We start from the raw sequence: 56,680 nt of genomic DNA, 5'->3' as shown, positions 1-56,680 counted from the left end.
TTCCGCGAGGTTTCCCACCTCGCCCTGTGTGAGCCTTACGCGCGCTTCTCAGCCGCTCAGCGGCCTGATTCCCGTACGCGGCTTCGCCGACGCCTCCCCAGATCCGCGGCTCGGAGCAGCATGTCCGACCCGGATGTCCGACGCGTTGGCAACGGCCGTCTTTTCGACCCTGACCCACGGCACAACGCCGCCTCAAGAATGCATTCGAGAGCACGCGTGTGCGTGTAATGACGCGAGAACAGGAGAGAGTCCATAACCACCGAATTCCATCAGCAGGTCATCAATGAATTCCGAGCCAACCGCGGCCGCGTCGGCGGATTCTTCGAGGGCGCCCGGCTGATCCTGCTCACCACTACCGGAGCCAGAACCGGGCTCCGCCGCACCACCCCGCTGGGCTACCTGCCCGACGGGGGTACGGGGCGCAAGATCATCATCGCCTCGGCAGGGGGCGCGCCGCGCCACCCCGCCTGGTACCACAACATCCTCGCCGACCCGCGGGTCACGGTCGAGGACGGCGTCTTCACCTACACCGCCGAGGCCCGGGTGCTGCGGGGCGACGAGCGCGACCGCATGTTCGCCCGCGCGGTCGAAGCCGACGCGGGATGGGGCGAGTACCAGGTCAGGGCCGAACGGCTGCTGCCCGTCATCGCGCTTGAGCCGCTTGAGGGGAGCCCGCCGAACCTGCCGCCCGGCGACGGCCTCAAGGCGATCCACGACGCGTTCCGTAGGGAGCTGTCCCTGGTGCGGGCCGAATTCGCCGCCAGTGGGCCAGGGTTGCTCGGCGCGCAGCTGCGCGTCAACTGCCTCACGGTCTGTCAGGGGCTGGACCACCACCACGCCATGGAGGACGGCGGCATGCTCCCCGGTCTGCGGGCGCAGCGCCCCGAGTTGGCGCCGGTCCTGGACCGGCTGGGCGCCGAGCACAAGGTCCTGGAGCGTCTGCTCCAGGACCTCCAGTCCCGCATATCGGATATCTCCGGCCGCGATGTCGATGCGGATCAGGCGCTGGCCGACGTCGACAGCCTGATCGCCGCGGTGGAGGCGCACCTCGACTACGAGGAAGAACAACTGATCCCGCTCCTGAACGGCGCCATCTCCTGATGGCCGCGGCAAACCTCGCGTGCCCAGTCCACGACCACGAAAGGAAGACAGCAGTGCCCACCACCTTCCGCATCGACGCCACCGTTGATGAGCGAGCCGCCGTCCGTGAACTCATCTCCACATGGCCGCCGGCCATCGCCGACATCCCGGCCGACGCCGACACCACCCATCTTCTCCCCTGCACCGGGGGCGTCCCCGGGGACTGGGTCGATGCCGACCGCCGGGGGATATCGGCGGGCGTGCTCATGTACGTACACGGCGGCGGGTTCCGCTTCACCAACCCGGACGCCGAACGCGTCCTGACCCACCGTCTCTCGCGCGCTACCGGCCGCCCCGGACTGCGCGTCGACTTCCGCCTCGTCCCGGACCACCCCTTCCCGGCGGCCATCGACGATGTGACGGCCGCCTACCGGAGCTTGCTCAACCAGGGTGTCCCCGCGTCGCGGATCATCCTGGTGGGGGAGTCGTCGGGTGCGACGCTCCTGCTGTCGTCGCTGCTGGTGCTGAAGGAGGAGGGAACCGCTCTGCCGGGCGGGGCGGTGGCGGTCTGCCCGCTGACAGACCTCACCTTCTCCAGTCCGTCGATGACAGCGAACGAGGGCAAGGACGTCATCAGCGGAGCGATCGGCGGCACCCTGGCCGCGGATTACCTGAACGGGGCCGCCCCCGACGAAGCCCCGCAGTCACCCGTCTTCGGTGACCTGCATGGCCTACCGCCCGTCCTGCTGGTCGCGGGAGGCGACGAACTCATGCTGGACGACGCCCGTCGATTCGCCGACGCTGCTGCGGCGGCCGGTGTCGAGGCGACCCTCGACATCTATGAAAGGATGCCGCACGCGTTCCACGCGGTGATCCTCAACGAGGCCATGCCGACGACCGGTACGACCTTCCTCTCCCGCCTCACGACCTGGGCCGACCACCTAGACAGCGGTGCGTGAGGGTACCTCCTGAGCTCTCACCGTCGTTGACGCCAACCTCTCCGTTGATCTCGGCGATACCGACCGAATTCTGTCGGGTATTCCGTCGCTATCGCCGAGATCAACGGAGAGGGTGAGGCGGAAACCGGCATCGCGCGTAACAGCTCAGTGGCCCCCACCGTCGGGCGGCAGGCGATCACCGCGCTCCCGCAAATAGGCGGAAAGCTCGGCCGCTCCCGCCAGCATGGCGTGACCGCGCGAGGTGAGTCGGCCGCGCCAATCCTTCAGCGCGGACTCCAGGGGCTCCAGCCCTCCGGCGGACCGCACCTGCTCAAGCAGTGGAGCGATCTGATTCAGCAGGTACCCGCCGCGTCTGAGCTGATGGGCGAGGTGCGCATCGCGCACGTCGCCAGGAAAATAGACGCGATAACCGGTCGCGGGGTCGCGCCGCGGACGGATCAACCCGGCCCGCTCCCATTTCCGCAGGGTGGCGGGCCGGATCCCGAGTTGCCGGGCCAGCGGCCCGACGAACATCGGCCCCGTTCGGGTCGACGAGGGGCGGTCGGACGGCTGCTCCAGGTCCCCAAGGGCATGCTCGACGGCCTTGAGGGTCTCCCGATCCTTGAGCAGCTGCGCGTGGCTCTCATCGATCATCGTGAGAGCGTTTTCGACATCCCCCTCGTCCACGGCCCGCATGATCGCCGTCGCCGTGGGGTGGCCGTGCGCGGGCACGAGAGCCACAAAGACGCGCAGCGCCCGGGCGTGCAGAGGGCCATAGACCCGATAACCCGCGGGCGTGCGTTCCGCTGGCGGGAGAATGCCCGCCTCCTCATAGTTCCGCACCGCCTGCGTCGACAAGCCGTGCTCACGCGCGAGGTCGACTGGCCGAAGCCGCTCCCGGTGCATGTTTCCCCCCGTTGAGACTTTTTCTGCGTCTTCCGCGATAAATCGACTCCAACATTACACTGGAGATTCAAGGATACGGTTTAAGGAGTAGCGAATTCATCGAAGAGAACAGGGCTCGAAATGACGACTCGTCCTTCCATTCACGACGCCGGTTGGGCCTACTCCGACGACACGAGCTTCCAAGCGGCGCTCGCGTCGTTTCTTGACGCGCTCCCGACTCGGCCGCGCCTCCTGGGCCTCGGCGAGCCCATGCACGGGGAAGAGGCGTTTCCCCAGCTGCGTAACCGGGTTTTCCAGTACCTGGTCGAGCACGAGGGGTACCGGTCGATCGCTATCGAGAGCGACTGCGTGGCCGGTCTGATGGTCGACGACTACATCGCGGAGGGAGCGGGATCGCTCGACGACGTGATGAAGCGCGGCTTCAGCCACGGCTTCGGAAAATCGGCGGCCAACCGCGAACTCGTCGAGTGGATGCGCGATTACAACCAGGGCCAGCCCGGCGACGACCGCCTGCGCTTCTTCGGATTCGACGCTCCGACGGAGATCACCGGCGCGCCCAGCCCCCGCCTGGTCCTCACGGCGCTGTACGACTACCTTGCGCCCCACGTGGACATCGACCGGCGGCCGTGCACGTTCGACGCCATCGACGCCTTGATCGGTGACGACGAGCGCTGGACCCATCCGGATGCCATGATGGACCCGTCCCAGTCGGTGGGTTCCTCCTCAGACGTCGCGAAACTCCGCCTCATCACCGATGACCTTCTGGCACTCCTCACGTCGGAGTCCCCGCATCTGGTCTCCGCCACCTCACCCGCCGACTGGCGGCTGGCCCATTTCCACGGCCGCACCGCAGCAGGCCTGCTCCGCTACCACGCCACAATGGCCGACACGTCCCCCGCTCGCTGGCAGCGGCTGATGAGTATGCGCGATGCGATGATGTCCGACAACCTCAACGCCATCGCCGCGAACCAGGCCCGGCAAGGCCCGACCCTGGTCTTCGCCCACAACCTTCACCTCCAGCGACACAGGAGCGACTGCCAGATGGGCGACCAGACCCTGGAGTGGTGGAGCGCCGGGGCCATCATCGACCCACGGATCGGTGATCACTATGCCGTCATCGCCTCGGCCTTGGGCAGCGCACAGCACCACGGCGTGGACACTCCGGGCGAAGACACCGTTGAAGGGATTCTGTGCACCCTCCCGGAGGACCACTATGTCCTCGACTCCCGTCGCTTGGCCGCGGCACTGGACGCCACGGAATCCGAACCCATTCGGCGCCCCGATCAGAGGACCGGCGACGGCTACTTCTTCGCCTTGGACCCCGACCACCTGGCGGAGACCGATGGAGTGATCTTCACAAAGAACATCGCTTCCAGCTCCGCCTAAGCCGACCTCGCGTCGTTATGCGTCTCCCGGAACGCGCGGCACGACTCACCGGCCGGGCAGACGCAAGAGCGGACCGAACCGGGGCATCGGCCGGTGGGGCCGGTCGAGCTTGATGGTCTACCGCCCCCGCCTCGGACACGTGCGGGCGTCCGGGGCCAGATACTGTCCGGAATCGGCCGTTGACCCCACGCTCCCTCGCGGGGCAGGCTCGTGCGCATGCGCTCCGGCGCCCATAATTCCGTCGTGAAGATGGAGGCGACCCCCCATGCCCACGTCCTTTGACGGCACTCCACCGGACCCGCCCACCCAGCTCTTCACCTGGGGACGGATCAGATGGCGGGTCTCCGCGCGCACGGTCCCCGGCACCGCGGTCACGGTCGGCGATGTCGTGGTGTTCCCTGGCAAGGGGCATGAACGCCACCTGCATAAGGGCTCCGACGAGGTCATCTACGTCCTGTCCGGAACGGGGGAGCAGACCGTGGGCGATAGTCCCGCTTTCCCCATCGCGGCCGGGGACACCGTGCACATCCCACGCGGCGTCCCGCGCTCCACCCACAACGCCGGGTGGGACGTGCTGCGGCTGGTCGTCGTGTACGGACCGGCCGGAGCCGAGGAGGAGCTGCGCGCCGCGCCCGACTTCCGCGAGGTTCCGGCGGACCGGAACCCAGCGATGGAGAACGCGTGAGCGGGCGGGACGGCCGCGCCGTCGCGGTGCTGGGCACCCTCGACACCAAGGCCGCCGAGTGCGGGTACGTACGCGACCGGCTCCTGCACGCCGGGCTGCGGCCGGTCGTGGTCGACTGCGGGGTTTATGAGCCCGATGCATCGTGCTCGGTCGCGCCCGATGTTCCGCGCACCGAAGTGGCCCGGGCCGCCGGTCACGACACCGCCGCGCTGGCGCGCGCGGGCAACCGCGGCGCGGCCGTGACCGCCATGGCCGAAGGCGCCCGGGCCACTGTGCTGCGCCTGCGTGCCGAGGGGCGACTGGACGCGGCCTTGGCGGTCGGCGGCACCGGCGGCACTTCCATCGCCGCGCACGCGCTGCGCGCCCTGCCGCTCGGTGTGCCCAAGGTCGCCGTCTCCACAGCGGCCTCCGGTGACACCCGCCCCTACGTCGCCGAAAGCGACCTGGTCCTCATGCCCAGCGTTGTGGACGTGGCGGGGCTCAACTCGGTGTCGGCCAGGATCCTGGCCAACGCCTGCGGCGCTGTCGCCGGGATGATGGCCGCCCCGCCGCCCGAATACCGTGCCGCCGGACCCGCCGTCGCGGCGAGCATGTTCGGCGTCACCACCCCGGCAGTCACCCGCGCGCGGCGGCTGCTGGAAGAGCGCGGCCGCGAGGTCCTGGTGTTCCATATGACCGGTATCGGCGGGCGCACCCTGGAGTCGCTGGTCGACCAGGGCGCGCTGAACGGCGTGCTGGACCTGACCACCACCGAGCTGGCCGACGAGCTCGCCGGCGGGGTGATGTCGGCCGGTCCGACGCGGCTGACGTGCGGCGGGCCCGGAACGCCGCGGGTGGTATCGGTCGGCGCCCTGGACATGGTGAACTTCGGTGCCGCCGACACGGTGCCCGAGAGGTTTGGCGGTCGGCTGCTCCACGTCCATAACCCGGCGGTCACCCTGATGCGGACCTGCGCGGAGGAATGCGCGCAGCTGGGCGCCCGGCTCGCCGAGCGCGTGGCCGCGCTGGAGGCGCCCGCTGCGGTCGTGCTGCCGCTGCGCGGTATCTCGGCGCTGTCGGTGGACGGCGGTCCCTTCCACGCCCCGGCCGCCGACGCCGAGCTGTTCGCGGCGGTGCGTGCCGGGCTGGAGGGCACCGGGGTGCGCCTGGTCGAGCTTGACACGGAGATCAACGACCCGAAGTTCGCCGACACCGCGGTCGGCCTGTTGGATGACCTGATGCGCGCGTCCGCGCACACGAAGGGGGACTGAGACATGGCGGGGATTCCCAGAGAGCGCATCCTGGAGCGCCTGCACGCCAAGCGGGCGCGCGGCGCCCCGATCATCGGAGGCGGCGCCGGCATCGGGCTGTCGGCGAAGTGCCAAGAGGCGGGCGGTGCGGACCTCCTGGTCGTCTACAACTCCGGCCGCTACCGGATGGCGGGCCGCGGCTCCCTAGCCGGGCTGCTCGCCTACGGCAACGCCAACGAGATCGTCGCGGACATGGCGCGCGAGGTGGTCACGGTGGTGCGCGACACCCCGGTCCTCGCCGGAGTCAACGGCACCGACCCCTTCTACGACCCCGACGAGTTCCTGCCGCGCCTGGCCGCGCTCGGCTACTCGGGGGTGCAGAACTTCCCCACCGTGGGACTTATCGACGGCGTGTTCCGCGCCAACCTGGAGGAGACCGGGATGGGCTACGCCCACGAGGTCGAACTCATCCGCCGCGCCCACGCCCTTGACCTGTTCACCTCGCCCTACGTGTTCTGCGCGCAGGACGCCGCCGCCATGGCCGAGGCGGGGGCGGACGTCATCGTCTGCCACCTGGGCCTGACCGTCGGCGGAGGCATCGGCGCGCGAACCGCGCTCACCCTGGAAGAGTGCGCGCAACGCATCGACGCGTGGTCAGCGGCCGCCCGCGACGTGCGCGGCGACGTCATGGTGCTGTGCCACGGCGGCCCCATCGCCGAGCCGGACGACGCCGCCTTCATCCTGCGCACCTGCGAGAACGTCCACGGCTTCTACGGCGCCTCGTCGATGGAACGCCTTCCGGTCGAAGAGGCCCTGACGGCGCGCACCCGGGCGTTCACGGAGCTCACGCTGTAGGCGCGTGTCCACAGGGGCGGCCGCATGGCGGGTCAGCCGACGGAGTCCAGGACCTCTTCGGCGGCGGTCAGGGCGCGCTTTCGCATTTCCTTCTCGGACACGACGGCGTCCCGCATGTCCGTGCCGGTGCGAGCGTCATAGGTGAGGTCGAGGTGGGCCTGCCCGTCGATAAGCCGGAGCCGGATCCGTTTGCCGTCCTCGTTGGTCTCGAAGAACGCGTAATCGCCGAGCTCGACGTCTGGGTCGGCCTTCTCCTTGTAGTCCTCCAGGGACCACTCGGTGATCGCCGGCTTCGGATAGATGTCCAAGTCGTAGCTGAACGAAAAGGCCTCACCGGGATCCATGTTCACGCCGACCCACATGCACGACATGCTCAAGTGGTCGAGCTTGTCCAGGTCCCCGGCGTCGGGCTTACCGAGGTCGGCACCGCTCTTCTTGAGGTCCTCTCCGAGGAGTTCGACCAGGGTCTTCCCCGACACGGACGTGCAGGCGTCCTCGGGGGCGAGGTCCATGGGGTCCTTGACGTCGATGTCCGGAGCCGCGGACTCCTTCTGCTCGGTGGTGGCGTTGTCGTCGCCGGAATCGGCAGCCTGGGCCTGCTGATCGGCCGGTTCGTCGGGCGAGCCGCAGCCGGCGAGCATCAGCGACGCTGCCAGGCTCCAGGCGATGAACCGTCCGGCGGAGGGGAGAGGACGAGGGGAGTGCAAACCAGGTTCCTCGATCTGTCTTTTCGGGGTGTCTCGGTGCGGCCGGTGCATAACGGCATGAATCGGCCGCAGGGAATCCTAGATGCCAGATCGGCCGCACTCGATTCGCCCCTCGGCGCCAGTCCCGGACAGGCGCCCCCGCTAGCCGTCGGCCTGTGTCCTGCGGTCGCCTCGCTGCGGCTCGCATTTCGCCCGGTCCTCTCGGCGGCACGGACCATCCGCCTCCACGGCAATGGCAGCTCAGCGTGTGGGTGCGTCAGGGCCGGAACCGTTGAGGTCGCTGGTGCGCAGCTCGTCGCTCTCCTCGTCGGTGGGACGGGCGAGAAAGTCCTTGACGGAGTCCACGGGGAGCTTCTCGTTGACCTTCGTGTACACGGCCTTGCCCGCGTTGTTGACCTGCGCTCCCACCAGCCCCGCGGTCTCCTGAACGGCGGGACTCTCCGCGATGCGGCGAGCGGTGCGCGCGATCTGCTCGTAACGGGCTTTGCCTGCCTTGGCCCCCAGGACGTAACCGATAGCCAGGCCTGCGGCGAAGGTGATCCGGTAGCGCATGGGTCCCTCTCGGCGTCACTCGTGCTGATCCGACGGTGCTGATGTATACGACGTTACCGCGTGCGCCGTTCGCGGCCAGGGACGTCGCCGAGCGCGGCGTACCCTGGGCCTGACCTGCGACAAAACAATGACGACCCGGCCAGCGCCCGCAGTTCGCATTCGCGCGTGCCCCACCCCACAGGGGTGCGGGGCCTAAAACGTGTCACGAGCACCCCGGAAAGTGCGCTAATGTATTTCACGTCGCCAGGGAGCGCAGGCCCCAGGGCGACACGGAGCACGATCCCGCGTAGCTCAATCGGCAGAGCAGCCGGCTGTTAACCGGCAGGTTACTGGTTCGAGTCCAGTCGCGGGAGCATCCACTGACAGGAGCCCACCGGCATGCCGGTGGGCTCCTGTCGTTGCGTGGGAGGTGTGCGCTCGGGCCGCTCCGCGGTCCCGCTGGGCGGCCCGGCGGCATCCCAGGCATACCGCTGCCCGCACGGGCGCGTTCGCGGCCGCCGCTCAGCCCTTCCCCAGCCCGCCGGGCGACCGGTGCCGAGGACGATGACCGGCGGCACCGGAACGCGGAGCGGAGTCGGTCACCAGTGCTCCGCACTGGTCATCTGGCTCCACGTCGGCAGGGCCAGGGCTCCAGGCCGCAGTTCCGCCGCCAGGTGGGCGGGAAAGGTCAGGGGCGCCGCCTTGGCCGGATTCGCGACCGCCTGCTCGACCACCGCGCTCGCGATGGCGTCTCCCACGTTCAGCCGGGGGAAAACCGCGTGCACGTCGGCGATGTACTCCTTGGCCAGGGCGTCGCGTGGCGGCCCGAACAGGTCGCAGCCCGCTCCCGCGTGGGTGAAGGCGATCTCCGGGCTTTTGCGTTCGGCGATGCCGACGGAGGTGTGCAGGGCGATGGCGTCCCACACCACCGTGACGCGTTCCGCATCGACACCCTCCTCTCGGAGGAAGCCCGCTGCGCGGTCCGCCCCGTCCACCTCGAAGCGCTGTCGGTTGTCACCCGTCCCTGCCAGGCCGAGGTCGTGCAGGACGCAGCCCAGGAACAGCAGCTCGTCGTCGAAGTCGCGTCCGGCGCGCAGGCCGTGCCCCTCGGCGAGGGCACGGCCGAACAGGTAGGTGCGTGCGCTGTGGTTGGCCAAGAACAGCTCCTGGGCGTCGGTGACGAACCGCCAGGCCGCTCGGGTCAGGGTGGTGTCGGGGCAGTCGAATCTGGTGAAGAGATCGCTCATACCTAACGATCATGCTGCGGTCGTCCGCCCCGGCCCAGTGGCCAGAATGCCACAGGGTGCTAAATTCTAGCCATGACGAGCGTGGAGAGAGTCGTGGCGGTTTTGGCGGTGGACGGTGTGGTCGGCTTCGACCTGTCGGTTCCCTGCCAGGTCTTCGGGATGGCCGCGGACGCGGGTGAGCGGCCCCGCTACGAGATCCGGGTCTGTGCCCTGCGGCCGGGCCCAATGGCGACGGCCGAACAATTCGGCGCGTTCTCCTTTCACCCGTCCTGGGGGTCCGACGCCCTGGGACAGGCGCACACCATCGTGGTCCCCGGGTACGAGGGGTTCCTGGACGAGCCACCCGAAGACGCGGTCGCGGCGCTGCGCAGCGCCGCCAAGAGCGGAGTGCGTATCGCCTCGGTGTGCACCGGAGCCTTTCTCCTCGCCGCCTCCGGCCTGCTCGACGGCGGCCGGGCCACCACCCACTGGCGGTACGCGGCCGAGCTCGCACGCCGCCATCCAGCCGTCGAGGTGGACCCGGCGGTCCTGTTCGTCGACAACGGCCAGGTGCTGACGTCGGCAGGCGTGGCTTCCGGCCTGGACATGTGCCTGCACCTCGTGAGCCGGGACTATGGCGCCTCAGCGGCGGCGGCCACCGCCCGGCGCCTGGTGATGCCCCTGCAGCGAGGGGGCGGGCAGGCGCAGTACCTGGATCACGAGCCGCCCCCGAGCGAGGGGGCCTCGGCGGGCCTCCAGCCGACGCTGGAGTGGATGGAAGCCAATCTCGACCGCCCGCTCGGCCTGAAGGACATCGCCCGGCAGGCCGGCCTGAGTGTGCGCAGCCTCAACCGGCACTTCCGCGAACAGGTCGGGACGACTCCGCTGCAGTGGCTGCTGCGGGCGCGTGTCCACCGGGCCCAACGCCTGCTGGAGACCACCGACCTGGCCGTGGACCGGGTCGCGGAACGGTCCGGCTTCGGTTCGGCGGCCACCCTGCGCCACCACTTCTCCCGGGTGGTCGAGACGTCGCCGCAGTCCTACCGCCGGGCCTTCTCCCTGACCACCGCGTCGGATGACTGATGGCAGGCGGTCGGTGCCGGGGGAAAAGCGGGCGGGGCTATCCCCGAGGGGGAGAATCCGCTCGATCTGCGGGAGGTGCTCCCAGCTGTAGCGGTCCCGTGGAGACGGACCCCCGCCTCAGGTCACGGGTGCGGTGGTGTTCGGGCCGATCGGGATCACGAGCGGCGTGCCGGACACCGGTCGGGGATGACCGTGGAGGCCAGACCGCAGTCCTCGGCCACCAGGGCGGGGGTCAGGACCTCGGCCGGGGCTCCGGACCTCGACCGCCGTACCGTCGCGCGTGGCGACGCGCTGGTGGCGTCGGGGGCCGCGAGGTCGAGGTCGTGCGGCACCATCACGACGTCGATGGTGAAGTCTGGTACACGTCCGTGAGCCTTCAGGGCGCCGAGGGGATCTGGGACGACCTGACCGAGGCTGTCGGGGCCGACGCTTGACCGACCCACCGCTGACGTCGCGCTCCGCGGCGCCGGGGGCGGGGGCGGGACGCGGGGAGACCGGCGGACCGCTGGCCGCGCCGCCCACCCCGGTTTCGAGTGGGAGGTCTCCAGCGGCCGCGTCAGTTCTTCCGGGCGACGCCGCCGCAGATGAGCAGACGCGTCGTGGAAGACATCGAGTAGGCCCCCGGTACGCGAGCCTGGGGCGGCAGGGGCCGCCAGTCCTCCAGCGGCACCAACCCCGGCTCGACCAGCTCCCAGCCGCAGAAGTAGGACAGGATCTCCTCCCGATCGCGCCAGCGTCCGGTCCCCAGTTTGTCGATGAAAGCCCGTTCCAGGCTCAGCGCTCGGTCGTGCTCCCCCGGGTGGACCTGGCGCTCGGGCTTGGCGAAATGGCTGATGGTGAGGAAACTGCCGGGCGCGAGCGCGTCGCACAAATCCCGGGTGACGCCTCCTGGATCCTGATCGTCGGACAAGTGGTGCAGGATTCCGCCGAGCATCAACCCGATGGGCTGGTTGAAATCGAGGAGTTTTCGCGTTTCGGGCGCGGTGAGGATGTCCTCGGGACGCAGGAGATCGGCCGTGATGACGTCGGTCGTGTCAAGGTCGGAGAGGATCGCTCGCGCGTGGGCGAGCACAATCGGGTCCTTGTCGACGTAGACGATGTGGGCGTCCTTGTCGGCCTCGTGGGCGATCTCGTGCACGTTGGCTTCGGTCGGCAGACCCGAGCCGATGTCCAGGAACTGCCGGATGCCTCGCTCGGTGGCGAGATAGCGGACCGCGCGCTGGACGAACGCGCGGTTCCCCATGGCGATCTCGTTGACGCCGGGCACGATCTCGGCGGCGTAGTTCGCCATCTCCCGGTCGACCTCGAAATGGTCCTTCCCCCCCAGGAAATAGGAGTAGACCCGGGCGATGTTCGGCTTCGTCATGTCGACCTGCTGGGGCGGATTGTACTTTGCGCCCAGATGCTTCAGGAAACGGGGGGTCTCGAAACGGGTCATGGCCGTCCTCGACGGGCGGTTAGGAGAGTCGGCGTTAACCCTCCGGATTGTATTGCTCGCCCTTACCTTCAGTCACCGTTTTCGGGTCCTTCGTCCGAGAAAAAGAGGGACTCAATGCTCTTACCCCCTCCTGACGTGGGTGCTAACAGCGTGTGCGGCTCGGAAAAAGTTGGCGCGGTCGGCGCCGTACCGAGCCGCAACCCGGACCCCAACGCCACCTGGCGTTCCCGGCGTGCGACGCGGTGACCAGCCGCGGCCACGGCTGCGAGGCCACGGACACCGCGGCCGCGCCGTGACCACCCCCTCGACGGTCATGGCGCGGCCGCGTTCCCGGAAAAACGGCCGCTCTGGCGCGTCAGATCCGCGGGATCCCGGTGTAGTTCTCGGCAAGATGGGTCGCGGCGGCTGGCGAGGTCGTGATGTGCCGGAGGTGTGAGAGTCGCAGCCGGTCGTCGAACGCGTCGTCACCTGGCTGGGCGTGCAGCAGCGTGGTCATCCAGTAGGAGAAGTGCATGGCGCGCCAGACCCGGCGCAGGGCCGTGCCCGAGTAGGCGTCCAGCAGTCCGCTGTCGCCGTGTGTCTGGTCGGCGATCAGCGCCTTCGCCAGCACCATCACGTCGTTGATCGCCAGGTTGAGGCCCTTGGCGCCGGTTGGCGGGACGATGTGCGCCGCGTCCCCGGCGAGGAAGAGCCGTCCGTGCCGCATCGGCTCGGTGACGAAGCTGCGCATCGGCGTCACGCCCTTGTCGGTGATCGCTCCGCGCTGCAGCTCCCAGCCGCCCTCCCGCAGGGCGAGCCGGGTGGACAGCTCCTCCCAGATCTGCTCGTCGGACCAGTCAGCCGCGTCCGTGCCGTTGGGAACCTGCAGGTAGAGGCGGCTGACCGACTCCGATCGCATGCTGTGCAGCGCGAAGCCGTGGGGATGGTGCGCGTAGATCAGCTCGTCGCACGAGGGCGCGACGTCGGCCAGGATGCCGAGCCAGCCAAACGGGTAGACCTTCTCGAACGTGCGGACCACGTCGGAGGGCAGGGAGGCCCGACCGATTCCGTGGAAGCCGTCGCAGGCCACCACATAGTCGCACTCCAGGACCTGCTCCGCGCCCTCGTGGGTGAAGCGGATCCGCGGCCGGTCGGTCTCGGCGCCCTCGATGGCGGTCGCCTCGGCCTCGAAGATCAGCTGCCCGCTGTCGTCCGTGCGCCGCGCGATAAGGTCGCGCACGATCTCGGTCTGCGGGTAGAGGCGGACGCTGCGGCCGGTCAGGGCGGCGAAGTCGATGCGATGCGACTCTCCGTCGAAACGCAGGTCAATGCCTTCGTGCCGGAACCCCTCGCGCTCCATGCGCTCGCCCACACCGGCGGCGTTCAGCGCTTCGGCCACGCCGTGTTCAACGATGCCGGCGCGCTGCCGCTGCTCGCAGTAGGCGCGGTCGCGGCGCTCCAGCACGACGGATTCGACGTCAGCGAGGTGTAGCAGATGGGAGAGGAAGAGGCCGGCGGGTCCGGCCCCGATGATGCCGACGCGGGTGCGCATGGGGGTCCTCGGTCTTTCTAGATTCATCCGGAGGTGGGGTGACTGGCGTCGATCATCTCGGATGACCGACGGGAAGGCAGGGGTGGGGAGGCAGGGCCGGGGCGCCGCGGAGCGCTGGGGTGGTGGCGCGGCGGGGGGAGGCCCCGAGGCTAGGCGGGTCTCGCCTGTCCGTCCTCAAGTTCCGCGAGCACCTGCTGGGCCACGCCGAACGCCTTGTTCGCTGCCGGCACGCCACAGTAGATCGCTGCCTGGAGAAACACCTCGCGGATCTCCTCCGCGGTGAGCCCATTGCGCACGGCGGCGCGCACGTGCATCGCCAGCTCGTCCCAGTGCCCCTTGGCGACCAGGGCCGTGAGCACCATACAGCTGCGCGTCCGGCGGTCCAGCCCCGGCCGCGTCCAGATCTCGCCCCACGCGTAGCGGGTGATGAGGTCCTGGAAGGGCTCGGTGAAGGGGGTCGTCTTCGCCTCGGCCCGATCGACGTGTTCGTCGCCGAGCACAGCGCGGCGCACCGCCATCCCGGCGGCGTGCCGGGCGTCGTCCTCGTGCGGGGCACTGTCCCGCGTGCTGTCCTGGTCCATGGGGTCCATATCCGGCTCGGTTCTCCTCTGAGGTGCGCGGGTTATGAGGTGTGCGGGTGGGGCGTCGCGGCCGCGAAGTGGTCGAGCAGTAGCCCGTTCACCTCGTCGGCCTGCTCCCAGCTGGCGAGATGCGCGGCGTCGGGCACGACGCGCAACCGGGCCCCGCCGACCCCGGCGGTGATGCGCTCGGCGTGCTCCGGCGGCGTGGCGGGGTCCTCGGCACCGGCGATGACGAGCGTCGGCGCGGTGATCGCGGCCAGGTCGGACCGCAGGTCCATCCGCTCGATGGCCGCGCAGCAGCCCGCGTAGCCCTCCGCTGGAGTGGACGCGACCATGGCACGCATCTGGTCCACGACGCCGGGCTCCCGCTCAGCGAAGCCGGGGGTGAACCACCGCCCGACCACGGCGTCGGCGACGGCTCCCGTCCCCTCCGTCCGCACCGTCGCCGCCCGTTGCGCCCAGGCGTCGGCCGGGCCGAGCAGCGCCGACGTGCACAGCACGGCCAGCCGTTCGACGCGCTCGGGTGCGTGCGCGGCCAGCCACAGGCCGGTCATGCCCCCGATCGAGAGCCCGGCGAAGCGCACCCGATCCGCGCCGAGGCGGTCCAGCAGCCGCAACACATCGCCACCGAGGTCCGCCATCTCGTACGGCCCGTCGGGAACCGGCGACCCGCCGTGCCCCCGGATGTCGTACCGGACCACCCGGAAGCGCGCGGCCAGGGCGGCGACCTGGGGTTCCCACATCTCCAGCGTGCTGCCGAGCGACCCCGAGAGCACCACAACGGGCGCCTCCGGCGGGCCGTCGACCGTGGAGTGCACGTCGATGCTCATCCGTGTTCCGTTTCCTCCGCCAATTGCTCGTTCTCGTCCGCCACGCGGGACCGGTGGGCGGCGATCGCCCGATCGATGAAGAGGTCGGCGGAGCCGAGGTATCCCGCCGGGTCCAGGAGCGCCGCGACCCGCGCCGCGGTCCGGCGCCCGTCGAGGCGTTGGGTCAGCACGTCCGCCAGGTCGCGGCCGGACTCCACGGCCTCCGCGCACGCGGCCTTCACCAGGTCGTGCGCGGGCAGGCGGCCGAGGTCGGGCGTGAGGTCGGTGGTGACGCGTTCGGCCAGCGGGAGGCCGCCGGTCAGGTCGAGGTTCTGGCGCATCCGCTCGGGATCCACCCGCAACCGCTCCACCGACGTGCGCAGCCAGGCCACCGCGGATCCCGTCACGCGCAGCAACTGGGCCATCGGCAGCCACTCCGACTGCCACGCGCCCGCCGCTCGCTGGTGCTCCTGCGCCTGGGCGGCGTACAGTGTCGCGGCCAGCCCCGCCGCCTGCCCGGCGCAGGCCCGGGCGGACACCGCAGCCACCGGATTGCGCTTGTGCGGCAAAGTGGACGATCCCCCGACTCCGGCTCCGCCCGCCTCGACGACCTCACCGACCTCCGTCTGGGCCAGCAACACGATGTCGCCCGCGATTTTCCGCACCGCTCCGCACATCCGCGCCAGCGCCCCGGCGAGTTCGGCGATCGGCCCCCGGTCAGTGTGCCAGGGCAGCACCGGCTCGGCCAGCCCCAGCTCATCGGCGAACGCCGCCGTGACGCACGGTCCCGCATCCCCGAGCGACGCCAGCGTCCCGGCGGCCCCGCCGAGTTGCGCCAGAGCGGGCGCGTTGACGCGCCGCGAGGCGGTGCCGATCGTCTGCAACCAGCCCGCCGCCACCAGCCCGAAGGTGGTGGGCAGCGCCTGCTGGAGCAGGGTCCTGCCGGGCATGAGGGTGGAGCGGTGCCGGTCGGCGAGGGCGGCCAGGCCGTCGGCCACGGCATCGGCGTCCGCCCGGATCACCGCGCTCGCGCGGCGGCTCACCAGCACAGCGGCGGTGTCCATGATGTCCTGGCTGGTCGCCCCGTAGTGCACATGGCGCGCGGCGTCGCCGCCCACGGCCCCGGTCAGTTCGCGTACCAGGGGCACCACCGGGTTCCCCGACGCCGCCGCGGCCTGACCGATCCCGCCCGCGTCGAAGCGCTCGGGGACGCAGCACGCCGCGATCGCCTCCGCATGCGTCGCGTCGATCACACCGGCCCGCGCGCAGGCCCGCGCGAGCGCGGCCTCGGCGTCGAGTAGTGCGCGCAGCCACGCCGCGTCACCGACCTCCGCGCCGACGCGGCCGTGCGCGTACATGCCGCCGAACAGCCCGCCGGCCGCGTCGCCGGGCGCGTCTGCTACCCCTGTCACCTCGACTCCTCGCCTGGTTCTGTGCTGATGTGCTCTCCGCGTATCGCTCAGCCGGCGATCACGGCAAGAGCCGCGATTCTGTCCTGTTATGCCCCCGCCCGGCCCGCGGTCATCGGCGGAACAGGGCGGGTACCCGCGGATAGTGGCCGCCCAGAGCACCCCTCAGCACTCTCTTCTGCGCCCTAGATGTCGAAGAAGACGGTCGCGTCTTCCCCTTGCAGCCGGACATCGAAGCGGTAGCCGCCGTTTTCCTCGTCCACACGCGCGATGAGGGTGGCGCGGGCCGCTGGGTCGTCGATGTCGGCCAGCACGGGGTCAGCCGCGTTCGCCTCGACTTCGTCGGGGAAGTAGACGCGCGTGACGGTGCGGTGCAGCATGCCGCGCGCGAACACCGACATGTCGATGTGCGGGGCCTGCGGGCCGTTCGGCCCGGGGACCGGGCCCGGCTTGAGGGTGAAGATCGCGTAGTCCCCATCGCCGTCCGTCGGGCAGCGGCCGAACCCCCGGAACCCGGGACGGGCCACCGGGCCGCGCGGGTCGTCGGGGTGGTCGAAACGGCCTTCCGGGTCGGCCTGCCAGGTCTCGACCAGCGCGTCGGTCATTGGTTCACCCGCCCCGTCGTACACGGTGCCGCGGATCCAGATCCCCTCGGCCGTGCCCTCCTCGGCAGCGAAGGGGCCGTCCGGCCAGGGCAGGCCGATGTGCAGGTAGGGGCCGACCGTCTGGGACGGTGTTGTGGGAAACGTCGGCGTGGCGGGATCCCCCGGTGTGCTGCGCTCCATCAGTCGTCGTCCTCCTCCGACTCGAAGACGGTGGCCTCGCGCCCGCGCAGGACGATGTCCCACTCGTAGGCCAGCGCCCACTCCGGCACGGTGTTGGCGTAGTCGAAGCGCGCCACCAGCCGCTCGCGCGCCTTCTCGTCCGGGATCGCGTTCCACATCGGGTCCTGGAAGAACAGCGGGTCGCCCGGGAAGTACATCTGCGTGACCAGCCGCTGCGTGAAGGCCCGTCCGAACAGGGAGAAGTGGATGTGGGCGGGCCGCCATGCGTTGTCGTGGTTCTTCCACGGGTAGGCGCCGGGCTGGATGGTGACGAACCGGTAGCGCCCCTCGGCATCGGTCAGGGTGCGGCCCACACCGGTGAAGTTGGGGTCCAGCGGGCACGGCCAGTTGTCCATCACGTGCCGGTACCGGCCGCCCGCGTTGGCCTGCCAGATCTCGATCAGCGAGTGCGGCACCGGGCGGCCGTCGCTGTCGCGCACCTGCCCGTGCACGATGATCCGCTGGCCCACGGGCTCGCCGTCGTGCTGGCGGGTCAGGTCGTGGTCGAGTTCTCCGACCCGGTCCTCGCCCAGGACCGGCCCGGTGATCTCGGTCAGCATGTGCGGCAGCAGCTTCAGCGGGCGGCTGGGGTGCCGCAACGCGGTGCTCCGGTACCCCGGGTAGTCGAGCGGGGGATGGACGTCGCGGTCCCGGACATAGCCGGGCACCTCCACGCCGCCCGCATGGCCCGCTCCGGCCTTCTCTTCGGTAGGACGGCCGCCGGATGCGTCGGATGAAGCGGCTGCTTGGGATGTCATCGGTTGTCCTCCTCTGCGTGCAGCACGACGGCGAGTCCCTGCCCGACGCCGATGCAGATCGCGGCCAGCCCCCAGCCCCCGCCGCGTCGGCGCAGCTCGTGGGCGAGCGCCCCCAGGATCCGCGCCCCGGAGGCGCCGAGCGGGTGGCCGATCGCGATGGCGCCGCCGTTCGGGTTGACGATCTCCGGGTCCAGTTCGGGCCAGAGCTTTAGGCAGGCCAGTGCCTGGGCGGCGAACGCCTCGTTCAACTCCACCGCGGACAGGTCGGCCCACCCGATCCCGGCGCGGCGCAGCGCGGTCTCCGCCGCCTCCACCGGGCCGATGCCGAAGCGGTGCGGGTCGACCCCCACCACGCCCCGCGACACGATGCGCGCCAGCGGTGTGATGCCCGTGGCCTCGGCGGCCGCCGCGTCGCCGATCAGCAGGGCGGCGGCGCCGTCGTTGAGGGGCGAGGCATTGCCGGCGGTGATGGTGCCGTCGGCCCGAAAGGCCGGCTTGAGCCCGGCGAGCTTCTCCCGCGACGTCTCCCGGATGCTCTCGTCGCGCGCCAGCTCCACCCCCGGTACACCGACGACTTCGGCGTCGAACACGCCCTTGGCCCAGGCGGCCGCGGCGGCGGAGTGGCTGCGCAGCGCGAACGCGTCCTGCTCGGCGCGGCCGATGCCGTGCAGCTCGGCGATCTGCTCGGTGGACTCGCCCAGGGACGCGGTCCACTCCTCGGGCATCCGCGGGTTGACCATCCGCCAGCCCAGCGTGGTGGAGTACAGCGTCTCGTGCCCGGCCGGGAAGCCCTTGGTCGGCTTGGGCAGCACCCAGGGCGCGCGGCTCATCGACTCCACGCCCCCGGCCACGATCAGTGACGCGTCGCCGACGGCCACCGCGCGGTTGGCGGTGATGACGGCCTCCAGGCCGGAGCCGCAGAGCCGATTGAGGGTCGCGCCGGGCACCGACGTGGGCAGCCCGGCGAGCAGCGCTGCCATGCGCGCCACGTTGCGGTTGTCTTCCCCGGCGCCATTGGCGTCGCCGAAGTAGACGTCCTCGACGGCGGCCGGGTCGAGCCCGGGCGCGCGCTTCAGCAGGCCGGCGATGGCGTGGGCGGCGAGGTCGTCGGGGCGGGTCGCGGCGAGCGCGCCGCCGTACTTGCCGAACGGTGTGCGCACCGCGTCGAGGACGAACGCGTCGGTCATCAGGTCTCCATCCTCCCGAGGGGTGAGGTGTGCCGCGCCTAGGATCGCGTGAGGCCCCGCAGCGCCGCCAGCTCCGCGGGTCGGGGCTCGGGTGTCGTGGTGAGGTCGGGGGAGACGGACAACTCCCAGCCGGTGGCGGCGTGCACGTCGCCGAGAGCGACGCCGGGGTGCACACTCACCAGGGTGAGCTCGCGGGTGTCGGGGTGGGGTTCGAGGACGCCCAGGTCGGTGATAACGCGGGTGGGGCCGGCGCCGGGCAGTCCGAGGCGATCGCGATCGCCCGGGCCCCGGCCGTGGCCGACCGAGGTCACGAAGTCGACGGACTCGACGAACGTGCGCCTGCTCTGCCGGACGATGACCACCACCTCGCGGCAGGAGGCGGCGATCTCGGGGGCGCCTCCGGCACCCGGCAGCCGCACGGCGGGATCGGTGTAGTCGCCGATGACGGTGGTGTTGATGTTCCCGTAGCGGTCGATCTGCGCGGCTCCGAGGAAGCCGACGTCGATACGTCCCGGCTGCAGCCAGTAGTTGAAGATCTCCGGCACCGACACGACGCTGTCGGCGGTCTCGGCGAGGATGCCGTCGCCGATGGACAGCGGGAGCGTGTCCGGCGCGGCCCCGAGGGTGCCCGACTCGTAGATCATCCACAGGCCGGGCGCGTGTGTGCGTCGGGCGAGGTTGGCGGCGGTGCTGGGCAGGCCGATGCCGACGAAGCAGGCCATGGCGGAGGTGAGGGTGCGCGCCGCCGTGACCGTCATGATCTCGTCGGCGGTGTAGTCCGCCTCCGCCGCGGCCGTGCCCGCTCCCGCACGGGGTCCCCCCGCTCCTGGCGACGCCGCCGCGTTTGGCGTCGCGGTGTCGCTCCCCGTGGTGTCCTGTCTCATGAACTCACCTGCTCTTCCCGGTCGGCGGGACGCGTGCTGGCCAGGTCGTCGTCGAGCCACCTGCTGAAGCGCTCGCGATCCCGGCTGATGGTGTCCCATGCCTGGTAGGCGGCGTTGTCGCGGGCGTAGTATCCGTGCGCGTACGACGGGGCGGCCCCGCCGGGAACCTCGGCGACGGCGGTCACGACGCGCGCGGGCAGCATCACCTGGCCGGGCACGGGTGTGAGCTCGTCGACGACCTCCTCCACGGTGACCAGCGAGCGCCGGGCGGCGAGCACGGCCTCTTTCTGTACTCCGGTGATACCCCACAGCTGGACGTTGCCCGCGCGGTCGGCCCGCTGCGCGTGAACGATGGTGACGTCAGGGGTGAGCGCCGGGACGGCCGTGAGTTTCTCGCCGGTGAACGGGCAGTCGATGGGGGCGATCTCGGTCGTCCGCCCGACCAGGTCGGTGCCGAGGTAGCCGCGGAGCACGGCGAAGGGCAGCCCGGAGGCCCCGGCGACGTAGCGGTTGGCCATGCCCGCGTGGCTGTGCTCCTCGATCTCCAGCGGGACCGGCCACCCATTCTGTACGGCGTCGCGGAAGCGGTGCAGCGAGCCCACGCCCGGATTTCCGCCCCAGGAGAACACCAGTTTGCGCGCGCATCCGGCGCCGATCATCTGGTCGTAGACGATGTCCGGGGTCATCCGCACCAGCGTGAGGTCGCGCAGGCCCTGCCGGATGATCTCGTGGCCCGCGGCGACCGGGATGAGGTGGGTGAAGCCTTCCAGGGCGACGGTGTCCCCGTCGTGGACGAGCTCACGGATCCCTACGTCCAGCGGCAGGATCATGTGCTCACCATCTCCTGTTCGTATAGCGAATGGATGTTCTTAGAACGAACACCTCGCGGCAGACGTTAGCGCCGCGTGCACAGCCGGTCAACCGTGTGTATGGGAAACGAGCCAGGAAGACGCAGGTCGGCGCCGCGACAGCGCACTTGGGCGCAGATGGGGGCGCGGAGCGGACGTAACCGGGGGTGAAAGGCGGAGGGGTGGCGGTCAGCCGCGGGACGCGATCTCCAGGTCCGCCTCGATGCGGGCCGCCATGGCGAGCAGAGGCGGCAGCAGATCGCGTCGCACGTCCTCGGCCGACCTGCGGCTGGCGTGCGCCGAGACGTTGGTGGCCGCGATCACCTGCCCCTGGCGGTCCCGGATCGGCACCGCCACCGCCCGCAGCCCCTCCTCCAGCTCCTGGTCCACTATGGCCCAGCCCTGACTGCGGATCTTCTCCAGCTCGGACCGCAGCCGGTCGGCCGAGGAGATGGTGCGGGAGGTGAGCGGGTCCAGGCGTACACGCTTGAGGTAGGACTCCAGCTCCGCCGGAGGGCGTCCGGCCAGCAGCACCCGGCCCATGGAGGTGGCGTAGGCGGGAAAGCGGGTGCCGACGTTGATCGACACCGTCATGATCCGCGATGTCGCCGCGCGGGCGATGTAGACGACATCGTCGCCGTCGAGGATCGACAGCGAGGACGACTCGTGCACTTCGGCCGCCAGCCGCTCCAGGTGCGGCTGGGCCACCTCGGGCAGGTCGGCCGAGGAGAGGTAGGCGTAGCCGAGCTCCAAAACGCGCGGGGTGAGCCGGAACAGCCGCCCGTCGCTGCGGATGTAGCCGAGGTCGGACAGGGTGAGCAGGAAGCGGCGGGCCGCCGCCCGCGTCAGTCCGGTGGCTCGGGCGACCTCACTCAGCGTCATCGCCGGGGTCTGCGCGGAGAACGCCCGGATGACGGCCAGGCCCCGATCCAGCGACTGCACGAAGTGTGCGCCACGGGCCTGCGGCTCTTCCGGGGTCGCTCCGGTGGTCATCGTCGACTGCTCCTGACTCACGTGACATCGCCGCGGCATTGGCCGCCCGGCAGGGGGTGTTCAGCGATGTTCTCATACCGAACAGGGTGTCCGTACAGCCTCGCGCCGCACGGCGTCGGACGATCGTTCCAGGTCGGAAACGGCCGCGGAGCGGAGGCGAGGCGGCCGTCACAGTGTTGGGCTCGTCTCACTCCCTCGCGGCCAATATCGCCATCCGGCGGCGGTGGCGAACGCCGCCGGATGTGCGACGATCAGGAAGGTCGCGCCGGTCAGGGCCGCCATCGTGGACGGGTCATCCTGCCATCCGATTCATTGGTTCCCTCTTCGCGGTGGATTCACGGTGGGTCAGGTGCCCGTTTCAACCCGAAGTGTTGGGTTGACGACACAATGGCGATCCTCTACGTTCGCGACGAGAACGCCAGTTCGCAAAGCGCACATGACTGACTTTTCGGGGTGCTGCGAACGCTTCGGTCCCGACCTACCGGGAGTCGGGCCGAGGGGCGAGATCCCGCCGATCGTCGTGTATCCCGGCCCATCCCCACGTTCCCTTATCTCAGGAGACCCCCGATGCGTCGAAAGATCCTCGCTCTGACCGGAGTCGCGGCGCTGCTCGCGACCGCGGCCTGCGGAGGCGGTGGTGCCGCGGAGAAGGACGGTGTCACCACGCTGAAGATCGGCTCCATGCCGGTCGTCGACACAGCGGCCCTCCACCTCGGGATCGACCAGGGCTACTTCGAGGATCTCGGGATCAAGCTCGACATCACCAACGTCCAGGGCGGCGCCGAGGCGATCCCGGGTGTCGTCAGCGGCGACTTCGACATCGCCTTCAGCAACGTGACCTCCCTGATCGTCGCCCGGGAGAAGGGCCTCCCGCTCAAGGTCATCAACAACGCCGTGGCCAGCACCGGCAAGCAGAAGGACGACTTCGGCGGGGTCGTGGTGCCCGAGGGCAGCCCCATCACCAGCGCCAAGGACCTCGCGGGCAAGAAGGTCGCGGTGAACACGCTGAAGAACATCGGCGACACCACCGTCCGCAACTCCGTGCGCAAGGACGGGGGCAACCCCGAGGACATCGAGTTCGTCGAGATGGCCTTCCCGGACATGCCCGCCGCGGTGGAGAAGAAGCAGGTCGACGCCGCCTGGGTGGTCGAACCCTTCCTCACTATGGCGCTCGACGGCGGCGCAACCGAGGTCGCGTCCAACTTCGTCGACACCCACGAGTCGCTCTCCGTGGCCGTCTACTTCACCTCCGAGAAGTTCCTCGCCGAGAACCCGGAGGTCGCCAAGTCGTTCTCCACGGCGATGTCGGAAGCGCAGTCCTACGCCCAGAGCCACCCCGAAGAGGTGCGCCGCATCCTCACCACCTACACCAAGATGGACCAGGACCTCATCGAGGAGATCCGGCTGCCCAACTACCCCTCCCAGAAGGACACCGAGTCCGCCAAGGTGCTCGGTGACCTCATGAAGGAGGACGGCCTGATCGAAAACGAGCCGAAGCTGGACGAGCTCTACCAGTGACCCGAACCGCGACAACCACACCCGACGCCACCCGTGGCGCGGGCGCGAACCGGGCCCTGCTGGGCGCCGCCGGCGTGGCCGGACTGATCGTGCTGTGGGAGGCGCTGCCCCTCATCGGGGCGGCGCGGCCCCAGTACCTTCCCCCGGCCTCCGAGGTCGCGGGCGTGCTGGCCGAGCGGCTCGGCAGCGCGGCCTTCTGGACCGCGGTGGGCGACACCCTCACCTCCTGGGCGCTGGGGCTGGCGATCGCGTTCGCGGCGGCCACCGTCCTCGGTTTCCTCATCGGCTCCGCGCCGCGCGTGCGCGCCTTCACCACCTCCACGGTGGAATTCCTCCGCCCCATCCCCTCCGTCGCGCTGATCCCGCTGGCGATCCTGCTCTACGGCACGGACATCCGCTCGACCCTGCTGCTCGTCGTCTACGCCGCGTTCTGGCAGATCTACATCCAGGTGCTCTACGGGGTCGCCGACGTCGACCCGGTCGCCGAGCAGACCGCGCGCTGCTACGGACTCGGCCGCCTGGCCCGGATCCGCTACGTCGTGTGGCCCTCGGCCCTGCCCTACCTGATGACCGGACTGCGGCTCGGCGCGGCCGTCGCGCTGGTCCTCACGGTGACCGCGCAGCTGGTCATCGGCAGCCCCGGCCTCGGCCAGGAGATCGCCGTGGCCCGGTCCAGCGGAGCCGTCGTCGACGTCTACGCGCTGATCGTCGCCACCGGGGCGCTCGGCGTCCTCGTCAACGTGGGAATCCGCGCGCTGGAGCGGCGCGCGCTGCGCTGGCACTCATCAGTACGGGGGGAGGTCCTGTGACGGCCACGCGATCACCGGCCATCGGCAGACGGTCCGGGCGGGCGCCACGAGGGCTGGTCCGCGTCCTCCAACTGCTCCTGCTGCCGGTCCTGCTCATCGCGCTGTGGTGGGTCAGCAGCGCCACGTCCGCCAACTACTACATGCCGACCCCCGACGTTATCGCGGTGACGTTCGGCGAGGTCTGGTTCTCCGAGCGCCTCTTCGTCGACGTGCTGCCCAGTATCGGCCGCCTGCTGCTCGGGTTCGCCCTGGCGGCGGTCCTCGGCGTCGGCCTCGGGGTGGTCCTGGGACTGTCACCCCGCGCCCGGGCGGTCACCGAACCCGTCCTGGAGTTCTTCCGGGCCGTCCCGCCGCCCGTCCTGGTGCCGCTGCTGATGCTGCTCGTGGGCGTGAACACCCCGATGAAGCTCGCGGTCATCGTGTCGGGATGCGTGTGGCCCATCCTGCTCAACACCATCGAGGGCGTGCGCGCGGTCGACACGGTGCTGGCGGACACCTGCCGCTGCTACGGCATCCGCGGGCCCCGCTGGCTGACCACCCTCGTGCTTCACTCGGCGAGCCCGCAGATCATGGCGGGTCTGCGCCAGGGGCTGTCCATCGCGATCATCCTCATGGTCATCAGCGAGATGTTCGCCAGCTCCAGCGGTCTGGGCTTCACCATCGTGCAGTTCCAGCGAAGCTTCGCCATCCCCGAGATGTGGAGCGGCATCGTCCTGCTGGGGCTGATCGGCTTCGCGCTGTCGGTGCTGTTCGGCGTGGCGGAGCGGTACGTCCTGGGCTGGTACCACGGCGTGCGCGCCGCGAGCCGGGGGGAGTGAGTCAATGAACACCCCCGCCCCTCCCCGCACCCCCTACCCCAACGGCCTGGCAAGGAGTGGTCGCAATGCTTGAGGTGACCCGGCTACAGAAGATCTACCGGGGTGAGGACCGCGAGGTCGAAGCCGTCCGCGACCTCACGTTCCGGCTCGGCGAGGGCGAGCTGGCCTGCCTCGTCGGCCCTTCGGGCTGCGGCAAGACCACGCTGCTCAAGTGCATCTCCGGGCTCATGGCCCCGACGTCCGGCCGTGTCGAGCTGGCCGGGAGCAACGTCACCGGACCGCCCCGGGACATGGCCGTGGTCTTCCAGGAGTACGGCCGCAGCCTGTTCCCCTGGATGAGCGTGCGGGACAACGTCGAGCTCCCGCTCAAGGAGAAGAAGCTGTCCAGGTCGCGGCGGCGCAAGCTGGTACGCGAATCGCTGGAGGCCGTGGGGCTGTCGGACTCCGCGTCGTCCTATCCCTGGCAGCTGTCCGGCGGCATGCAGCAGCGCGTGGCGATCGCTCGGGCCATCGCCTACGAGCCGCGTGTGCTGCTCATGGACGAGCCCTTCGCCGCCGTGGACGCGCAGACCAGGGCCGACCTGGAGGACCTGATCCGCGACCTGTGGCACAGGTTCTCCATCACCGTCCTGTTCGTCACGCACGACATCGACGAGGCGGTGTACCTCGGGCAGCGGGTGCTGGTGCTGTCGGCCTCGCCGACGGTCATCCAGGACGACGTGGCCGTCGACCTGCCCGACCAGCGCGACCAGCTCACCACGCGCGCCCACCCCCGCTTCGCCGAGCTGCGCGCACGGGTCTACAACCAGATCCAGAACACCAAGCGCGGCCCGGCCGACACGGGTCGGTCGGCGTCGAACCCGGCCACGGCCGACGCCTGATACGTCGGTCACGGCCGTCCGGCCGGTCGGCGCCCCTTCACCTGGCACGGGCGCCGGCCGGTCCCTTCGTTGATCTCGGCGAAGTGCACCTAATTCCGCCGAATATCCGGTGCACTTCGCCGAGTTCAACGGCCGAGTGGGAGGTGGCATCGCGCTCACCCCTTTTCGGCCCCGGCCGTCAGCCCCGAGACCAGCAGACGCTGGGCGAGCAGGAACCCGGCCACGATCGGGACGGTGATCGCGATCGACCCGGCCATCAGCACCGGGGCGGGAATGGCGAAGTCGGCGAGACGCGCGATGCCCAGGGACACCGTCCACCGCTGCCGGTCGTCGACGAGGAAGAGCAGCGCGAACAGGAACTCGTTCCAGGCGATCATGAACACGTACAGCCCGGTCGCGGCGACCCCCGGCAGGGCCATTGGCAGCACCACCCGGGTGATCACCTGCAGCCGGTTGCAGCCGTCGACCTCGGCCGCCTCCTCCACGCTGACCGGAACTGCCTGGAAATATCCGCGGAGCATGTACAGCGACACCGGGATCGTCTGGGCCATGTAGATCACCACGAGCCCGACCAGCGAACCCGTCAGGCCGATCCGGCTGAACAGCACGAACAGCGGTACCGCGAGCACGATTCCGGGGAACAGGTACACGGCCAGGAAGAACCCGTTGACGGTGTCGCGGCCGAAGAAGCGCAGCCGCACCGCCGCATAGGCGCCCAACACGCTGCAGGTTACGGTCAGCAGCACGGTCCACGCCGACACCATCAGCGAGGTACGCATGAAGCGGGCCAGCCCGAACCCGCCCGCGGACTCATCGGCCAGCGCCCGGCCATAGGAGCTCAGGTCCACCTCACCGGGCCCGGGGAGCGCCAACGGTGACGCGATGACCTCGGTGAACGGCCGCACCGACAGAACCGCGCCATAAAGCAGCGGCCCCGCTGCCGCGGCGACGGCACCGACGATCACCACGATCCGCAGAGCCGCCAGCACCCGGGACTCCACCGTGTGCCGGTCCAGCCTGAGGCGTCCGCCGCGTCGCTCTGCCATCTACACCCGCTCCTTCTGCGCCATCCGCAGGTAGAGCACGAGCAGCCCGGCCAGCGCGAGCGTCATCAGCACACCCAGTGCTGAGGCCGTGCCGATGTTCGCCCGCGTTACCAGCTCCTCGTACACCCGCACCGCAACCACCTCGGTGCCGCCCGCGCCACCGGTCAGCAGGTAGACATCGGTGAAGTTCTGGAACGACCAGATGAACCGGAGCAGGCCCAGCAACGCGAGGACCCCCGTGAGCTGCGGGAGCAGCACGTGGCGAAACACCTGGGTGGGCGAGGCGCCGTCGACGACGGCGGCCTCCTCCAGGTCGCGCGGCACCGCTTGCAGCCGCGCGGTGATGAACAGGAACGCCAGCGGGAACGACTTCCAGACCTCGAACACGATCACGACAGTGAGCGCGACGGGCACGGGCAGGCCGCCGATGTCGATGTCGTAGGTGGAGAGGAAGTTGATCGGCGCGCTCCAGCCCAGCAGGCGCTGACCGATCTCGTTGACCGCGCCGTACTGGGGGTTGAGCAGGGTCGTCCAGATCGTCGTGGCCGCCACGACCGGCAGGACATAGGGCACCAGCAGCAGCCCCCGCACCGCGCCGCGCCCACGGAAGGGGCGGCGCAGCGCCAGGGCGACGACAAGTCCGCTGAGCACCGAACCGACCGTGGTCACCGTGGCGTAGACGACGGTGGTGCGCGCGGCAGCCCAGAACCCAGCGCTGGAGAGCACCCGGTCGAAGTTGTCGAAGGAGACCTCCAGGTCGGCGAGGGAGAAGAAGCGGATGTCGATGAGCCGCATGTCCTGCAGTGACAGCACGAACCCCGCCAGGAACGGGAAGAGCACCACAGCGCCGACCACCAGCAGTGTCGGCGCCACCAGCAGGCGCCCGTGCAGCTCCTCACGCTCCCTGCGCGTGCGCGGGCGGCGCGAGCCGACGGCCGCGCGTGCGGTCCCCGTCCGGCGCCCGCTCACTCGACGTCGGCCTGGACGTCACGGGCGGCATCGGCCATCCGCCGGGCCACATCGGCGGGGTCCGCGCCGTCGAACAGCGGGCCGACCTCGCGGCTGAGGGTGTTCTGTGCGGCCAGCGCGCCCGCGAAAGCCGCCTGCTCGGTGCCGTAGCCCCACCTCCGGAAGCTCTGCGCGCCCTCGACGATGCCGCGTATCGTCTTCTCGTCGTAGAAGTCGGACAGCGGGCGTCGCGCGTCCTCGTCCTCGCCGGTGGGCAGGGAGGTCCACGCATCGGCGAAGGCCGTGGGGTTCTCCTTCGTTCCCATCCGGACGGGGATGCGGCCCTCGGGAGACACCGCCAGGGTGTCGACGTACCCGTCGCTCAGGAGAAACTCGATGAACTTCCGCGCCGCGGCTGTATCGGCCCCGCGCGGGACGCCCAGGTTGAGGGTGAGGCCGTACTGCCGCGCCTCGTCGGGGTCACCCGACGCGCCGGCACCGGGCGGATAGAGGCCGGTGACCACCCTGCTGTTGGCGGCCAGGAACGCCGGGTCGTCGGCGCACTCCCCGCACGTGGGCGGGAAGTCGGGGGCCAGCCCGGCGAGCTCGTCGAAGATGTGCGACCCCCAGAAGAGCATGGCGCTGCGACCGGAGAGGTAGGCGGCGCGCGTGGTCTCCACGTCCTGGTCGCCGCCGACCGACGCGTCGGCCATCCGGGCGTAGGCGTCCAGGGCACGGGCGCACTCCGGAGCCTCCAGGGCGACCTCGCCCGCGTCGTCCACCAGGTCGCAACCCCCGGCCAGCAGCAGCGCCTCCAGGGTCTGGGTGGTGAAGGGGTCGCCGGGCTTGGTGCCCAGGACAATCCCGGCGACGCCGTCGGAGGAGAGCTTCTCGGCGGCGTCGGCGATGTCCTCGATCGTGCGCGGAGGCCTCAGGCCGGCGGCCTCGAACATGTCGGTGCGGTAGACGAGGACCTGCCCCCAGCCGTCGCTGGGCACCGCGGTGAGGGCACCGCCGGTCGTGACCATGTCCAGCGCGTTATCACTGAAGGTGTCGCGCCCCAGCTCCGCGACGACGGCCCCGGCGGTGTCGGTGTCCAGCAACCCCTGCGCGGTCCACGCCGCGGCCTGGTCGGGCGCCAGCAGGATCACGTCGGGCACGTCACCGGAGGCCGCCCCGGTGACCAGGGCCTGGTTCTGGTCGGAGGCCGCCATGGCGACGACGTCGACATCGATGCCGGTCTCCTCGGTGAAGCGTTCAGCCGTGGCCTCCTGCTGGTCCAGCCGGTCCGGCGTGACGTGCGGGGTCCAGAAGGTGAGGGCGCCGGAGCCGTCCCCGCCACCGAGTGTGCAGGCGGCCCCGAGCAGCAGGAGGAGCACCGCGCCTCCGGCCGCCAGGGCGCGGTGTCGGGACGGGTGCTTTCTCCTCCCGTCCTCCTTGACGGAAAACATGGGCACCTCCAGTGCGGCGGCACGAAAAGGGAGCCGCATGGCCCCCTCAGGTCGGTGGAACGTGGACGGGGCGGCCGTCGAGGGCGTGCAGCGCGATGAGCACGCTCGCTCCGGTCAGCGCCAGGGGCGCGACGGCGGCGGGGCGGCCGTCGCTGGTCACCTTCTCCGGCAGTGCGCCGAGCCGGGTGCGGTGCGCGTCGAGCCAGTCGAGCAGGCTCCCGGCGAGCGCGTGTTCGCCCAGGCAGGCGGCGGTCATCGTGAACAGTGACAGCTGCGGGGTCCAGGCGGTCGCGGTGTCGCCCCACTCCTCGCCCGGACGTACACCGCCGTTGGACAGCCGCAGCGCGGCCAGGGTCCGGTGCCAGGACGCGCGCGGTCGGGGCGCGGCGGGGGCGAACGGGGGCAACAGGAACGCCACCGCGGCGTCCCGCCCGCCGCCCCGGCGCCGCGGGTAGCCGTCCCGGGAGAAGTGCCGTTCGATCCCCGGCCCCAGCCGGGAGGCGACCCGTGCGCACCGCCGGGCCGCGTCGGGGGCACCGAGTCCGCGCAGGACCTCCGCACCCGCGCGGGCCCCGAGCAGGAGGGGCGCGGCCGTACCCAGCGTGACGTCGGTGGTCGCTTTCTCCCAGTAGTCGGGGGAGGGGCGGGGGAGCCCGACGTCCGTGTCGACCGCGGCGTCGAGCGCCTCGGCCGCACCCACCAGCGCGGGCGACACGTCGGCGACCTCCTTCGGCGCCGCGCCCGCGGACACGTCGGCGGCAGGCACCGGCGCGGTGCGCCACAGCATCCAGGCCGCCCACAGCGTCCAGCCGATGCCGTCCAGTTGGGTGCCGCGGTCATCGGGTACCTCGCCGGAACCGTCGGGAAGGTAGCGCGCCTGCCAGGTGCCGTCGGCCTCCCGCATCGCGGCGACATAGCGCAGCACCCGCAGCGCGTCGCCGCGCCGCCCGCTCAGCGCCAGCGCCACAGCGCAGAAGGCGGCGTCGCGCGGCCACACATAGCGCCAGTAGGGGCTGGCGGCGGCGACCATCGCCCCGTTGGGGTACAGGAGCGCGCGGATATCGATCAGAGCGGTGCGCGCCATCTCCGCCCAGGGGGAGCCGACCGCCGGGACATCGGCTGCCGCCAGCCAGGCGCGCTCGCGTGCCACGGCCTCCGGCGTCGCCTCCGCGGCGCCGGGCAGCCGCTGCTCCGGTGCCAGCAGCCCCGTTTCCGGGACCCGTGCCACCGCCGAATTCGGCGGCACCGCGACCGGGGCACCATCCGCGCCGACCACCACGCCATCGGAGTAGAGGCGGGTCTCCGGCCGCCACGCGGTTCCGCGCGTGCCGAGGACCGGGTCGACCTGGTCCGGTCCGGCCATCCGGCATCACCGTCTCCTCATTGCGCGCCACCCTCGCTGCGGCATGCCCCTTTCATGCCCGCCGGAGCAGAAGTGGACTCCCTCCCGCGGGCCATTCCCGTCCGGCCGCTCCTCCCCGACCGGTCGCCCATGTTCGCGCCCAGAGCCCATCCAGGGAGGCCACGGCGTGTTGTCGAGCCCGGTGGGCGGCGCGGACCGCTCCGGCTCCGCCGGACGGAAACCGGAAGCCTCGTGGCGATGCCACCTCACCACCGGACCGGGCACAGCCCCCGCGCCGACACGCCGTGGGGCGGAGAGAGAAGACGGTCCCGCGGGTCGGCGGGCACGCGGCGGTGCGGCCTCCCGACCCCGCTACGCTGGCCTGCATGGAGCGCCCCTACACCATCCTGAGCTGCGCGATGTCCGTGGACGGGTACATCGACGACGCAAGCCCCGACCGGCTGCGGCTGTCCAGCGAGGAGGACTTCGACGAGGTCGACGAGCTGCGCGCGCGGTGCGACGCCATCCTGGTGGGGGCCGGGACCGTGCGGCGGGACAACCCGCGGCTGCTGGTGCGCTCGGCCGAACGGCGGCAGCGCCGCGAAGCCGAAGGCCGCCCGGGGCACCTGCTCAAGGTGGTGCTCACCGAAAACGGCGAGCTCGACCCGCGGGCGCGCTTCTTCACCACCGGGGACGCCGGAAAGATCGTATACACCGCGAGCGGGACCTACCCGGCCTGCGTCGAGAGGTTCCGCGACGCCCCCGACGACGTCACCGTGGTGGACGCGGGAGCCCCCACCGACCCCGCCCGGATCCTCGCCGACCTCGGCCGCAGGGGCGTGCGCCGCCTCCTCGTCGAGGGCGGGAGCCGGGTGCACACCCTCTTCCTCACGGCCGGACTGGCCGACGAGATCCGACTGGCCGTGGCCCCGTTCTTCGTCGGGGACGCCGACGCGCCCCGCTTCGTGGATGCCGGGGCGTTCGCCAATGGCCCCGACCACCCGATGCGGCTCGCCGAGGCCCGGACCATCGGGGACATCGTGGTGCTGCGCTACCTGACCGGGCGCCCGGCATGACCCCCGACCGGCCCGTCCACCCCACGGCCTCCGGCGAGGGCCGCGAGCCCACCGAGGCGGATCTGCGCTGGCTGCGCGCGGCCATCGAACTGTCGCGCTTCTGCCCGCCGTCGGCCACCGCGTTCTCCGTCGGAGCGATCGTGCTGGGTGCCGATGGCTCCGTGCTCGCCAATGGGTACTCGCGCCGGGACGACCCACACGACCACGCCGAGGAGGCCGCCCTGCGCACGCTCTCCCCGGACGACCCCCGGCTGCGCACAGCCACCCTCTACAGCTCCCTAGAGCCCTGCAGCACCCGGTCCTCCCGCCCGCGGTCCTGCGCCGACCTGATCCTGGCCACCCCGGTCCCGCGCATCGTGTTCGCGTGGCGGGAACCCGCGGTCTTCGTCGACTGCCAGGGGGCGCGGCTGCTGCGCGACGCGGGCCGCACCGTCATCGAGGTCCCGGCGCTCGCCGACGGGGTTCGCGAGGTCAACGCCCACCTTCTCGGCTAGGCGCCCACGCCCCCGGATCACCGTCCCCGCGCGAGCGGCCCGAGCACCCGGTAGCGGCTCAGTACCCGACGCGCGGCGCGAGCGCCTCGGTGAGCACCCGCCCCTCGGCTTCCGCGGGAGGTTCCACGCCGAGCAGGTGGCTGATGGTCGGGGCCACGTCGATCGTCCGCGGGCCGCCGGGCATGCGCCCCTGGGCGACGCCCGCCCCGGCGAGGACCAGCGGCGCCGTCCCCTCCCGCAGGCTCGCGTGTCCGCCGCGTTCGCGCCCGTCCACCTCATCGGGGTCGAAGAAGGCGTAAGGGGGCCGCGCGTCCACGGCGAAGTCGCCCTCGGTCGGTGTCGTGCCCATCGCGGCAAGATCGTCGCGGTTGAACACGGCCTCCAGCTCGGGCAGGTGGCGCAGCAGACCCTCGATGCGGTCGCGCTCCCGCGCGCTCTCCGCCCGGCCGCGCAGGTAGACGTTGGCCGCGCGCGGGCTCGCGGTGAGGACCACCTCGGTGCGGGAGGCCGGGGCCTGGCCCGAGTACAGGCGTTCCACGGTGAACCCGGCGTCGGAGATCGCGCCGAGCACCTGCGGTTCCAGGGACTCCGTGTACCCGGTCATCCCGTGGTCGGAGACGAACACGAACGTCGCGTCGTCGCCCAGGCCCACCTCCTCCACCGCGTCGATGATGCGGCCGAGCCCGGAATCGAGCTCGGCCAGGCGCCGGGGGATGTTCGGAGAGTTCGGCCCCTCCCGGTGCCCGAGGCTGTCGATGTCGGCGGAGTAGGCCGCGACGAGGTCGGGGATGCGGGGCAGGGTCACCGGGACTCCGTTGGAATCGACCGGCTCGCCGCGCAGGGCGCGCACCACGGTGTCGACGTTCTCCTCCCACGTGGCGCCCTGCGTGTAGAGCCCTTCGGGGTCGCCGTAGGTGACTCCCTTGTCCTGGACGATGTACCAGCCCGCTGACAGGACGTTGCGGTGCTGGCGGCGCAGGCTCTGCGCGATGGTCTCGGCCGCGATGTCGCGGGTCTGGCCGATCGCCTTGCCACTGCCGGGGTCGAGTACGTAGGCGGCGTTGCCGTGCACGATCGGCCGGGCGCCGGTGGCGATCCCCGCCCGGCTGGGGTTGGACACCGTCTTGTAGGTGCACGCGGCCGTGGCCAGAGATCCGCGAGTGACCAGGGATCGCAGGCGTGGGAGGCGGGCGTGCAGGTGGGCGTCGAGGTAGGAGGGGTCGACACCGTCCCAATCGATGAGAATCACCGGGCCGGCGGAGGGCCGCTCGCGAACGGCCCGCGCGGCAGCGGGGCGCGGAGTGAAGAGGGGGGTCATGGCGGCGAGGGCGGTGACGCCGACCGCCGATACCGCGGTGCGGCTGAGAAAGGACCGACGTCGCATTCGAGGCCTTCCCGGTGGGAGTGACGAGTCGCGGCAGCCGAATATAACGCGGGCTTTGGCTCCCATCGGTTCAGGTGACGTATACCACCCAGACGTTGACCGTTACTTTGCCGTCTGCCGACGGTTCCACTGGATTCGAGCCCATACCGTTACACGGCGAACCTCCGCGACCTGCGGGGGCGTGGCGAAGGTGCGGTGCCGGGGATCCGGCGGTGACCGGGGAGGATCCTCGATGGAGATGAGCTTGCTGGGCCGTTTCGCGAGGCTGGTGAACGACATCGGCTTCGACCTGACGAGCAAGAAGTTCATGCTCCTGCTGGCCCTGTTCGCTGTCGCCTCCTTCGTGCTCCTGGTTTGGGTCTGGCCGCGGCTGAGCCAGAAGGGGCTGAAGAGCGTGCTCGGGCGTGTCGGGCTGCTGGGTCTGGCGACCGTCACCGCTCTAGCCGCCGTCGCGAGCGTCGTCAACTGGGACATCAGGGTCTACCCCAAGTGGAGCGACCTGCTGGGGACCGGGGACGGCACGCAAAACATCGTCGGGGTGGCCGACCGGGGCGACCAGCGGGAGGGCGGCCTCCGCGTCACGTCAAGCAGCGTCCCGGGCGGCGGAGACCGGGCCTCCTCCGGGCAGATCGACACCGTCGAGTTCAGCGGCCCCACATCGGGACTGAAGAGCACCGGCTCCGTCTACCTGCCGCCCCAGTACTTCTCCCAAGAACAAGCGCCGCGCATCCCGGTCGTTCTCGTCGTCGCGGGAACGGACCAGAAGCCCGAGGACGTCCTGAAGGGCCTCGACCCGGCCAACGCCGGGGGGACGCCCGCCATCTGGGCCGTCATCGGGCTAGCCGGAACCGGCGCGACGGCGTGCGTCGACGTGCCCGGCGGGCCGCAGGCGCAGACCTTCGTCGGCCAGGACGCCACCCAGCAGCTCACCACCACCTACCGGATCGCGCCGGCGCGCAGCGGGTGGGCGATCGCGGGGATCGGTGACGGCGGCGGCTGCGCGCTGATGACGGGCCTGGCGCACTCCGCGAAGTTCAACGCGGTGGTCTCTCTCGGCGGCGAGGTCACCGCCCCGGACAACCCGCGGAGGAGCGACCTCTACGGCGGAAGCGAGGCCATCCGCGACACCACCGATCCGCTGTGGCGCGTGAAGAACCTGCCAGCGCCGCCGCTGCAGATCCTGCTCGGCCAGGGGAAAAACCAGGACGCCGCGGGGCTCGACGCCCTGGAGAAGGCGGCGCGCGAACCTACGAGGGTGAGTCGGCTGTCCAGAACCGGCGGTGGCGACGACGCCGTTTCCTGGAAGCCGCGCATGCGCGAGGTCGCCAAGTGGCTCGGCGAGCGACTGGACGACGGAACCACGACGCCCTGACGCCGCACCGCACCCCTCAAGCTCGCATCGCTCCGCTTCCCTTCCTCCCCCGTCACCCCCGTCTCGCCCCGCACCTTAGTCCTGCCATCATCGCCGAAAGGAACGTCTCGCGGTGGAATTGACCAGTCCCGTTCTGCTCTGGACGGTGAGCGCCTGCACCATCGCGGCGTTTGTCGCGGTGATCGTGTTCTGGCGCCACGCCGCCCGCGCTGGCCTGCGCGGCCTGGTGGCGCGCGTGGTGATGATCGGGGTGGTCCAGCTCTGCGCGCTGTCCACCCTCGCGCTCGTCGCCAACCTGCACTTCTCCTTCTACGGCACGTGGGATGACCTGCTCGGCCACGACGGTCCGGCCGACGCCGCGCCGACGGACAGCCAGAAGGACGGCGGCGAGTCGGTCGCCGAACCGCTGCCCGACGACGACGTGACCTCTCAGGTCCCCGAGAGGATGGGCAAGCTGGAGAAGGTGCAGTTCAAGGGCGCGCGCAGTGGGCTGTCGGACATGGGCTACGTGCTGCTCCCCCCGGAGTACTTCTCCAAGGCGCACGCGGAGGACCGCTTCCCGGTGGGCATCCTGCTGACCGGTTTCCCCGGCGAGGCGCGCAACCTGGTGGAGCGGATGAAGCTCCCCAAGGTCGTCTCCGACCTGAGGAAGCAGGGCAGGGTGCAGCCGATGATCTGGGTCATGGCGCGGCCATCCCCGGAGCCGCCGCGCGACACCGAATGCGTCGACGTGCCCGGCGGGCCGCAGGCCGGTACGTACTACGCCCAGGACCTGCCGGAGGCACTGTCTAACCGCTACCGGACCGCGCCCACGGCCAAGGGCTGGGCGATCATGGGCAACAGCTCCGGCGGCAGCTGCGCCATGCGCACCGCGATGATGAACCCGAACTCCTACACCGCCTCCGTTTCCCTCGCGGGGGACTTCCGCGCGATCAAGGACAAGCAGACGGGTGACCTCTACGGCGGCAGCCAGCAGTTCCGCAACGAGAACGACCTCTTCTGGCGCCTGAAGAACCGCCCCATGCCGCCCATCGACATGCTCGTCACCCGCATCCTCGACGGCGGCGACGGCAACCCCGCCGAACCCAAGGAGTTCGCCGACCTCGCCAAGCCCCCCATGCGGATCGACCTTTTGGAACGCAAGAGCGGCGGCCACAACTTCGTCACCTGGAACGCCGAGCTCTACCAGGCGGTGCCGTGGGTCAGCGAACGCATGAAGGTCGAAGACCCCGGCGCCAGCAGCAGCTCCACCAAATAACAACGCTAACCCCCCCCCCCCCCCAACCCCCTCCCCGACGCCTTCCCCTCGGCCGCCCCGCCTCCCCAACCCGGCGGGGCGGCAGCGCTCGCGGTGGGATCGCCGCTACGTTCTCCATAGCGGGGCCCGGAAAGAGCGCATTGCCCCCCACGTGGTGAGCCGAGAGTGTCTTGGCAAGTCGCGTACGTCGCTCTACGTGGATGAGGTAGGGCTGCTGGCGCAACGGTCGCCGCTTCGCGGTGTGGATCCTGCCGCCCAATATGTCAGCAGTCGATGCCACAATCGTCATCGTGACGAAGTACGTGAGAATTTTTGGTGAGATCTCGGGACACCCTGAGAAAACGCACTACAGCACCCGCGAGGAGGTCCGGCGCGCCGGACTGCATGCCCACAAACAGGCAGGTATCTCAGGCACAGCCCACGAAGGCGCAGACGCGATCGTACTTAACGGCGGATACCCCGACGATTGCGACTACGGAGATGTCGTCATTTATACGGGGCATGGTGGGCAAGACAATGGGAAGCGGCAGATCGCTCACCAGAGCCTCGACGACTCAGGTAATGCTGCTTTGGTTAAGAGCCAACTGGATGGGCTACTCGTTCGGGTCATCCGGGGATACGAGGAGGAATCGGAGTACGCACCGACCAATGGGTATCGCTATGACGGTCTCTTCAAAGTGGTCCGACACTGGTTCAAGACGCGAGATGACGGCTTCCGCGTGTGCCAGTTTCGCCTGGTCAAGCACGGGAGTGCGGCCGACGTTCTCGACTCCGACATTCCCCATGACTCTCTCCAAGTAGCGGACGATGATCCTACAAAATCAACCGGTCCTGCGGGACGCAGTACGGTGACCCTGAATAAGGTTAACCGGAGCGCAGCGGTCGTTAGAAATGTCAAGAAATGGCATGCGAATCGCTGTCAAATCTGCGGCCAGAGCGTTGATCTGCCGAGTGGGCCGAGTAGCGATGTGGCCCACATTAGAGCACTGGGGGCGCCTCATAATGGTCCGGACATTGAAGAGAACGCATTATGTCTGTGTCCCAACGACCACCGCCGATTTGACAATGGAGCACTGTATATTCTCAACGATCTAAGAATCGTTGACGCGCTATCTGGTGCGGTGGAAGGGAATCTTCGTATTCACTCTGCGCATAAAGTCAAAGTCGAATATATTCAGTACCATCGATCCTGCTGGGTTGATCAATAGCATCTAATTATGCCACTGAATTGTGAGTCGCGCGAGAAGAATGCCCTTGCTGTAGCGAATTGAAAGACGCCCGCCACGCCCGCCGCTGCTGTCAGTCTCGCCCTTCCCTGGCCGGTCGAGCTGGGCGGGGAGACCAAGAGTGATCTTGATGCGCACGTGGGTACGGTGAAACCCCAGTCGCCGGCACGGAGAGGGTCTTCCTTGCCCGTGCCGATTCAGCTGCCGCCCCATAGCCATAATCTCGTGGGGCGGCAGTCCTCGCGGTGGGATCTCCGCGGTGCCCGCTGAAAGGTGCGCGGGCATCATGAGCACCATCGGTGAACATCCTATGATTGGATGTTGGTGTGCAGCATCAATCGATTGCGGAGAGTGAGGATAGCTGTGCGCCCCTCGACACACCTGGTGTTCGGTACTGCCACCGCGGCGATGGCCGCGTCCGTTCTCGCCGTCGAGCTGCCCTACTACGCCATTGCCGCGACCGGGCTGCAGATCGTCCTCCTGGGCACCTGGCTCACGCTCGTGGTTCGCGCGGCCCGGGCTGCCAACTCCCAGCGCTGACGTCCAACCGGAGGCTCCCCTCCGGGGCTTCGATCCCTCCGCGCGGGGACAGAAGTTTTCTGAACAGCAAGATGTTCAGCCAAATGAAGTTCGGATCCGAAAGCGCTGGCCGCGGATTCTCGATTTCTTGATCGCCATTTTTATCCCAGGTCGCGAGGCCAAGAGGGGCAGATCAAGAATGGATCATGAACACGTGGACGAGAGAGCCAGCAGCGTGCATCATGTGTCCTTGTGGGGTAATGTCGAGTCCTCTCAGGCCTTCGGAGTAGGAGCCGCCCAGATGGTGGAAACCCCTCCCGTCGTATCCGTCCTGGATACCTACGAGAAGCTCGCCGAAGTGTACGACGCGGTCACCGACGTCCCAGGCTACTCGCAGTGGATGAAGATCTTCATCGACCTGATCGAGGCGCACGATCGACCCGGGGACCGGCTTCTCGATCTCGGTTGCGGAACGGGAAAAAGCTCGGTCGTTTTCAACGACCTCGGATACCAGACCACAGGTGTCGACATTTCGCCCGCCATGATTAAAATAGCGCGGGAGAAAAAGGAGATGTCCAGCATCGACTTCGTCGTCGGTGACCTGTGTGACCTGCCCGACTTTCCCGAGATGTTCGACGCGGCCACGGCCGCGGGTGAGCAGTTCCATTACCTGGACGATGCGGCAGCACTGCGCTCCGCGCTGCGGAGCGTGCGCAGTCGGCTGCGGCCCGGCGGACTCCTGGTTTTCGAGCTCAACACCGCTGGCACCTTCGCCACTCTGTGTGCCGCTCCCGCTGTCCGGCGCGGCTCGGGCAGTGTTGTGGTCCTCGATGGGACCGCGTCCGCGCCGTTCGCCCCGGGGAGTTGTGTGGAAGTCGCCATGGACAGCTTCACCGAGGCGACCGACGGAATGTGGCGACACGTAGAAACGCGCCACCCGCACCGGCATTTCCCCCATGATGAGGTGGCGGCCGCGTTGTCCGCGAGCGGATTTGAGCTGGTCACAGTGTACGGGATCCAGGGCGGGAAACTGCATGAGGGTCTCGACGAGCAGAACGACCTGAAAAGCTTCTACGTCGCCCGAACTCCAGAGGCCACCGGATAAAGATCCGGAGACGAAAGTCCTGGAAGGCCACGGTGTCTCCTGGGCTTTCCGCGAGGGAAGGGAAACGCGAGAGAGGAGGCAGTATGCCCTTCGAGCTGAAGATCGAGAAGGAAGAGCCGGTCGTCATCGTTATTTACAGCTCCTGATGCGGATCAGATATTGAGGGCTGGCCGGAATGATCCGGCCGGCCCTCTCCCGATGGAGGCAATGAACCGATGAAGTTCAAAAGGGCAGGTAACGTCGGGTGCTACTGGAGGAACGGCCAGTTCTTGATCAGGAACCATCGGACACGCGCGAACATCATTGCCGATCCCATCGCCGCCCGCATCCTGGACCTATTCACGGATTGGGCCGACCCACAGGAGGCAGCGAAGGACGCGGGACTCGACCCGAAGTCAGTGGACGATGCGGCCGCGGCGCTGCACGACGCCGGAGTGCTACTTGGCCAGGAAGACGACACTGAGGACGCGCCGGACGAACGATTGCGCGCGCGTTGGGACCCCTGGGCGCCCGAGGGAGCGGCGTTCCACTTCGCCACCAGGAACGACGCGTTCGCCGACGCTTCCGACGAGTTGAAGGACGAGCTCGCCGCCGGCGGCCGACCCGCCCTCTTCAAGACCTACCCCGACGCCGACCGGCTCTTCCTGCCCCGCTCCTCCACCCGGCTGGACGCCCCGTTGGAGAGGGTCCTCCACGCGCGGCGTACGCACCGCGCGTTCTCCAACAGGGCCATCGCCCGCGAGCACCTGGCCACCTTGCTGTCGACTACCTTCGGGCCGAAAGATTTCATCGCGGCCGACCAGTTCGGCACCCTCATGCTGCGGACCAGCCCGTCCGGCGGAGCGCGCCACGAATTGGAGGCCTACGTCGCCGTCTTCGATGCCGAGGACGTCGACCCGGGCATCTACCACTACAGCGTTCGCGACCACTGCCTCGAACTCATCGCCTCCGGGGACTACCGCCCCCGGCTCGCCGACCTCTGCGGCGGACAGCAGGGCGTCGAACAGGCCGGAGCCGTGGTCGTCCTGACCGCCGTCATCGAACGCCTGACCTCCAAGTACCGCCACCCCCGGGCCTATCGGGTGATGCTGATGAACGCCGGGCACCTGGCCCAGACGTTCGTGTTGACCGCCACCGCCCTCGGGCTCGGCCCGTTCCAGACAGCCGCGTTCCACGATGAGGGAGTGGAGTCCCTCCTCGGGATCGACGGCATCGCCGAGCCCGCCCTGTACGTCCTGACGGTCGGGGTCCCCGCCACTGACGACCAGGGCAGGGTCACCTACCTGCACGGTCCCACAACGTTGGAGTCCGCAGGGATCACGCGCTTCGACGCCACTGATCGGCATGGCTGACCCGGGGTGCTCCCCGCCTTCCCCTTCTCCGACAGCGGGACGGCGCCTACTACCCGGAGGCCCCTTCGCCCGGTTCTGGGCCGGGCATACCAGCAGCAACCTGGCCGACGGGGTCATGCTCACCGCGCTGCCACTGCTGGCCGTGACCATCACGACCGACCCTGTGGCGGTGGCGGGGCTGACGGTGGTGTGGTATCTACCGTGGCTGCTGTTCGGGTTCCACGTCGGAGCGCTCGTCGATCGAATCGATCAACGGGTCGCGATGGTCACCGTCAACGCGGTGCGCGCCGGTTGCCTGGGCGCCCTGTCGATTTTCACCCTGCTTGGCGTCCGGTCGATCTGGCTGCTGTACGTCGCGATGTTCGTGGCGATGACGTGTGAGGTCGTCTACGACACGGCGGGGCGGACAGTTCTGCCCCGCATCGTTGCCCGCCCGGAGCTGCGCCGCGCCAACAGCCGGTTGGAGGGCGGCCGCATCGTCACGGAGGGCGTCCTCGGGGGGCCTGTCGCAAGCGTCCTTTTCGCCGTGGCGGCGGCCGCCCCGCTCGTCCTCAACGCCGGGGCGTACCTTGTCGGCGCCGCGCTCGTGCTCGCCGTACCGCTCGCTCGCCGGCCTGGCGCGGCGGCGCGGCGCTCGGCACAGCCGTCGGGACAACCGTCTCACCGCCCGTCGCTGACCCGCGAGGCCGCGGCCGGCCTACGGTTCGTCTGGTCCGACCGCGTGCAGCGCGGGATGGCCCTGTCCACGGTGGTGGCGACGCTGGCCGCCGGTGCGCTGAACGCGATTCTGGTCCTGTTCGTCACCCAGACCCTGGGCGTCCCGATCGCCCTCTACGGGGTCTACATGGCGACGTCGGCCATCGGCGGGATCATCGGTGCCGCGATCTGCGACCGGCTCACCCGGCGGTTCGGTGCCGCGCGCGTACTGGTCACGGTCCACCTCACTCTGGGCGGCGTGTTGGCCGCTGCCGCCCTCGTCCCGAATATCTACGTGGGCGCCATTGCGGTGGGGTTCTTGGGGCTGGCGATGACCGTCATCAACGTCGTCGTGATATCGCTGCTGCAGGTGATCACCCCAGAGCCGATCATGGGGCGGGCGATGGCGTCACGCCGCACTCTGGCGAAGGCCGTCGGCCCCCTGGGCGCGCTGGTCGGAGGCGCGCTCGGGCGCTGGGGGCTGGAGCTCCCCATCCTCTTCGCAGCGGTCGCGGTGGCGGCGATTCCTCTCGTCCTCCGACGGACATTCCACAGCGCCGCCGAGCGGGCCGCGTCCACCACCGTCGACGAAACCGAACCCGGTTGAGCCTACCCGGCTCCTCCCTGCTGACGATGTCTTCCCGACCCGAGCCAGAACGCGGCCCATTGCATCCCCCGTGGCGGAGGTCCGAGAGCGTCGACCCGCGCCGACGACCTGTCGCGCTCTTCGCGCACCGGGCCTCGCCCCCGTGGTTTGACCCGCGATGAGCTTCGTGCCGCGGGAGTGGGCAGGCAATTGGAATGGCACAGCGCCGCTGGTCTGGATCGGAGGGCCAACGGCGCTGTGTCGGAGGGCCATATGAGGTGGGCGGGGCAGAGCTCGACCCCGCGGCTCAGGGATGATGAGCCGGATCAGTCGTCACAGCCCGGAACTCGTCCCATGAGGCGCCGCCGCAGGGCTCGTAGTCGGTGCGGCTCGAAAACGGCGGCTCCGCGAGGTCGTCGCCCTCAAGCCAGACGGACTCGCACTCCCCGCATAGCCACAGCCGCTCCCCTGTACGCTCGGCCAGCATCTCCGCGACGTCGGGAAGACCGCAGAGACTACAGGTCCACACGTCCGTCTCCTCCTTGCCGTTCCACGAGTCACAGATCGCCGCACTGGCCGGTGGCGGGGCCGGTCACGGAGTTGGGGGCGCCGAAATCGGTGACCGAGGGGGTGTTGCCGGTGCAGTCGATTCCCCTGCGGAGGCGGTTACCGGCGACGATGACACCGTAACGTTCGCCGGCGACCTTCGTCGGCCACGAGGCGGTCCAGTCGGGGGACGGAGTCTGGGCGTTGCCGCGCAGGAGGACCGGGCCGATCAGGTCGGAACCCAGGAGCGAGGTCTCAGCGGTGGTGCCCATGATGTGTACCGCCCCGGTGACCTTCGTGTCGGCGATGCGGACGGTCGTGGCGCCGTCGGCGGTCAGGCCGTCCGTTACCGTCGTGCCCTGCGCGATCACGGACGCCCCCGGCTCGACGGTCACCCCGCCGACAACGGTCGCGCCGTCGAGGCACACCGTCCCGTCGTTCACGTCCAGGTCGCCGCGGTGCACGCCGATGACCGTTTCTGTGCACGCGGGATCGTCGCCCGGCACCACGGTCGCTCGGAATGAGTCAGCCGCGCCGATGTTCCCAGCGGCGTCGATGGCGCGGTGCTCGATGGTGTGCGTGCCCCAGCCCGGCTCGTGGTCGTCCACCTCGGACAAGGCCATGGACAGACCGCCGCTGCCCAGGCTCCCGTAGAGGAGGTTGTCGACGTTCGTCCCGCGCGGGGTGAGGAGGAACGGCGCGTCCGGGTCGGTGGGCCAACCGTAGTAGTGGTGCCAGCCGTCACCGTCGACACGGAACTCCGCGACGACGGGGCCCTCGCGGTCGTCACGGGGGTCCAGTCCAAACGTGAGGGAGCCGAGGTGGATGCCGTGCTCGCCCTCGGCGCCGCGCACCGGCGCGGCGGGAGCGGACGGTTCGCGCTCGGCGGTCGGGCCAGTGGCGTCGACGGTCCAGGTGAGGGTGTCCGGGGCCTCGGTGCCCGGGTCGGCGGTGGCGGTAAGCGTGTGCGTGCCGCTCTCCAGTTGCAATTCGCCGAGGTTGAGCGTGCGGCCGTCCGCGGAGGTGGCGACCGTCTCCCCGTCCAGTTCCCAGACCACCTCGGGCACTCGGTCGGAGGGATGCGTCGTCTCCGCGTAGACGACCTCGTCGGAGGCGACCGGCCGCTCGGTGTCACGGGCGGCGGTGAACCGCACCGGCGCGTCGGCGGGCGGCAGCGGGGCCCCGATCGTCCAGGTGCGGGTCTGCGTTAGCGCGGGCGACGTGCGGACCTCCGGGTCGCGCACGAACGGCGTGGGGTCCTGCACCCGCACCGTCACCTCGGTCCCCACGTCGAGGTCGAGGTCGGACAGGTCCAGCGCACGCTGCCCATCGGCATCGGGACGTTCCTCGCCGTCGATCGTCCAGGTGAAGGAGAGGTCGTGGAAGGCGGGGTGCGGCGCCTCGACCCACACCGCGTCGTGCGGGCCGACCTCACCCTCCGGGGTGGAGGAGACCGGTAGCTGCCCGCGGTCGCGCTGGCCGGAGATACGCCGAACCATCACTTCTCGGCTGACCTGATCGAAGTAGTAGCCCAGGGTCTTCATCATCGAGTGCCGGCTGGGGCGCCACACCCCCGCAGAGTGATACAGCCCGCCCTCGTGGCCATCGGACCCTGCTGCGCCGATAATGCCACCGGACGCACTCTTCTCGCCGAGCCACCGCCACCACTTGGCCCGCTGTTCCGTCATCTCCTCGGGCGTCATGACCGTGAGGTGCGCCGAGGCTGGTTCGCCGCCGTCCCAGCGCCCCAGGCTGCTTTCGCGCCGGTAGTAGGGGTACTCGTCCTGCAGTCCGCCGAGTGAGTGTCCCAGTTCGTGCGGGGTGATCAGGGAGGACAGGGCGTTGCCCGCGGAGGCGGTGGCGTGGGTGCCTCCGGCGCCGCCGTAGGTCTCGCTGTTGGCCAGGGCGAGGATCTGCCGGTTATCCGCGCTGACGCCGGGGACGAGGTCGGCGACGGCGTTGGCGCGCCTGCTGTCGACGGTCAGCAGGCGTTGCAGCCCGTTGGGGTCGCAGCCGCCGTAGAAGCCCATGTCCAGTACGGTGTCGCGGTCGCCGGCGGCGAGGTCGGGGTCGCAGTCGACGCCGGACTCGGGGGAGGGTGTCTCGACGGCGTAGACGTTGAAGTAGTCGCGGTAGCTGCGGAAAGGCTCGATGCTCCACTGCACGGCCAGGTGTTCCTGGACCTGCTCGCGGAACAGGGGCAACTCCTCATCCATATAGCCATCGCCGAGGATGACCAGGTTGAACCGCTTGTCGGGGTCACCGGTGACCTGGATCGGTACCACCTCTGCGGCGTCGAGGGTGTCGGCGGCCGCGGGGGCAATGCTCACCAGGGGGAGCGCGAACCCGGCCAAGGGGAGGGCGGCCAGACACGCTGTCAAGCATCTGTGCATAGGGGGGTCCTTTGCGTTTAGTATGCACGGTGCTGCGGGGGGTAAGCGTCGAGGCGAAGAGTAACCGCGCGAACCCGTTGTGGGAAGGGCCCCTCGGAGCGCCCGAAAGCCGCGCCCTCCCTATCGCGCCGGTGATGAGCCGACGGGGTGGAGCGACCAAGCCGCACCACCCCACACCCCCGCCCCGGCCCTGGCGACCGGCAACCTGGACGGCCTAACGCCGAGTGTCCGCGCTCCTGGAGTGGGGACGCCGTAAGGGCCTCTTTTCGTCACCTCTGGATCCACGCAGCGGGCGACATCGCCACGGTGCCCCACCCCGTCACGGCGGCGGGCCCGCCTTTCCGCCAGGGAACCCGTGCGGGCCGTCACCACCGCGGTGTCCCCGCGGTAGCCGCACGGACGTTGTCACATGCTGTGCTTGGCTGCCCCCAATATCGTCCTGATCCGCGGCGGTCATGCGGAACCGGGGCCGAGGAGTGTGGGAAGGGAGGTCGACAGGCGGTCCCACAACTCCGGGGGAGCGGCGAAGTCCGGGTCGGACTGGTAGACGTCGGCGACCGCGAAATCCAGTTCCCGGGCAGCGGTCTCGACCGTTGGCTGCTGCGGGCGTGGACCAACTCCAGTGTGCCCCGGTGGCATGGGCCGCGCCGTGCGATGGCACACAGGGGGCTGCCATCCGCCCAGGCCCGCCCCCGTGACCAGCACAATGATGAGGATTTTCGCGCGGGATCCACCGAGCACTCCGCCCCGGCCGTCACCGATCGTTCGGGCCCCGCCGAGTCGCGGGCGAATGAGCCGTGACCCACGCCGTCAGCGCCCTCCCGGTCCCGCGCGGCCCCGTGTCGCACACGATCGGACAGCGCTCCGGCGCGCTCCGGCGCGGTCCGGTGCGGGTGGGGGAGGCGGGGCCCGCGCGTGCTCCTCCAGCTCGGAGGGCAGGCCCGCCGGAACGCGCAGAGTGCTGCACATGACAGGTTGGCGCGGTGCTAGCTGACAGCCGCTGTTCCGTCGTCGCCCGCCCCGAGCGCGGTGAGAGCCGCTTCCCACCGCGTTCGCCGCTGGGCGGGGGTCAGCTCCCACCAGGGGGTGCCCCGCTCTCCCAGTCCTTCCTTGGCCTGCTGAACGCGGTCCCGGGCGGCGCGCTCGCCCACGGGATCGCCGGCGCGCCGGGCCGCAGCGACCGCCCGCCGCGCGGCCATCAGGTGGCGGACCAGCCGATCCCGGACCGGCTCCGGCAGCAGGGGGTCGCTCGCGCGCCACCTCCGTCCGGCCACCACAATGAACCGGTCGTCATCCGAGGACGCAGACGAGGCCACACCACGGTGCTGCCCCCCGGACGCCCCCGCCTAACCAGGAGGCGATGGTGCAACAGCGCCAAGTGGCCGCGGCAGCTCCCGCCGCCGAGCGGGATGCAACGGCGTCGCGCGGCGGGGCCTCGGCTCCTCTCGCGCCCGGCCTGCGTGCGGCGCATTCCCAGAAGGAAAGACATCGGTTGCTGGGATGTGATTACTGCCAGGCCGCGGGGCGATAAGAGAAGTGGACGCTGTTCCGGCCGAATTGTTCCATGCCGATATGGGAGTGACTTCCGGTGAGCGTGCGGATACCCACTCGTATTCAGCGAGGCTCACCGGACACGGGGGGTCTGCGGCCATCGTCAACCGGCCCCCACACCGCCGCGCCGTCGACCTGTCCAGGCAGATCGACGGCGCCTACCTCATGCTCGCTCGGGGTAGGCCGGGCGGGGCTCGAACCCGCGACCCAGGGATTATGAGTCCCCTGCTCTAACCTGCTGAGCTACCGGCCCACGCGCGGGGGAGGGGTGTCCGTTCCGCGCATAGGACCCCAGGGTCTTGGTGACCGGGATCATCGTCATCTTAACAGGGGGGCGGCCGAGTGGTTCCGGCCGGAATCCGGGGTTTGTGGGCGGTACGGGCGTCTTCGGGGCGGTAACGGCGCCGGACGAGGAGGGCATTGGTGTGATCTCCGGCGTGTGCTGCTGGTGGTAGAGGCGTTGTGCTTCGTGATGGGGGGCGCGGGCCGGGCGAGTGTCGAAAAGCCTCCCGTGCCGGGGCCGGCGTGGTGATCGCGGACCACGGCGCGGGGTGTGAAGCTATGACTACTAGGGTGGTTAACCGTACCGTCGGGTAATCGGCGGGAGCGCGGCGTGCGTGGCCGGGGTGGGCTGCGTGCGCGTCGTGGGCCGCGGGATAGCATCGCGGGTCGCACATACGTCATCAGGAGAAGAAGGTCATGGCCCAAGTACCCGTCAACGTCACCGTCACCGGCGCGGCAGGACAGATCGGCTACGCGCTGCTGTTCCGCATCGCCTCCGGCCAGCTGCTGGGCGCCGACACGCCGGTGAAGCTTCGCCTGCTCGAAATCCCGCAAGCCGTCAAGGCTGCCGAAGGCACCGCGATGGAGCTCGACGACTGCGCGTTCCCGCTGCTCCAGGGCATTGACATCTTCGACAACCCGGGCCAGGCATTCGAGGGCAGCAACGTGGCGCTGCTCGTTGGCGCGCGCCCCCGCACCAAGGGGATGGAACGCGGCGACCTGCTGGAGGCCAACGGCGGCATCTTCAAGCCGCAGGGCGAGGCCATCAACGCCGGTGCCGCCGACGACATCCGCGTTCTCGTGGTCGGCAACCCGGCCAACACGAACGCGCTGATCGCCCAGGCCCACGCCCCGGACGTCCCGGCTGAGCGCTTCACCGCCATGACGCGCCTGGACCACAACCGCGCTCTTACCCAGCTCGCCAAGAAGCTCGGTGTCTCGATCAACGAGATCAAGAAGCTGACCATCTGGGGCAACCACTCGGCCACCCAGTACCCCGACATCTTCCACGCCGAGGTCAACGGCACCACCGGGGCCAAGGCGGTGGGCGACCAGGCCTGGCTGGAGAACGAGTTCATTCCGACCGTCGCCAAGCGCGGCGCGGCCATCATCGAGGCGCGCGGCGCCTCCTCGGCCGCCTCCGCCGCCAACGCCGCCATCGACCACGTCTATGACTGGGTCAACGGCACCCCCGAGGGCGACTGGACGTCGGCGGCCATCCCGTCCGACGGCTCCTACGGTGTCCCGCCGGGCCTGATCTCCTCCTTCCCGGTCGTGTCGCGCGACGGCCGCTGGGAGATCGTCCAGGGCCTGGACATCGACGACTTCTCCCGCAGCCGCATCGACGCCTCCGTCCAGGAACTGGTCGAGGAGCGCGACGCGGTCAAGAAGCTGGGGCTGGTCTAAGGCCGCCACCGCGACGACGCGTCGATGCGTCGCCTCCGACGAGCGGGCGCGCCCTATTCCCCGCGGGGAGTAGGGCGCGCCCCTTTTCCATGTCCGGGGCAGTGGTGTGGAGCGGGCAGTATGGAAGACGTGAGTCTCATCGATCAGCTTCCGCCGGCCCCAGAACCCGATTCCCTTTTCGAGGCGTTCGCGTCGTGGGCCGAGGAGCGCGGGCTCACGCTCTACCCGCACCAAGAGGAAGCCCTCATCGAGACGGTGTCGGGCTCCAACGTCATCCTCAACACCCCCACCGGCTCCGGCAAGAGCCTGGTCGCCGCAGGTGCGCTGTTCGCCGCGCTCGCCCGGGACGAGTGCAGCTTCTACACCGCGCCGATCAAGGCGCTGGTCTCGGAGAAGTTCTTCGAGCTGTGCGCGATCTTCGGCACCGACAACGTGGGGATGATGACCGGCGACGCCAGCGTCAACGCCGACGCCCCCATCGTCTGCTGCACGGCCGAGGTCCTGGCCAACATCGCCCTGCGCGACGGCGCCGACGCCGACATCGGCATGGTCGTCATGGACGAGTTCCACTTCTACGCCGAGCCCGACCGCGGCTGGGCGTGGCAGGTGCCGCTGCTGGAACTCCCGCAGGCGCAGTTCCTGCTGATGTCGGCCACGCTGGGTGACGTCAGCCGGTTCGAGAAGGACCTGACCCGCCGCACCGGCCGCGAGACGACGGTCGTGAGCTCGGCCGAGCGCCCCGTCCCGTTGTACTACTCCTACCGGACCACGCCCCTGCACGAGACGCTCGAAGAGCTCCTTGAGACCCGCGAGTCCCCCGTCTACATCGTCCACTTCACGCAGGCGCAGGCGGTGGAGCGCGCCCAGTCGCTCACCAGCATCAACATGTGCACGCGGGCCGAGAAGGAGGAGATCGCCAAGGAGATCGGCAACTTCCGCTTCACCACGAAGTTCGGCCGCAATCTGTCCCGCTATGTGCGGCACGGCATCGGCGTCCACCACGCGGGCATGCTCCCCAAATACCGGCGGCTGGTCGAGCGCCTGGCCCAGGCCGGGCTCCTCAAGGTCATATGCGGCACCGACACGCTCGGCGTCGGCGTCAACGTGCCGATTCGCACGGTGCTGTTCACCGCCCTGAGCAAGTACGACGGCACGCGCGTGCGGCGTCTCACCGCCCGCGAGTTCCACCAGATCGCCGGGCGTGCCGGCCGTGCCGGGTTCGACACCGTGGGAAACGTCGTGGCCCAGGCCCCCGAGCACGTCATCGAGAACGAGAAGGCGCTGGCCAAGGCCGGCGACGACGCCAAGAAGCGGCGCAAGGTGGTCCGCAAGAAGGCCCCCGACGGGTTCGTCAGCTGGGACCAGAGCACCTTCGAGAAGCTGATCGGCGCCGAGCCCGAGCCCCTGAAGTCGCGGTTCCGGGTCAGCAACGCGATGCTGCTGAGCGTCATCGCCCGGCCGGGCGACTGCTTCGCGGCGATGCGGCACCTGCTCACCGACAACCACGACGACCGCCCGACCCAGCGGCGGCAGATCAGCGAGGCCATCGCGATGTACCGCTCGCTGCTGGACGGCGGCATCGTGGAGAAGCTGCCGGAGCCCGACGAGCAGGGCCGCACCGCGCGCCTGACTGTCGACCTGCAGCCCGACTTCGCGCTCAACCAGCCGCTGTCGACCTTCGCCCTGGCCGCCCTCGACCTGCTCGACCCCCAGTCGCCGAGCTACGCGCTGGACGTGCTGACCGTCGTGGAGTCGACCCTGGACGACCCCCGGCAGATCCTCGGCGCCCAGCTGAACAAGGCCCGGGGCGAGGCCATCGCGCAGATGAAGGCCGACGGGGTCGAGTACGAGGAGCGGATGGAGCGGCTGGAGGAGGTCGAGTACCCCAAGCCGCTCCAGGAGCTGCTGGACCACGCCTACGACGTCTACCGGCGCGGGCACCCGTGGGTGGGCGACCACCCGCTCCGGCCCAAGTCGGTGGCGCGCGACCTGTTCGAGCGCGCGATGACGTTCACCGACTACGTCGGCTTCTACGAGCTGGCGCGCTCGGAGGGCCTGGTGCTGCGCTACCTGGCCAGCGCCTACAAGGCTCTCAGCCAGACCGTGCCCGAGGACGCCAAGACCGAGGAGCTCCGCGACCTCATTGAGTGGCTGGGTGAGCTCGTCCGCCAGGTCGACTCCAGCCTGCTGGACGAGTGGGAGGAGCTCACCAACCCTGACGAGGACGAAGAAAGCACCGAGACGCGGATCGAGGAGCGCCCGAAGCCGGTGTCCGCGAACCCGCGCGCTTTCCGCGTGCTGGTCCGTAACGAGCTGTTCCGCCGGGTCGAGCTGGCCGCGCGGCGCCGCTACGACGAGCTGGGCGCGCTCGACGGGGACGGCGGCTGGGACGCCGAGGAGTGGGAAGAGGCCATGGAGGCCTACTACGGCGAGCACGACGAGCTCGGTATCGGCCCCGACGCCCGCGGCCCCAAAATGCTTCTCATCGAGGAGGGGAGCGGGAGCTGGAAGGTCCGGCAGATTTTCGATGACCCCGAGGACGACCACGACTGGGGCATCAGCGCCGAGATCGACCTCGCCGCCTCTGACGAGGTGGGCCACGCCGTCGTGCGCGTGCTGGACGTGAATCGCCTGTAGCCGGACACCGCGGGGGAGCCGGATGGGATGAGTTCCGCCTCGGGGAGCGCCACACCGTGGAGTCGTCGGTCAGCGGGCCCGTCGGGCGTCAGCCCGAGGTCATCGGCTGGGACGGTGTGCACGTGCTGAACAGGCGGAGTTCCAACCACTCCCGCAGTGCTCTGTCGGCCCACGCGACCGACGCCCCCGCCCCGGTCGCCGCCTGGCCCACCGGTCCGCCCGCCGCCAGGTGGCGGAGGAGGTCGAACTCGTGCACGTCGATCTCTCTCGCATAGACGGTGTAGTCGAGCCGCGACAGGTAGAGGTGCGTCGGCCGCCGCGCCGGGATCGGCGGGTCGTGGCCGCGCCGGACCGCCGTGGCGAACGTGTGCACCGGCGCCCCGGTGCGCATCACTCGAACACACGGTGCGATCCCAAGCACGGTCTGTACCCACGCGCGGCTTCCGGCGTCCGGCAGGACGTTCGCTCCTGGGTAGGCGCGCCCTTCGGGGCCGGGTGCCGTGTGCGCCTCGGCGAAGGCCCGTTCGAAGTCGGCGAGGTCGATGAGGGTGTCGATCCAGCCGTCACCGACCTCGTCGGCGTCCGGATCCTCGTCCGGCCGGGTCTCCCGCAGAAAGTCGGCGAACCCGCCACCCAGCGGGTGCAGGGTGTGGCTTCGCGACGGTCTCTGGTCCAGGTATTCCAGGGCGAACGCGTCGAAGACCTCGTCATCGAGCACCCGGTGGAGTACCGGATACTGGGCCCGCATGCACTCCACCAGCCGCGCCCGGTACCCCTGTTGGTAGATGGCGAGGCGGTACCGTGCCGAGAGTGTGGCGGAGGCGGTCACGACGCCCGGCGCCGCGTCCGCCGCAGAGGAGTCCAGAATTGCCGACTGCAGCCACGCCTGCGTCCGGTGCAGCGCGTCATCCGGCATGGTCGCGGATCACTTCCGATCGCCTGGCCGTTGCCGAGAACGCCCGTGCTCGGTCGAGCTCGTCGAGGAGCTCCGGGAACGGCGGGATCCGGTCGTCCCATTCCAGGAGGGTGGACACCGCGTCTGTCCGGTCCAGCGCTTGTCGGTACAGCTCCCACACCGGGTCGGCGACCGGCCGGTCGTGGGTGTCGATGAGGTGGGTGCCGTGGTCGGTGTGGCCGGCGAGGTGGAACTGCACGACGCGGTCGGCCGGCACCGAGCGCAGGTAGGCCGCGGGATCGAAGCCGTGGTTGCGGGAGGAGACGTAGACGTTGTTAACGTCCAGCAGCAGTCCGCAGTCGGCGTCCTCTGCCATCCGCGCGAGGAACTCCCACTCGGTCAGCGTGGATTGCGTGTACTCCAGGTAGCTGCTCGGGTTCTCCACGACCAGCGGCCGTTCCAGGATGTCCTGGGCGACGCGGATCCGCTCGACCACGTGGCGCAAGGACTGCTCGGTGAACGGCATCGGCAGCAGGTCGTGGGTGTTAATCCCGAGCACACCGGTCCAGCAGAGGTGGTCCGAGACCCACGCCGCGCCGTACCGGTCGGCCAGCCGCCGGACCCGGTGCAGGTAGCCGAGGTCCAGCGGATCGCTACTCCCGATCGACATCGACACCCCGTGCATAACGATCGGGTAGGAGTCGGCGACCTGTTCCAGGACGTGGCGCGGAAACCCGTCGACGTCCAGGAAGTTCTCGGTGATGACCTCGAACCAGTCGACCCTCGGCCGGTGGCTGAGCACATAGGAGTGGTGGCACGCCCGCAGGCCGACGCCGAAGCCGAGGTCGGGGAGGCCGAGCCGCGCGGTCGGCATCAGGCTCCGCCCTCGACGACCAGTCGTGGCAGCTCTTCCCTGGCGATGCCGCGGCGGCCGACGCCGCTCCCGTTGCCCGTGCGTGCGTTCACGGCAGCTCACTCCCCCGTAGCGGTGCGTGGGATCTGTGGTGCGGGTGGCCGGGGCCCGTGGGGCGGCGTGGATGTTCGGCGGCGGCAAGCTGGCCCCAGGGACCTCCGGTCACCGGTTGTTACGTTCCGCAGCTGGTCGATGTCCAAACGTGACGTCTGGGGCGGTGGTCACCTCCGGCCGCTGTGGGCGCGGGGAATACGAGGGTGTCCAGCCGCGGCCCATCCGCTGGTGATCCACGGTGATGGACGGGTAATCCACCGTAAAAGCTGGGTAATGCGTCAAGATGGCTATTAGTTCGTTTGGACGTTTTGAGACGTATGCGGCGCGACTGGCCGCGGTGAGCCTGTCCGCCGCCGTCGCCCTCCCCCTCGGGGGCGTGGCCGCGCACGCGGGAGCGGTGGGTGCCGTACCGACGGCATCGGCCCCCGAACTGCCGGCACCCGCGTTTCGGTTGTTCTCCTCGGAGCTGCGCATCGGTGATTCCGGTCCCGAGGTCAAGCGGCTCCAGCAACGGCTGATGGATCTCGGCTACTGGCTCGACACCGCCGACGGCGAGTTCGGCGGTCTGACCCTGCACGCCGTCTGGGCGCTGCAGAAAGCGGCCGGGATCGACCGCGACGGCATCGTCGGCCCCATCACCCGCAAGGCGCTCGACAACGGGGTCCGGCCCAGCGCGCAGACCTCGTCGGGCCAGGTGGTGGAGATCGACCTGGAGCGCCAGCTGCTCCTCGTGGTCTCCAACGGCACGGTGGAGAAGGTGTTCAACACTTCCACCGGCTCCGGCAAGAAGTACGAGTCGCGCGGCGAGCAGCACGTCGCCGTGACCCCGAAAGGGCGCTACTCCGTGTTCCGCGACGTCGACGCCTGGGACCCCGGACCTCTGGGGTCGCTGTACCGGCCCAAGTACTTCAACGGCGGCATCGCCATCCACGGCTACACGTCCGTGCCGCCCTACCCCGCGTCACACGGCTGCGCCCGGGTCAGCATCAAGGCGATGGACTGGCTGTGGGAGAGCGGACGACTCGACATCTACAGCACCGTCCTCGTGCGATGAGGGGGCACCCGAGCAGCACGGCATCGCGGTAGAGGGGTAAGGCGGAATCACCGAACCAATCAGATCGGCTTCTCCGGCCACATCCCCGGTGCAGCCGCCCGCCCCGCACCATGACGGACGCCGCCGGCCGGGCCCGGCCGGCGGCGTCGCCGCGGTGTTTCGGGTCTGTGGTGCTTGGTGGGTATTGTTCTTATTTTTGGGGAAACTCGCTTTTCGGTTCTCCGGCTATGGGGTTCGAGGCGTCTGAAACCAGATTTCCGGAAACCCTGGAGGCGGGGGACGCCTGATGTAATCGGCCAGTGGCTGACTATGATCAGTGGAGGCCAAAATCTGGCGTTTGGTACATCGCCGCAGGCTGGCGCCCTCGGTGCTCCATAGATTCCTTATTGCACCCTGTCCGTATCCAGGGCTCTGGTCAAAGGCGTCGGAAATCCAGCGTGATTGCGTTGTCGCCCTTTGCATGCGGGGGAGTGCGTTGGGTACGACGACGGCGGTCCTGAGAGCCCCTCTAGAAAGTCACGGAATTCGCCATCGCTCGATCCCCGCCGGCGTCGCGCGGTTCACGCGCGAAGAATCCCGCATCGAAAAAATACGTCTCCTATGGTTCGTCGGCCGGCGATTGGCGAACAGACGGCTTCCTCGCTGGGATTTCCCCCTGACACCGAAGGAAAGTGGTGGTGCGCATTATGACGGAGCAGTCCGAGGCCGGTGCCGACCCCAATGCGACGCCGCTGAGCCTGGGCACCGCGGCGGCGCGGAACCTGGCGACGACGACCAAGACCGTGCCGCAGATGCAGGGGATCACCTCCCGCTGGCTGTTGCGTATCCTGCCGTGGGTCCAGGCGTCGGGCGGGGCGTACCGGGTGAACCGGCGGCTCACCTACACCGTCGGCGACGGCCGTGTGACCTTCACCAATGTCGGCGCCGACGTCCAGGTGATTCCGGCCGAGCTGGCGGAGCTGCCGCTGCTGCACGGATTCGACGACGAAGCCGTGCTCACCGAGCTGGCCGGCCGCTTCGTCCAGCGGGAGTTCGACGCCGGTCAGGTGCTGGTGGAAGAAGGCGCCCCGGCCGACCGGGTGTTCCTCATCGCCCACGGAAAGGTGGATCGGTTCGCTCCGGGCGAGTACGACGAAGAGACGCTGCTCGACGTCCTCATCGACGGCGACCACTTCGGCGACGAGGCCCTGGTCGACGCGGACAGCACCTGGGAATCCACGGTCAAGGCCGTCACCCATTGCACCGCGCTCACCCTGGAGCGCTCCGAATTCGAGCGGATCGCAGATTCCTCCGAGGCGCTGCGGGCTCAGGTCGAGCGCAACCGCGCCGAACAGGCCGCCCACGCCGCTAACGAGTGCGGAGAAGCCGCGGTCGACCTCTCTTCCGGGCACTCCGGCGAACCCGACCTTCCCGGCACCTTCGTCGACTACGAGATGGGCCCCCGCGAGTACGAACTGAGCGTCGCGCAGACCGTGCTGCGTATCCACACCCGCGTAGCCGACCTGTACAACCAGCCGATGAACCAGGTCGAGCAGCAGCTGCGCCTGACGATCGAGGCGCTGCGCGAGCGGCAGGAGCACGAGCTGGTCAACAACCGCGAGTTCGGTCTGCTGCACAACGCCGACCTGCGCCAGCGCATCCCCACCCGCCACGGTCCGCCCACCCCCGACGACCTGGACGACCTGCTCGCTCTGGTGTGGAAGGAACCCGGCTACCTGCTGGCCCACCCGCGCACCATCGCCGCCTTCGGCCGCGAGTGCAGCCACCGCGGCATCTACCCGCAGAGCGTCGACATCAACGGCCACAAGGTGCCGGCCTGGCGCGGTGTCCCCATGCTGCCCTGCAACAAGATCCCGGTCACCAGGACGCGCACCTCCTCCATCATGCTGATGCGCACCGGCGAAGCCCGCCAGGGCGTGGTCGGCCTCCACCAGACGGGTCTGCCCGACGAGTACGAGCCCGGTCTGTCGGTGCGTTTCATGGGCATCAACGAGAAGGCCGTCATCTCCTACCTCGTCAGCGCCTACTACTCGGCCGCGGTTCTGGTCCCCGACGCCCTCGGTGTCCTGGAGAACGTCGAGATCGGCCGCGAGGGTTAGCCGCCTCCACCACCGGCGGAGGGAAAGGTGACCCCCAGCCGGTGGTGGCCCGGGAACCCGGCCCACCACCGGATCAGCCACACATCCCGCATTCCCCTCCGCCCGGTGGGCGGCACCAAGCGCTGCCGGTTCCAACAGGATCAATGATTGGTGGTCATCATCGTGAACCCTCCCCCAGCTAACGCGGGGGGATTCCTGGCTCAGGAAGCCCCGCAGGTCAACGCCATGAAAGGTCGTACTCCCTCGACGCCAGCCGAGACGGAACCCGCCCGGTTGCCCGAAAGCGTACGATCGCGCCAGCTTCGTTCTCGCCCAGCGCATCGTGCGCGCTTGGTCCTCGCGACGCGCACCGTGCGCTGTGCCCGTGTCCTGCCCAGCGCCGCAGGGGGTCGGTTCCTTCCCCGGCTGAAGCCGGGGGCGTTCTCGAAGGAGGTCTGGTGACGCGATCGGGTGCCGAAGGTGGACAGGCCCAACAGAGCCTGAGTACGGCGGCGGCGCGGAACCTGGCGACGACGACCAAGACCCCGCCGCAGATGCAGGGGATCACCCCCCGCTGGTTGCAGCGCTCCCTGCCGTGGGTGCAAGTGCAGGCCGGCACCTACCGTGTGAACCGCCGACTCACCCACATGGTCGGCGACGGGCGGGTGGAGTTCGTCATCACCGGAACGGACGCCCGCGTCATCCCCCGCGAGCTCGGTGAGCTGGCGGTGCTGCGCGGCTACGAGGACGACGCCACGCTCTCCGCGCTCGCCGACCGGTTCGTTCAGCGTCAGTACGGGCCGGGCGAGGTGATCGTCGAGTGCGGGGGGACGGTGGACCGCCTCGTCCTCATCGTCCACGGCAAAGTGAACCGCGTCGGCGTGGGGGAGTACGACGAGGAGACGCTGCTCGGCACGCTCATCGACGGCGACCACTTCGGCGGCGAGGCGCTGGCCGAGGACGCGTCCGAATGGCAGGAGACGCATACGGCGGTCACCCGCTGCACCGTGCTCACCCTCTGGCGCACCGAGTTCCAGGAGGTCCTCGACCGCTCCGCGACACTTCGGGCGCACATCGCCCAGGTGCGGTCGGCACCCGAAC

52 protein-coding genes and 2 tRNA genes (1 of these 54 only partly in view) are annotated in these 56,680 nt (G+C 69.8%); 26 read left to right on the top strand and 28 right to left on the bottom strand.

Going from position 1 to position 56,680, the window contains the following annotated elements; genetic code table 11:
- The first annotated feature begins 252 nt into the window (after positions 1–252).
- Positions 253–1,101 (top strand): nitroreductase/quinone reductase family protein, encoded by an 849-nt coding sequence (locus ABD259_RS08665; RefSeq protein WP_344161501.1) that lies wholly within the window; start codon positions 253–255, stop codon positions 1,099–1,101.
- Positions 1,102–1,154: 53 nt separating this feature from the next.
- The gene (locus tag ABD259_RS08660) at positions 1,155–2,039 is read left to right on the top strand and encodes an alpha/beta hydrolase fold domain-containing protein (protein ID WP_344161412.1); all 885 of its coding nucleotides are present in this window, start codon (positions 1,155–1,157) and stop codon (positions 2,037–2,039) included.
- 144 nt (positions 2,040–2,183) lie between these two features.
- On the opposite strand, the gene ABD259_RS08655 is transcribed toward ABD259_RS08660, so the two are convergent.
- Positions 2,184–2,924: a TioE family transcriptional regulator gene (locus ABD259_RS08655; RefSeq protein ID WP_344161409.1), complete on the bottom strand. Its 741-nt coding sequence runs from the start codon at positions 2,922–2,924 to the stop codon at positions 2,184–2,186.
- A gap of 120 nt (positions 2,925–3,044) precedes the next feature.
- Here ABD259_RS08655 and ABD259_RS08650 point away from each other — a divergent pair, with 120 nt between their 5' ends.
- The 4 genes from ABD259_RS08650 (at position 3,045) to ABD259_RS08635 (ending at position 7,079) form a co-directional block, all read left to right on the top strand.
- Positions 3,045–4,310, top strand: a complete 1,266-nt coding sequence (locus ABD259_RS08650; protein ID WP_344161406.1) for an erythromycin esterase family protein — start codon at positions 3,045–3,047, stop codon at positions 4,308–4,310.
- A 265-nt stretch (positions 4,311–4,575) separates the two neighbouring features.
- On the top strand, positions 4,576–4,995 hold the full coding sequence (locus ABD259_RS08645) for a cupin domain-containing protein (protein ID WP_344161403.1): 420 nt from the start codon (positions 4,576–4,578) through the stop codon (positions 4,993–4,995).
- Positions 4,992–6,245 carry a Tm-1-like ATP-binding domain-containing protein gene (locus ABD259_RS08640; RefSeq protein ID WP_344161400.1) on the top strand — a complete coding sequence of 418 codons (1,254 nt, stop codon included), beginning with the start codon at positions 4,992–4,994 and terminating at the stop codon, positions 6,243–6,245. The genes ABD259_RS08645 and ABD259_RS08640 overlap by 4 nt, the downstream gene beginning before the upstream one ends.
- Before the next feature lie 3 nt (positions 6,246–6,248).
- The gene (locus ABD259_RS08635; protein ID WP_344161397.1) at positions 6,249–7,079 is read left to right on the top strand and encodes a phosphoenolpyruvate hydrolase family protein; all 831 of its coding nucleotides are present in this window, start codon (positions 6,249–6,251) and stop codon (positions 7,077–7,079) included.
- Between the two features lie 32 nt (positions 7,080–7,111).
- Here the strand turns inward: ABD259_RS08635 and ABD259_RS08630 are convergent, their stop codons facing one another.
- Both ABD259_RS08630 and ABD259_RS08625 read right to left on the bottom strand, forming a co-directional pair.
- The gene (locus tag ABD259_RS08630) at positions 7,112–7,786 is read right to left on the bottom strand and encodes a hypothetical protein (RefSeq protein WP_344161394.1); all 675 of its coding nucleotides are present in this window, start codon (positions 7,784–7,786) and stop codon (positions 7,112–7,114) included.
- A 240-nt stretch (positions 7,787–8,026) separates the two neighbouring features.
- Positions 8,027–8,338, bottom strand: a complete 312-nt coding sequence (locus ABD259_RS08625) for a hypothetical protein (RefSeq protein WP_344161391.1) — start codon at positions 8,336–8,338, stop codon at positions 8,027–8,029.
- Positions 8,339–8,618: 280 nt separating this feature from the next.
- Between ABD259_RS08625 and ABD259_RS08620 the strand changes: the two genes are divergently transcribed.
- Positions 8,619–8,691 (top strand) — tRNA-Asn (locus ABD259_RS08620).
- Between the two features lie 225 nt (positions 8,692–8,916).
- Here ABD259_RS08620 and ABD259_RS08615 read toward each other — a convergent pair.
- On the bottom strand, positions 8,917–9,564 hold the full coding sequence (locus ABD259_RS08615) for an HD domain-containing protein (protein WP_344161388.1): 648 nt from the start codon (positions 9,562–9,564) through the stop codon (positions 8,917–8,919).
- A gap of 72 nt (positions 9,565–9,636) precedes the next feature.
- Here ABD259_RS08615 and ABD259_RS08610 point away from each other — a divergent pair, with 72 nt between their 5' ends.
- Complete coding sequence (locus ABD259_RS08610; RefSeq protein ID WP_344161385.1) at positions 9,637–10,626, top strand: GlxA family transcriptional regulator; 990 nt, start codon at positions 9,637–9,639, stop codon at positions 10,624–10,626.
- 155 nt (positions 10,627–10,781) lie between these two features.
- On the opposite strand, the gene ABD259_RS08605 is transcribed toward ABD259_RS08610, so the two are convergent.
- From ABD259_RS08605 to ABD259_RS08550, 12 genes are all read right to left on the bottom strand, one after another.
- Positions 10,782–11,069 carry a hypothetical protein gene (locus ABD259_RS08605; protein ID WP_344108043.1) on the bottom strand — a complete coding sequence of 96 codons (288 nt, stop codon included), beginning with the start codon at positions 11,067–11,069 and terminating at the stop codon, positions 10,782–10,784.
- Between the two features lie 113 nt (positions 11,070–11,182).
- Positions 11,183–12,064: an SAM-dependent methyltransferase gene (locus ABD259_RS08600; protein ID WP_344108045.1), complete on the bottom strand. Its 882-nt coding sequence runs from the start codon at positions 12,062–12,064 to the stop codon at positions 11,183–11,185.
- A 355-nt stretch (positions 12,065–12,419) separates the two neighbouring features.
- Complete coding sequence (locus ABD259_RS08595; RefSeq protein WP_344108047.1) at positions 12,420–13,595, bottom strand: 4-hydroxybenzoate 3-monooxygenase; 1,176 nt, start codon at positions 13,593–13,595, stop codon at positions 12,420–12,422.
- A 149-nt stretch (positions 13,596–13,744) separates the two neighbouring features.
- Complete coding sequence (gene pcaC / locus ABD259_RS08590) at positions 13,745–14,185, bottom strand: 4-carboxymuconolactone decarboxylase (RefSeq protein ID WP_344108050.1); 441 nt, start codon at positions 14,183–14,185, stop codon at positions 13,745–13,747.
- A 32-nt stretch (positions 14,186–14,217) separates the two neighbouring features.
- On the bottom strand, positions 14,218–15,006 hold the full coding sequence (gene pcaD / locus ABD259_RS08585) for a 3-oxoadipate enol-lactonase (RefSeq protein ID WP_344108052.1): 789 nt from the start codon (positions 15,004–15,006) through the stop codon (positions 14,218–14,220).
- Positions 15,003–16,343 carry a 3-carboxy-cis,cis-muconate cycloisomerase gene (pcaB, locus tag ABD259_RS08580; protein WP_344108140.1) on the bottom strand — a complete coding sequence of 447 codons (1,341 nt, stop codon included), beginning with the start codon at positions 16,341–16,343 and terminating at the stop codon, positions 15,003–15,005. Before pcaB ends, pcaD begins: the two co-directional genes overlap by 4 nt.
- 236 nt (positions 16,344–16,579) lie before the next feature.
- Positions 16,580–17,179 carry a protocatechuate 3,4-dioxygenase subunit alpha gene (pcaG, locus tag ABD259_RS08575; RefSeq protein WP_344108054.1) on the bottom strand — a complete coding sequence of 200 codons (600 nt, stop codon included), beginning with the start codon at positions 17,177–17,179 and terminating at the stop codon, positions 16,580–16,582.
- Positions 17,179–17,976 (bottom strand): protocatechuate 3,4-dioxygenase subunit beta, encoded by a 798-nt coding sequence (gene pcaH / locus ABD259_RS08570; RefSeq protein WP_412759468.1) that lies wholly within the window; start codon positions 17,974–17,976, stop codon positions 17,179–17,181. Before pcaH ends, pcaG begins: the two co-directional genes overlap by 1 nt.
- Positions 17,973–19,163 carry a thiolase family protein gene (locus tag ABD259_RS08565; protein WP_344161382.1) on the bottom strand — a complete coding sequence of 397 codons (1,191 nt, stop codon included), beginning with the start codon at positions 19,161–19,163 and terminating at the stop codon, positions 17,973–17,975. The genes pcaH and ABD259_RS08565 overlap by 4 nt, the downstream gene beginning before the upstream one ends.
- Positions 19,164–19,201: 38 nt before the next feature.
- Positions 19,202–19,921: a CoA-transferase subunit beta gene (locus ABD259_RS08560; RefSeq protein ID WP_344161498.1), complete on the bottom strand. Its 720-nt coding sequence runs from the start codon at positions 19,919–19,921 to the stop codon at positions 19,202–19,204.
- Between the two features lie 122 nt (positions 19,922–20,043).
- On the bottom strand, positions 20,044–20,877 hold the full coding sequence (locus ABD259_RS08555; protein ID WP_344161379.1) for a CoA transferase subunit A: 834 nt from the start codon (positions 20,875–20,877) through the stop codon (positions 20,044–20,046).
- 207 nt (positions 20,878–21,084) lie between these two features.
- Positions 21,085–21,888, bottom strand: coding sequence for an IclR family transcriptional regulator (locus tag ABD259_RS08550; protein WP_344108061.1), 804 nt, complete (start codon positions 21,886–21,888; stop codon positions 21,085–21,087).
- A gap of 567 nt (positions 21,889–22,455) precedes the next feature.
- Here ABD259_RS08550 and ABD259_RS08545 point away from each other — a divergent pair.
- From ABD259_RS08545 to ABD259_RS08530, 4 genes are all read left to right on the top strand, one after another.
- Positions 22,456–23,406: an ABC transporter substrate-binding protein gene (locus ABD259_RS08545; RefSeq protein WP_344161377.1), complete on the top strand. Its 951-nt coding sequence runs from the start codon at positions 22,456–22,458 to the stop codon at positions 23,404–23,406.
- Complete coding sequence (locus ABD259_RS08540; RefSeq protein WP_344161374.1) at positions 23,403–24,215, top strand: ABC transporter permease; 813 nt, start codon at positions 23,403–23,405, stop codon at positions 24,213–24,215. Before ABD259_RS08545 ends, ABD259_RS08540 begins: the two co-directional genes overlap by 4 nt.
- A complete protein-coding gene (locus ABD259_RS08535) occupies positions 24,212–25,033 on the top strand; it encodes an ABC transporter permease (RefSeq protein WP_425573494.1) in 822 nt (273 codons plus the stop codon). The genes ABD259_RS08540 and ABD259_RS08535 overlap by 4 nt, the downstream gene beginning before the upstream one ends.
- Positions 25,034–25,098: 65 nt before the next feature.
- Positions 25,099–25,914 (top strand): ABC transporter ATP-binding protein, encoded by an 816-nt coding sequence (locus ABD259_RS08530; RefSeq protein ID WP_344108069.1) that lies wholly within the window; start codon positions 25,099–25,101, stop codon positions 25,912–25,914.
- Positions 25,915–26,069: 155 nt separating this feature from the next.
- On the opposite strand, the gene ABD259_RS08525 is transcribed toward ABD259_RS08530, so the two are convergent.
- The 4 genes from ABD259_RS08525 to ABD259_RS08510 are packed head-to-tail and all read right to left on the bottom strand — an operon-like array spanning position 26,070 to position 30,722.
- Entirely contained in the window at positions 26,070–26,960 is an 891-nt protein-coding gene (locus tag ABD259_RS08525) for a carbohydrate ABC transporter permease (protein WP_344108071.1), read from the bottom strand.
- A complete protein-coding gene (locus ABD259_RS08520; RefSeq protein WP_344108073.1) occupies positions 26,961–27,929 on the bottom strand; it encodes a carbohydrate ABC transporter permease in 969 nt (322 codons plus the stop codon). It abuts the gene before it with no gap.
- A complete protein-coding gene (locus ABD259_RS08515) occupies positions 27,926–29,359 on the bottom strand; it encodes an ABC transporter substrate-binding protein (protein WP_344161371.1) in 1,434 nt (477 codons plus the stop codon). The genes ABD259_RS08520 and ABD259_RS08515 overlap by 4 nt, the downstream gene beginning before the upstream one ends.
- 46 nt (positions 29,360–29,405) lie before the next feature.
- Positions 29,406–30,722, bottom strand: coding sequence for a glycoside hydrolase family 15 protein (locus tag ABD259_RS08510; RefSeq protein WP_344108077.1), 1,317 nt, complete (start codon positions 30,720–30,722; stop codon positions 29,406–29,408).
- Between the two features lie 365 nt (positions 30,723–31,087).
- Here ABD259_RS08510 and ABD259_RS08505 point away from each other — a divergent pair, with 365 nt between their 5' ends.
- Positions 31,088–31,777, top strand: a complete 690-nt coding sequence (locus tag ABD259_RS08505; RefSeq protein WP_344161368.1) for a RibD family protein — start codon at positions 31,088–31,090, stop codon at positions 31,775–31,777.
- Entirely contained in the window at positions 31,774–32,271 is a 498-nt protein-coding gene (locus ABD259_RS08500; protein WP_344161365.1) for a cytidine/deoxycytidylate deaminase family protein, read from the top strand. Before ABD259_RS08505 ends, ABD259_RS08500 begins: the two co-directional genes overlap by 4 nt.
- 58 nt (positions 32,272–32,329) lie before the next feature.
- Here the strand turns inward: ABD259_RS08500 and ABD259_RS08495 are convergent, their stop codons facing one another.
- Positions 32,330–33,655 (bottom strand): alkaline phosphatase family protein, encoded by a 1,326-nt coding sequence (locus tag ABD259_RS08495; RefSeq protein ID WP_344161362.1) that lies wholly within the window; start codon positions 33,653–33,655, stop codon positions 32,330–32,332.
- A 232-nt stretch (positions 33,656–33,887) separates the two neighbouring features.
- Between ABD259_RS08495 and ABD259_RS08490 the strand changes: the two genes are divergently transcribed.
- The 7 genes from ABD259_RS08490 (at position 33,888) to ABD259_RS08460 (ending at position 41,790) form a co-directional block, all read left to right on the top strand.
- Positions 33,888–35,027, top strand: coding sequence for an alpha/beta hydrolase-fold protein (locus tag ABD259_RS08490; protein WP_344161359.1), 1,140 nt, complete (start codon positions 33,888–33,890; stop codon positions 35,025–35,027).
- Between the two features lie 112 nt (positions 35,028–35,139).
- Positions 35,140–36,285: an alpha/beta hydrolase gene (locus ABD259_RS08485; RefSeq protein ID WP_344161356.1), complete on the top strand. Its 1,146-nt coding sequence runs from the start codon at positions 35,140–35,142 to the stop codon at positions 36,283–36,285.
- 290 nt (positions 36,286–36,575) lie between these two features.
- Positions 36,576–37,493, top strand: coding sequence for a YDG/SRA domain-containing protein (locus ABD259_RS08480; RefSeq protein WP_344161353.1), 918 nt, complete (start codon positions 36,576–36,578; stop codon positions 37,491–37,493).
- Between the two features lie 381 nt (positions 37,494–37,874).
- A complete protein-coding gene (locus ABD259_RS08475) occupies positions 37,875–38,051 on the top strand; it encodes a hypothetical protein (RefSeq protein WP_344161350.1) in 177 nt (58 codons plus the stop codon).
- A 127-nt stretch (positions 38,052–38,178) separates the two neighbouring features.
- The gene (locus ABD259_RS08470) at positions 38,179–39,135 is read left to right on the top strand and encodes a class I SAM-dependent DNA methyltransferase (protein ID WP_344161347.1); all 957 of its coding nucleotides are present in this window, start codon (positions 38,179–38,181) and stop codon (positions 39,133–39,135) included.
- Between the two features lie 269 nt (positions 39,136–39,404).
- Positions 39,405–40,487 carry a SagB/ThcOx family dehydrogenase gene (locus ABD259_RS08465; protein ID WP_344108100.1) on the top strand — a complete coding sequence of 361 codons (1,083 nt, stop codon included), beginning with the start codon at positions 39,405–39,407 and terminating at the stop codon, positions 40,485–40,487.
- Entirely contained in the window at positions 40,480–41,790 is a 1,311-nt protein-coding gene (locus tag ABD259_RS08460; protein WP_344108103.1) for an MFS transporter, read from the top strand. Before ABD259_RS08465 ends, ABD259_RS08460 begins: the two co-directional genes overlap by 8 nt.
- Before the next feature lie 286 nt (positions 41,791–42,076).
- Here ABD259_RS08460 and ABD259_RS08455 read toward each other — a convergent pair whose 3' ends face one another.
- The 5 genes from ABD259_RS08455 to ABD259_RS08435 form a co-directional block, all read right to left on the bottom strand.
- Positions 42,077–42,298, bottom strand: coding sequence for a hypothetical protein (locus ABD259_RS08455; protein ID WP_344108105.1), 222 nt, complete (start codon positions 42,296–42,298; stop codon positions 42,077–42,079).
- A gap of 28 nt (positions 42,299–42,326) precedes the next feature.
- A complete protein-coding gene (locus ABD259_RS08450; protein WP_344161344.1) occupies positions 42,327–44,696 on the bottom strand; it encodes a M64 family metallopeptidase in 2,370 nt (789 codons plus the stop codon).
- A gap of 465 nt (positions 44,697–45,161) precedes the next feature.
- Positions 45,162–45,347 carry a hypothetical protein gene (locus ABD259_RS08445; protein WP_344108110.1) on the bottom strand — a complete coding sequence of 62 codons (186 nt, stop codon included), beginning with the start codon at positions 45,345–45,347 and terminating at the stop codon, positions 45,162–45,164.
- A gap of 347 nt (positions 45,348–45,694) precedes the next feature.
- A complete protein-coding gene (locus ABD259_RS08440; RefSeq protein WP_344108112.1) occupies positions 45,695–46,024 on the bottom strand; it encodes a hypothetical protein in 330 nt (109 codons plus the stop codon).
- Between the two features lie 414 nt (positions 46,025–46,438).
- Positions 46,439–46,512 (bottom strand) — tRNA-Ile (locus tag ABD259_RS08435).
- Positions 46,513–46,958: 446 nt separating this feature from the next.
- Here ABD259_RS08435 and ABD259_RS08430 point away from each other — a divergent pair.
- Both ABD259_RS08430 and ABD259_RS08425 read left to right on the top strand, forming a co-directional pair.
- Positions 46,959–47,948, top strand: a complete 990-nt coding sequence (locus tag ABD259_RS08430; RefSeq protein WP_344161341.1) for a malate dehydrogenase — start codon at positions 46,959–46,961, stop codon at positions 47,946–47,948.
- Between the two features lie 120 nt (positions 47,949–48,068).
- Entirely contained in the window at positions 48,069–50,585 is a 2,517-nt protein-coding gene (locus ABD259_RS08425; protein WP_344108116.1) for a DEAD/DEAH box helicase, read from the top strand.
- Between the two features lie 88 nt (positions 50,586–50,673).
- Here the strand turns inward: ABD259_RS08425 and ABD259_RS08420 are convergent, their stop codons facing one another.
- Both ABD259_RS08420 and bufB read right to left on the bottom strand, forming a co-directional pair.
- Positions 50,674–51,501 (bottom strand): HvfC/BufC family peptide modification chaperone, encoded by an 828-nt coding sequence (locus ABD259_RS08420; RefSeq protein WP_344108118.1) that lies wholly within the window; start codon positions 51,499–51,501, stop codon positions 50,674–50,676.
- On the bottom strand, positions 51,491–52,354 hold the full coding sequence (gene bufB / locus ABD259_RS08415; RefSeq protein WP_344161338.1) for an MNIO family bufferin maturase: 864 nt from the start codon (positions 52,352–52,354) through the stop codon (positions 51,491–51,493). Before bufB ends, ABD259_RS08420 begins: the two co-directional genes overlap by 11 nt.
- 376 nt (positions 52,355–52,730) lie before the next feature.
- Here bufB and ABD259_RS08410 point away from each other — a divergent pair, with 376 nt between their 5' ends.
- The 3 genes from ABD259_RS08410 to ABD259_RS08400 form a co-directional block, all read left to right on the top strand.
- Positions 52,731–53,501 carry a L,D-transpeptidase family protein gene (locus ABD259_RS08410; RefSeq protein WP_344161335.1) on the top strand — a complete coding sequence of 257 codons (771 nt, stop codon included), beginning with the start codon at positions 52,731–52,733 and terminating at the stop codon, positions 53,499–53,501.
- 686 nt (positions 53,502–54,187) lie between these two features.
- Positions 54,188–55,600 carry a family 2B encapsulin nanocompartment shell protein gene (locus ABD259_RS08405; RefSeq protein WP_344161492.1) on the top strand — a complete coding sequence of 471 codons (1,413 nt, stop codon included), beginning with the start codon at positions 54,188–54,190 and terminating at the stop codon, positions 55,598–55,600.
- Positions 55,601–56,037: 437 nt separating this feature from the next.
- Positions 56,038–56,680, top strand: the start of a protein-coding gene (locus ABD259_RS08400) for a family 2B encapsulin nanocompartment shell protein (protein ID WP_344161332.1). Its footprint extends 749 nt past the window's final position; only the first 643 of its 1,392 coding nucleotides appear in the window; the start codon lies at positions 56,038–56,040; its stop codon lies beyond the right edge, outside the window.

It is taken from the genome of Nocardiopsis rhodophaea, assembly GCF_039530945.1.
GTDB classification, from domain to species: domain Bacteria; phylum Actinomycetota; class Actinomycetes; order Streptosporangiales; family Streptosporangiaceae; genus Nocardiopsis_C; species Nocardiopsis_C rhodophaea.
The sequence above is the reverse complement of the archived record's forward strand: the minus strand, read 5'-3'. Positions and strand labels throughout refer to the sequence as shown.

Bases quoted from the DNA above. Each gene is read 5' to 3' on its own strand.
- ABD259_RS08655 (WP_344161409.1), bottom strand. From the start codon at position 2,924: ATGCACCGGGAGCGGCTTCGGCCAGTCGACCTCGCGCGTGAGCACGGC.
- ABD259_RS08650 (WP_344161406.1), top strand. From the start codon at position 3,045: ATGACGACTCGTCCTTCCATTCACGACGCCGGTTGGGCCTACTCCGAC.
- ABD259_RS08645 (WP_344161403.1), top strand. From the start codon at position 4,576: ATGCCCACGTCCTTTGACGGCACTCCACCGGACCCGCCCACCCAGCTC.
- ABD259_RS08635 (WP_344161397.1), top strand. From the start codon at position 6,249: ATGGCGGGGATTCCCAGAGAGCGCATCCTGGAGCGCCTGCACGCCAAG.
- ABD259_RS08625 (WP_344161391.1), bottom strand. From the start codon at position 8,338: ATGCGCTACCGGATCACCTTCGCCGCAGGCCTGGCTATCGGTTACGTC.
- ABD259_RS08615 (WP_344161388.1), bottom strand. From the start codon at position 9,564: ATGAGCGATCTCTTCACCAGATTCGACTGCCCCGACACCACCCTGACC.
- ABD259_RS08610 (WP_344161385.1), top strand. From the start codon at position 9,637: ATGACGAGCGTGGAGAGAGTCGTGGCGGTTTTGGCGGTGGACGGTGTG.
- ABD259_RS08600 (WP_344108045.1), bottom strand. From the start codon at position 12,064: ATGACCCGTTTCGAGACCCCCCGTTTCCTGAAGCATCTGGGCGCAAAG.
- ABD259_RS08595 (WP_344108047.1), bottom strand. From the start codon at position 13,595: ATGCGCACCCGCGTCGGCATCATCGGGGCCGGACCCGCCGGCCTCTTC.
- pcaC (WP_344108050.1), bottom strand. From the start codon at position 14,185: ATGGACCCCATGGACCAGGACAGCACGCGGGACAGTGCCCCGCACGAG.
- pcaD (WP_344108052.1), bottom strand. From the start codon at position 15,006: ATGAGCATCGACGTGCACTCCACGGTCGACGGCCCGCCGGAGGCGCCC.
- pcaB (WP_344108140.1), bottom strand. From the start codon at position 16,343: ATGTACGCGCACGGCCGCGTCGGCGCGGAGGTCGGTGACGCGGCGTGG.
- pcaG (WP_344108054.1), bottom strand. From the start codon at position 17,179: ATGGAGCGCAGCACACCGGGGGATCCCGCCACGCCGACGTTTCCCACA.
- pcaH (WP_412759468.1), bottom strand. From the start codon at position 17,976: ATGACATCCCAAGCAGCCGCTTCATCCGACGCATCCGGCGGCCGTCCT.
- ABD259_RS08565 (WP_344161382.1), bottom strand. From the start codon at position 19,163: ATGACCGACGCGTTCGTCCTCGACGCGGTGCGCACACCGTTCGGCAAG.
- ABD259_RS08560 (WP_344161498.1), bottom strand. From the start codon at position 19,921: ATGACGGTCACGGCGGCGCGCACCCTCACCTCCGCCATGGCCTGCTTC.
- ABD259_RS08555 (WP_344161379.1), bottom strand. From the start codon at position 20,877: ATGATCCTGCCGCTGGACGTAGGGATCCGTGAGCTCGTCCACGACGGG.
- ABD259_RS08550 (WP_344108061.1), bottom strand. From the start codon at position 21,888: ATGACCACCGGAGCGACCCCGGAAGAGCCGCAGGCCCGTGGCGCACAC.
- ABD259_RS08545 (WP_344161377.1), top strand. From the start codon at position 22,456: ATGCGTCGAAAGATCCTCGCTCTGACCGGAGTCGCGGCGCTGCTCGCG.
- ABD259_RS08530 (WP_344108069.1), top strand. From the start codon at position 25,099: ATGCTTGAGGTGACCCGGCTACAGAAGATCTACCGGGGTGAGGACCGC.
- ABD259_RS08525 (WP_344108071.1), bottom strand. From the start codon at position 26,960: ATGGCAGAGCGACGCGGCGGACGCCTCAGGCTGGACCGGCACACGGTG.
- ABD259_RS08515 (WP_344161371.1), bottom strand. From the start codon at position 29,359: ATGTTTTCCGTCAAGGAGGACGGGAGGAGAAAGCACCCGTCCCGACAC.
- ABD259_RS08510 (WP_344108077.1), bottom strand. From the start codon at position 30,722: ATGGCCGGACCGGACCAGGTCGACCCGGTCCTCGGCACGCGCGGAACC.
- ABD259_RS08505 (WP_344161368.1), top strand. From the start codon at position 31,088: ATGGAGCGCCCCTACACCATCCTGAGCTGCGCGATGTCCGTGGACGGG.
- ABD259_RS08500 (WP_344161365.1), top strand. From the start codon at position 31,774: ATGACCCCCGACCGGCCCGTCCACCCCACGGCCTCCGGCGAGGGCCGC.
- ABD259_RS08495 (WP_344161362.1), bottom strand. From the start codon at position 33,655: ATGCGACGTCGGTCCTTTCTCAGCCGCACCGCGGTATCGGCGGTCGGC.
- ABD259_RS08490 (WP_344161359.1), top strand. From the start codon at position 33,888: ATGGAGATGAGCTTGCTGGGCCGTTTCGCGAGGCTGGTGAACGACATC.
- ABD259_RS08460 (WP_344108103.1), top strand. From the start codon at position 40,480: ATGGCTGACCCGGGGTGCTCCCCGCCTTCCCCTTCTCCGACAGCGGGA.
- ABD259_RS08445 (WP_344108110.1), bottom strand. From the start codon at position 45,347: ATGCCACCGGGGCACACTGGAGTTGGTCCACGCCCGCAGCAGCCAACG.
- ABD259_RS08430 (WP_344161341.1), top strand. From the start codon at position 46,959: ATGGCCCAAGTACCCGTCAACGTCACCGTCACCGGCGCGGCAGGACAG.
- ABD259_RS08425 (WP_344108116.1), top strand. From the start codon at position 48,069: ATGGAAGACGTGAGTCTCATCGATCAGCTTCCGCCGGCCCCAGAACCC.
- ABD259_RS08420 (WP_344108118.1), bottom strand. From the start codon at position 51,501: ATGCCGGATGACGCGCTGCACCGGACGCAGGCGTGGCTGCAGTCGGCA.
- bufB (WP_344161338.1), bottom strand. From the start codon at position 52,354: ATGCCGACCGCGCGGCTCGGCCTCCCCGACCTCGGCTTCGGCGTCGGC.
- ABD259_RS08410 (WP_344161335.1), top strand. From the start codon at position 52,731: ATGGCTATTAGTTCGTTTGGACGTTTTGAGACGTATGCGGCGCGACTG.
- ABD259_RS08405 (WP_344161492.1), top strand. From the start codon at position 54,188: ATGACGGAGCAGTCCGAGGCCGGTGCCGACCCCAATGCGACGCCGCTG.